Annotated in this window: 34 protein-coding genes; 10 read left to right on the top strand and 24 right to left on the bottom strand. The window is 48.2% G+C overall.

Annotated features, from left to right (window positions below):
* Positions 1-56: 56 nt before the first annotated feature.
* Together AC23NW_RS33275 and AC23NW_RS33270 are read right to left on the bottom strand one after the other, a co-directional pair.
* The gene (locus AC23NW_RS33275; protein WP_487454968.1) at positions 57-506 is read right to left on the bottom strand and encodes a hypothetical protein; all 450 of its coding nucleotides are present in this window, start codon (positions 504-506) and stop codon (positions 57-59) included.
* Positions 507-697: 191 nt separating this feature from the next.
* Positions 698-3,082 (bottom strand): outer membrane beta-barrel family protein, encoded by a 2,385-nt coding sequence (locus AC23NW_RS33270; RefSeq protein ID WP_487454967.1) that lies wholly within the window; start codon positions 3,080-3,082, stop codon positions 698-700.
* A gap of 198 nt (positions 3,083-3,280) precedes the next feature.
* Here AC23NW_RS33270 and AC23NW_RS33265 point away from each other — a divergent pair, with 198 nt between their 5' ends.
* The 3 genes from AC23NW_RS33265 to AC23NW_RS33255 all read left to right on the top strand — a co-directional run bounded on the left by AC23NW_RS33265 (position 3,281) and on the right by AC23NW_RS33255 (position 8,843).
* Positions 3,281-4,360, top strand: a complete 1,080-nt coding sequence (locus AC23NW_RS33265; protein WP_487454966.1) for a sensor histidine kinase — start codon at positions 3,281-3,283, stop codon at positions 4,358-4,360.
* A 7-nt stretch (positions 4,361-4,367) separates the two neighbouring features.
* The gene (locus AC23NW_RS33260) at positions 4,368-5,105 is read left to right on the top strand and encodes a LytR/AlgR family response regulator transcription factor (RefSeq protein WP_487454965.1); all 738 of its coding nucleotides are present in this window, start codon (positions 4,368-4,370) and stop codon (positions 5,103-5,105) included.
* A 636-nt stretch (positions 5,106-5,741) separates the two neighbouring features.
* Positions 5,742-8,843 carry a lantibiotic dehydratase gene (locus AC23NW_RS33255; protein WP_487454964.1) on the top strand — a complete coding sequence of 1,034 codons (3,102 nt, stop codon included), beginning with the start codon at positions 5,742-5,744 and terminating at the stop codon, positions 8,841-8,843.
* Between the two features lie 118 nt (positions 8,844-8,961).
* Here the strand turns inward: AC23NW_RS33255 and AC23NW_RS33250 are convergent, their stop codons facing one another.
* The 6 genes from AC23NW_RS33250 to AC23NW_RS33225 form a co-directional block, all read right to left on the bottom strand.
* Positions 8,962-9,381: a hypothetical protein gene (locus AC23NW_RS33250; RefSeq protein WP_487454963.1), complete on the bottom strand. Its 420-nt coding sequence runs from the start codon at positions 9,379-9,381 to the stop codon at positions 8,962-8,964.
* A 14-nt stretch (positions 9,382-9,395) separates the two neighbouring features.
* Positions 9,396-9,830, bottom strand: a complete 435-nt coding sequence (locus tag AC23NW_RS33245; RefSeq protein WP_487454962.1) for a hypothetical protein — start codon at positions 9,828-9,830, stop codon at positions 9,396-9,398.
* A gap of 15 nt (positions 9,831-9,845) precedes the next feature.
* Positions 9,846-10,235, bottom strand: a complete 390-nt coding sequence (locus AC23NW_RS33240) for a hypothetical protein (protein WP_487454961.1) — start codon at positions 10,233-10,235, stop codon at positions 9,846-9,848.
* A 13-nt stretch (positions 10,236-10,248) separates the two neighbouring features.
* Positions 10,249-11,352: a hypothetical protein gene (locus AC23NW_RS33235; protein ID WP_487454960.1), complete on the bottom strand. Its 1,104-nt coding sequence runs from the start codon at positions 11,350-11,352 to the stop codon at positions 10,249-10,251.
* Between the two features lie 212 nt (positions 11,353-11,564).
* Positions 11,565-12,149, bottom strand: a complete 585-nt coding sequence (locus tag AC23NW_RS33230) for a J domain-containing protein (protein WP_487454959.1) — start codon at positions 12,147-12,149, stop codon at positions 11,565-11,567.
* Between the two features lie 16 nt (positions 12,150-12,165).
* Positions 12,166-12,771: a hypothetical protein gene (locus AC23NW_RS33225; RefSeq protein ID WP_487454958.1), complete on the bottom strand. Its 606-nt coding sequence runs from the start codon at positions 12,769-12,771 to the stop codon at positions 12,166-12,168.
* Between the two features lie 1,453 nt (positions 12,772-14,224).
* Between AC23NW_RS33225 and AC23NW_RS33220 the strand changes: the two genes are divergently transcribed.
* Both AC23NW_RS33220 and AC23NW_RS33215 read left to right on the top strand, forming a co-directional pair.
* Entirely contained in the window at positions 14,225-14,959 is a 735-nt protein-coding gene (locus tag AC23NW_RS33220; RefSeq protein WP_487454957.1) for an AAA family ATPase, read from the top strand.
* 80 nt (positions 14,960-15,039) lie between these two features.
* On the top strand, positions 15,040-15,591 hold the full coding sequence (locus tag AC23NW_RS33215; RefSeq protein ID WP_487454956.1) for a hypothetical protein: 552 nt from the start codon (positions 15,040-15,042) through the stop codon (positions 15,589-15,591).
* A 117-nt stretch (positions 15,592-15,708) separates the two neighbouring features.
* On the opposite strand, the gene AC23NW_RS33210 is transcribed toward AC23NW_RS33215, so the two are convergent.
* The gene (locus AC23NW_RS33210; protein WP_487454955.1) at positions 15,709-17,226 is read right to left on the bottom strand and encodes a UvrD-helicase domain-containing protein; all 1,518 of its coding nucleotides are present in this window, start codon (positions 17,224-17,226) and stop codon (positions 15,709-15,711) included.
* A 170-nt stretch (positions 17,227-17,396) separates the two neighbouring features.
* Between AC23NW_RS33210 and AC23NW_RS33205 the strand changes: the two genes are divergently transcribed.
* Positions 17,397-17,921 carry a restriction endonuclease gene (locus tag AC23NW_RS33205; protein ID WP_487454954.1) on the top strand — a complete coding sequence of 175 codons (525 nt, stop codon included), beginning with the start codon at positions 17,397-17,399 and terminating at the stop codon, positions 17,919-17,921.
* A gap of 72 nt (positions 17,922-17,993) precedes the next feature.
* On the opposite strand, the gene AC23NW_RS33200 is transcribed toward AC23NW_RS33205, so the two are convergent.
* From AC23NW_RS33200 to AC23NW_RS33145, 12 genes are all read right to left on the bottom strand, one after another.
* Positions 17,994-18,191 carry a hypothetical protein gene (locus AC23NW_RS33200; RefSeq protein ID WP_487454953.1) on the bottom strand — a complete coding sequence of 66 codons (198 nt, stop codon included), beginning with the start codon at positions 18,189-18,191 and terminating at the stop codon, positions 17,994-17,996.
* A gap of 38 nt (positions 18,192-18,229) precedes the next feature.
* Positions 18,230-18,835: a hypothetical protein gene (locus tag AC23NW_RS33195; RefSeq protein WP_487454952.1), complete on the bottom strand. Its 606-nt coding sequence runs from the start codon at positions 18,833-18,835 to the stop codon at positions 18,230-18,232.
* A gap of 614 nt (positions 18,836-19,449) precedes the next feature.
* Positions 19,450-21,003: a hypothetical protein gene (locus tag AC23NW_RS33190; RefSeq protein ID WP_487454951.1), complete on the bottom strand. Its 1,554-nt coding sequence runs from the start codon at positions 21,001-21,003 to the stop codon at positions 19,450-19,452.
* 13 nt (positions 21,004-21,016) lie between these two features.
* Positions 21,017-21,202 carry a hypothetical protein gene (locus AC23NW_RS33185; RefSeq protein ID WP_487454950.1) on the bottom strand — a complete coding sequence of 62 codons (186 nt, stop codon included), beginning with the start codon at positions 21,200-21,202 and terminating at the stop codon, positions 21,017-21,019.
* Positions 21,199-21,408: a hypothetical protein gene (locus tag AC23NW_RS33180; RefSeq protein WP_487454949.1), complete on the bottom strand. Its 210-nt coding sequence runs from the start codon at positions 21,406-21,408 to the stop codon at positions 21,199-21,201. The genes AC23NW_RS33185 and AC23NW_RS33180 overlap by 4 nt, the downstream gene beginning before the upstream one ends.
* A 302-nt stretch (positions 21,409-21,710) precedes the next feature.
* Positions 21,711-22,802, bottom strand: a complete 1,092-nt coding sequence (locus AC23NW_RS33175; RefSeq protein ID WP_487454948.1) for a hypothetical protein — start codon at positions 22,800-22,802, stop codon at positions 21,711-21,713.
* A 1,325-nt stretch (positions 22,803-24,127) separates the two neighbouring features.
* Complete coding sequence (locus AC23NW_RS33170) at positions 24,128-26,371, bottom strand: hypothetical protein (RefSeq protein ID WP_487454947.1); 2,244 nt, start codon at positions 26,369-26,371, stop codon at positions 24,128-24,130.
* The gene (locus AC23NW_RS33165) at positions 26,364-28,193 is read right to left on the bottom strand and encodes a hypothetical protein (RefSeq protein ID WP_487454946.1); all 1,830 of its coding nucleotides are present in this window, start codon (positions 28,191-28,193) and stop codon (positions 26,364-26,366) included. Before AC23NW_RS33165 ends, AC23NW_RS33170 begins: the two co-directional genes overlap by 8 nt.
* A gap of 18 nt (positions 28,194-28,211) precedes the next feature.
* Positions 28,212-28,469, bottom strand: coding sequence for a hypothetical protein (locus tag AC23NW_RS33160; protein WP_487454945.1), 258 nt, complete (start codon positions 28,467-28,469; stop codon positions 28,212-28,214).
* 162 nt (positions 28,470-28,631) lie between these two features.
* Positions 28,632-31,640, bottom strand: coding sequence for a toprim domain-containing protein (locus tag AC23NW_RS33155; RefSeq protein ID WP_487454944.1), 3,009 nt, complete (start codon positions 31,638-31,640; stop codon positions 28,632-28,634).
* Positions 31,641-31,714: 74 nt separating this feature from the next.
* Complete coding sequence (locus tag AC23NW_RS33150) at positions 31,715-32,185, bottom strand: hypothetical protein (RefSeq protein ID WP_487454943.1); 471 nt, start codon at positions 32,183-32,185, stop codon at positions 31,715-31,717.
* Between the two features lie 30 nt (positions 32,186-32,215).
* Positions 32,216-33,613 (bottom strand): hypothetical protein, encoded by a 1,398-nt coding sequence (locus AC23NW_RS33145; protein ID WP_487454942.1) that lies wholly within the window; start codon positions 33,611-33,613, stop codon positions 32,216-32,218.
* A gap of 355 nt (positions 33,614-33,968) precedes the next feature.
* Between AC23NW_RS33145 and AC23NW_RS33140 the strand changes: the two genes are divergently transcribed.
* A complete protein-coding gene (locus AC23NW_RS33140) occupies positions 33,969-34,481 on the top strand; it encodes a M23 family metallopeptidase (RefSeq protein ID WP_487454941.1) in 513 nt (170 codons plus the stop codon).
* A 92-nt stretch (positions 34,482-34,573) separates the two neighbouring features.
* On the opposite strand, the gene AC23NW_RS33135 is transcribed toward AC23NW_RS33140, so the two are convergent.
* The 3 genes from AC23NW_RS33135 to AC23NW_RS33125 all read right to left on the bottom strand — a co-directional run bounded on the left by AC23NW_RS33135 (position 34,574) and on the right by AC23NW_RS33125 (position 38,517).
* Entirely contained in the window at positions 34,574-35,299 is a 726-nt protein-coding gene (locus AC23NW_RS33135; protein ID WP_487454940.1) for a hypothetical protein, read from the bottom strand.
* Positions 35,300-35,369: 70 nt separating this feature from the next.
* The gene (locus AC23NW_RS33130) at positions 35,370-37,646 is read right to left on the bottom strand and encodes a YWFCY domain-containing protein (protein WP_487454939.1); all 2,277 of its coding nucleotides are present in this window, start codon (positions 37,644-37,646) and stop codon (positions 35,370-35,372) included.
* 409 nt (positions 37,647-38,055) lie between these two features.
* Positions 38,056-38,517 (bottom strand): hypothetical protein, encoded by a 462-nt coding sequence (locus AC23NW_RS33125; protein ID WP_487454938.1) that lies wholly within the window; start codon positions 38,515-38,517, stop codon positions 38,056-38,058.
* Positions 38,518-38,922: 405 nt separating this feature from the next.
* Between AC23NW_RS33125 and AC23NW_RS33120 the strand changes: the two genes are divergently transcribed.
* The 3 genes from AC23NW_RS33120 to AC23NW_RS33110 form a co-directional block, all read left to right on the top strand.
* Positions 38,923-39,135, top strand: a complete 213-nt coding sequence (locus AC23NW_RS33120; RefSeq protein WP_487454937.1) for a hypothetical protein — start codon at positions 38,923-38,925, stop codon at positions 39,133-39,135.
* 342 nt (positions 39,136-39,477) lie between these two features.
* The gene (locus AC23NW_RS33115) at positions 39,478-42,510 is read left to right on the top strand and encodes a T9SS type A sorting domain-containing protein (protein ID WP_487454936.1); all 3,033 of its coding nucleotides are present in this window, start codon (positions 39,478-39,480) and stop codon (positions 42,508-42,510) included.
* 1,186 nt (positions 42,511-43,696) lie between these two features.
* The coding region (locus AC23NW_RS33110) for a beta strand repeat-containing protein (RefSeq protein ID WP_487454935.1) at positions 43,697-49,086 on the top strand (5,390 nt) is incomplete at its 3' end.

Raw genomic sequence — 49,086 nt, 5'->3', positions numbered from 1 at the left:
AGTTTATGACACCGGTCGAATACCGACAGGCGGCTTAAACTCCAGTCAAAACTGGCTCATATAACGGGGTAAGGACAAATTGCCAGCTTACGCATGTGCTGATACGCTTCATCTACTGATTTATACGTAGTGTTTTTTTTTGTTGTTTTACCGTTTACGATGCTTTCTGTTATCAGTTTTGCACGACCTGAATAATGTGTGGATAATTGCCAGCTCAACTGAAGTAATTGTGACAATGACAGATCTTCAAGTTTATACTTGTATTGATAGTTTGTAAATAAAATAATTTCTGAATCACCCAATGGGTCATGGTTTTTTTCGATACGTAGCGAAGAAAAATGGTCTACTTCTTCTTCATAATCAACAAAAGGAAATATATAGCTTCTTGCTTTACCAGCTTGCAGTAAATTGCGTAATCGCCGGTAAATGGCCGTTTGAAAGGGTTGTATGAGCGCGATAAACTCGTTGTGAATTGTTGCGAACGGTTGGGTAAGGCGGTTAGTCATCTAATACAAATCGTTTAAGTGTACAATTGAATTCTTGAACAAAGTAGGTGAGAACCGGAAAGAATACCTGAACATTATTGGATTGTTCGCCGAAAATTCGCCCAATCGCCGAAATAGTTTACTTAAAAGAAAGGGCTTTCTGTACAAATAACAGAAAGCCCTTTCTTGTGAGTTGAATGTCAAGATGTTACCTAGTTTTCCTTGTAGCGTTCCAGTTCTGATGCTGAGACTGCTGATTTGCGATTCACTGCTTTCAACTTCTGATTACCGAATTTATAGGAAAGGGTTACATATAAAACCCGTGTTTCATTTATATGATGATAGTCGATATTTGTTCCAATATATGAGCCATAATTGGAAACCCTTATACTATGGAATACGTCGTTAAACGCAAATTTAATAGAGCCGTTGCCATTCCAGAGTGAGCGGCCGGCACCAATGTTGACATATCCCAGTGGCCTGTAGTACATATATCCCAGGGCAGTTTTAGTCCTGCCGACTAGAGACATGTCAATATTCCAGTTATTGACTGTCAGCGAATGCATCCATTGCATAATGAAAGTAGGCTGACTAATTACTGTTGTCGTCCGGAAAGAAGATTCGAATTCAGCATAGCTACCCGTTGTTGTCAATGTTGACCTCCACTGCTTATTGAAAACCACAGGTAAGCTCAGCGTTGCCTGGAACCTGCGTTCATGATCAAAGTTGAGGTAACTGTTAATCAGTTGTCCTATTGAATCGGCTCTGTAAATAACCTCAAAGAACCTGTTATTTGCCTTTTGATAAATTACGGTCAGTGAAATTCGTTTGGGGGTTGTAAACCCAGCCTGAACTGACTGGAAGAACTGGGGCTTTAAGGCAGGATTTCCGGCAATGATGGTAAATGGGTCAACATAGACGTATGCCGGGTTTAAGTAGTTGAAGTTGGGCCGGCTGATTTTGCGACTGGCCGAGAGAGAGTAAGTGAATTTTTTTGGGGAATTATATTGAACTGTCAGAGAAGGAAAGCCATTCCAGTATTTATATCCGGAAATTGTTTTGCCGGCTGATAAGCCGGTTACATTTGAATGCTCGGCGCGAAACCCTCCCTGTAGCAGCCATGAGCCTTTCCGGTACACACCGTTCAGGTAAAGACTACTGATACGTTCGTCGTAATTAAACGAGGCCGCAAGTTGTGGCAGTAAAGTGAGAAAACGGCTTGTATAAGAATTTACAAGTGGCTCTGTATTTATTTGTACACTACTAAGTTTACCTCCCATTTCGATGGATAAAACATCCTTTAGCTTTTTGCTGTAATCAAGTTTAAGGCTACCGATTTGTACATCATAAGGAAAGTATGTAGATAACGTATTGTTGAATTTCTCACTTCGAATGGAAAAGTCGGCCATCGTTTCATTTTTTTCTACATAACGGCTTAAATCAGCATCAATAGATAAGGATGCTTTTTGTGAAGGCAACTCCTTACGCAGTCCAACTCCTCCACTGATATTCTTCAGAGTACTGTTCATCCGGTTTGTTGCGGTAACCTGATCCGTACTATTTCCAATTTTGTAATCTGTCACTGAATTAGGCAGGTATTGCTCACGTTGAAGGCTGCCGTTCAGTGTGCCTCCCAGGGTAAGTGTTGGCGTTATCTGATAATCAATGCCATTCTTAATGCTTACGGTTCCATTACTGCGTGTTCTGTAATTATCAATGTTAGTATATTGATTTTCGCCTAAGTCCTGTTTCAGTATATAGGAATAATAGGTTTTGTTATAAGACGGGGCAATCATGGTGTAGCCACTATACTTTTTGTCTCTGTATGCAAGATTCAAAGATGTATTCAGTTTCGCATACTTACCGTATCCAGGGGATATTGATAAATCACCATTCAAACCCTCCTGCGGACTTTTTTTCAGATATACCATAATCACAACTCCTCCCTGAGCATCGTATTTAGCTGAGGGATTGGTATTTATCTCCAATCTTGATATGCTGCCTGCGGGCAGGGATTCAAGGTAACGAATTACCTGGTCCGAGGTCAATAAAACCTGACGATTATTTACATAGATTATAAAGCTTGTTTTGCCATCTATGGAAACGGATCTTGAAGCCGGATCAAATAGTACTCGGGGAGTTTTACTAAGTATATCAATCACAGATCCGGATGACAATAGCGGACTATTTTCAACATTAACGTTGATTAAGGAGGGAGATAGCTCGATGACTTCTCTACGTGCCCTAACATTCACCGCAGACAAGGTGTGTGCTTCCTTTAGCTGTATTTGAAAGGGAGACTTAAATGTTGCTGATGATACTTCAGCATCCTGAAAACCAGCGGATTCTATTTTTATTGTGAATGTTTTTAACGGCTTTACCAAAGTAATTTTAAATGCTCCTTCCTGATTTGTAAGATCCATTTTAACCAGTGAATCCCTGGTTGAAAATAACAGTATTCTTGCTTTGTTTATCCCGTTTCCATTACTACTTGTAACTATGCCTGCTACTTCATTTACTTGAGAGTAGCCAAGATAAGAGTAAAATAGAAATAGGATTATTGATAGAATTCTAGCAACTGATACGGTCAATCTCATGTGTGTTTTGCTTAAATGGTTGATTATTTATGTGTTGTAAATGCAAATAAACATTTTCTTTAACAGTTAATTTATGATATTTGCTCAAAAACTAAAAAAAATATGGGGTTTTCCACAAAGTTTAATCAATTGATCAATTGGTTCACTAACTGGCCCAGATGGGTATGGCATGTACTCTTCTGGGTCTCTCTGTTTATAATGATCCGCAATCAGTTTGATAGGGTTTGGCTACTGACACCTAATGGCAATAATACTGGTAAGTGGTTGATGATCAGTTGCCATATGCTTGCAACTATGTCTTCTTTCTATTGGCTTGGATACTATGTGAAACCTAAATACTTTGATAAAAAAAAGTACGGCAAGGTGGCTATGTTACTGATAGTATATTGGTTTGTGTTATCTGCCCAAACACATATCCTTTTTTATATTTTAGACACATATTATCCTCCTTCTAACCCATATATAAGCAAACGTTTAATCAATTTTAACAAGTATGGTGTAATCGGTTACTATTTTGTACCTGAAGTTTCCTGGTTTATCTGGGCACACCTGTTCAATTATGTTATGACACCGATTCTGATCAAATGGAGTCGGGATGTGCATCGTAAAAGTGAGGTTATCCTCTCCATGACTAAAGAGAAAGCGATTATGGAGCTGACATTTTTACGCTCTCAGATCAATCCACATTTTTTGTTCAATACATTTAACAGCGTATATGCATCAATGGACAGGGATATACCCTTGGCTAAATCAATTTTTGAGGATTTAACGGAGATGCTTCGGTATGCTCTTTATGAAACTAATGCTGAGTATGTATCTCTCAAAAAAGAAGCGCTGTTTATTGAGGATTATTTGAGTCTGGAAAATATCCGTTATCAGGGTGAACCTCTGATGGAATTGTCCATTGATGATATAAGGCCTGATATTGGGGTCCCTCCTATGATCTTGATTACATTCATTGAAAATGCTATTAAACACGGACTTAACCCCCTGTTAGGATCAGGGTTTATTAAACTTCAGCTAATGGTGGTAGATAACAGAGTCATTTTTGAACTGAGAAATTCAAAAATGAAGGATTATAAACCTGCCAAGGTTGGTGGCATAGGATTAACCAATATTCGGAAGCGGCTTATGTTACTTTTTGACAAAGACTACGTACTGAATCTTGAGGATCAGGGGAGCCAGTATTTCGTTCGTCTTGAAATGCCTGTCGTTATGATTACGGCAGCAGATTCCAGTATTAAGAAAGCGGATGATCATTCCTTAATTAACGCGTAACCATACTATGCAAGTTACTAAATGCTTAATTGTAGAAGATGAACCGCTGGCACAGCAGGTTCTGAAAGAATATATATCTTCTTTTCCGGAGTTATCGCTGATAGGTTGTGCGTTTACTGCCTTTGAGGCAATGACAATGATAAATGCATTTAAGCCGGATCTCCTTTTTCTGGATATTAACCTGCCCCAAATATCTGGTTTTGACCTGCTTGAATCCATTAAAAAGCACAAAATAAGGGTAGTTATAACCAGTGCAGATGAAAGTTATGCGCTTAGGGCTTTTGATTATGCCGTCGTTGATTTCCTGAAAAAACCAATTCAGATGAGTCGGTTTATGATAACGATCTCCCGTCTTCAGGAGCTTTTTGTTCCCAGCGTTGATAATTTTAGCGTGCCGGGACTGAACCTTTCACCTGATTTAAAAGAGTTGCATATTCTTGAACGTAATGTCGAGAAGACAATTAATGTGTTTGACATTTTTTACATTAAGGCAGAGGGGGATTATGTCGTCCTGGTCACCGGAGAATCCAAGCACCTGATCAGTTCGTCTATGAATGAATGTGAAAAGTCAATGCCAGCACCTCCTTTTTTCAGACTTCACCGTTCTTATATGGTTAATTGTCTGCATATTGTTGAGTTTTCCGATGTTTGGGTTAAAATGAAAGGTGGTCAATCAATTACGATTACGCCCAAATATGCTCATAACCGGGCATCTCTTAACGAGTTTACAAACGTCGGGTATTGACAATTAATTTTTCACTAGATAAAACTTTTAATTTATTGTCTTGCTTTTCTGTCTTTCAAAGTTTTATATTTGGTCGTTCAACATTTTTAATGATCAATGAATTAGCAATTTGTTTATCATTAATCAGTATTGAATACTTATAGTACATAAATCAAGTTTAACAGACCTTTACAGAGGGTCAACTCCATCATTACATTGGTTTATTATGAAAGCAAAAAACAAGGTTGTCGAAAAGAATCCATTTGCATTCAGCTCACAAATGGTTATGCCTCGTCAGAAAAACAACTCCGTTAAAACTAAGTTTTGGGGGGGAGAGACGAACGGAACCGGAACCGGTACGGAACTCACAATAAATACAATTCCAACGGTAGGGTCATATTAATCGTACTTTTTGTTTTTATTGTGCTATGAAGTACTTTAGAAAATGTAAACCAAAATCCTGAAGTATGAAAAAATCACCGCTCACCAAAGTTCGGACTCGTGTTGTTTTCAGCCGTATGAATAGTAAATCCCGACGAGGACCTGGACAAACTGGCTCATTAACTACAATTGAGACTACAGTTACCATTTAGGTTTAATTCAAAGCGTATTAAATTATCCTTAAGCCCTTGAAAAACAAGGGCTTCTTTTATTTATATGAATTCAGCAACAGAAACGCCGTTTATTTATTTCAGATTACCTGCCTATCCCTTATCGTCTCTAACAGACTGGTTACAAAAAGATATTTCGCTTTATGATGCCCTAAACTGCATTGAGCATGATGTATCAGCTGATTTTATTACAAAAGCATTATATCTGTCCTCCCCTTCTGTTAATTCTCATTATGAGCAATGGCTTCAATCTGGTAAACAGGCTATATTTAATGAGGCTATTGAAAACACCTTATGGAAATATCTTAGCCGTATGTGCAGCCGGTCCACACCTTTTGGGTTAATGGCAGGGTCTGTATTAGGTAATGTAGCCCATTCAGCTAAGTTATCAATAGATATTACGAATCGCTCTCTTGCACTACGGATTGATCTTCTTGCTTATGTATATCTGTATAAAATACTGTTAACAGAACAGCCATTCCGAACCGCAATTCGATACAGGTTCAATAACTCATATTATCTGCTGGGGTTTGAAGGGAGGTATTCTGAATTTGTGGAATTCAGATCTCAGCGGGTAAATTACGTTAACATGTTTGAACTGACTGAAGCCATTGATTTTGTTATTCAACATTCCCGTGATTACATTTCTTATAAAGAGCTTGTCAGTTTATTGGATCAAGCCTTTCAAACCGGTGAAAGTGATAGTTCTGCCAGTGGTTTTGTTGATGATTTGATAGAGAAGAAACTGTTAATAAGTGAACTTGAACCTGGTGTTTGTGGTACTTACTATGGTGAAAAACTAATTTCCTCTTTAGCAGACATATCGTATTATGAAAAACTGACCTCAGCCCTCAGTCAGTTGACACAGGATCTGCTAAGCCAGCAAACCATTTCAGCCATTAAATCAGCTGATTCTCAATTGGCTGCGTTTTTCAAGGGTGCTCATAATGAGGAGGTGTTTTTTTTAAATGAGCATTCATCCAGTCTGGTACAATGCAATACGTATTTTAATGATAAATCATTGACCTTATCAACGGGATTGGTAGGTAAAGTGATTGAACAGCTTGGTGAGCTTTCTTTTTTGGCGATTAACCCTTCATCTGGTCTTGATCATTTCAGGAAAAGATTTTCTGAGCGGTATCAAGGACAGGAAGTTAGTTTACTTGAAGTACTAGATAATGAAATCGGAATCGGTTTGGGTGCCGACGGTGATCATCCTTTATATGGCTGGATGGCTGATCTCTTTGCTGCTGAATCACTGCCTGATCCCTATGTGCCTGATGGTTTGGATGAGCTTAGACTTTCTGTTTATGAGCGCTGTTTAGCTGATAGTTTATATGAATGTGATTTAGATTCCTTTAGTGTGGCTCTGCGGCTTAAGGAAACTGTACCCGCTACTGTTATAGACCGTTTTTGTAAAGGGAATTATGCAGTAATGGGTACATTTATTAAGCAGGAAAAACATCTACAGAAAAGTTCAGGGGCAGAATTTGACCTACATTTACGGAGTTGTAACGGACCTTCCTTTGCGAATTTACTTGGTCGTTTTTGTCTTGACTCTTCAGTTCTGGAGACCGAGGTAATAACGCTTATTGAGAAAGATGCTGCACGATACCCGGATGTTATATTCGCTGAAATTGAATTTCTGGCCGGTGCCCGTATCGGGAATGTTTTGACCAGGCCTGCTTTACGTGAATATGGTATATCGTATGTCACCCCTTCAGGAGCCAAAGAAATCCCCATCAATGAGTTGTTTATAAAAATTGTTAACGGGAGAATTCAAATGCGTGTTAAAGGTGATAACCGGTTAATCGTCCCTCGTTTAACTACTGCTCACAATTATAAGGGAGGTGATTCTGTTTACCAGTTTTTAGCGATGCTACAATTTGAGTATGAGGGATTTGGACTTAGATGGCACTGGGGATTGTTACAGAATCGCTCTTATTTACCACGGATAAGGTACAAAAATATTATTCTATCCCCTGCAAGCTGGAGTCTGAATAGTGAAACACCCATAGCAGATCAGTTGCACGCACTTGAAAGCCGTTGGAAACTCCCGAGATACATCTGCATTGCTGAGCATGATAATGAATTAATGATTGACAGGTTTTCGGCAGTCGGAATTAATCTCCTAAAAAATGAAATTAAACGGAATGGTACATGCAGGGTTTCCGAATGGTTGCAAACCCCTGATACGACGGTACTTTCTTCGGAATCTAATCAAAAGCTGGCTCATGAAGTTATTATTCCTGTACTTGGCCCCCCTGTGAATTACCCGGTTCTGATGGTGCCTGAAGAATACCATGAACCCGTTTATTTCGGTCCTGAAAGTGAATGGTTATATATTAAGCTCTACACCGGACCATATACCTGTGATATTCTCATTAATAATTTTCTGCCTGAGTTAATCGAGCAGGTGACTATTGCCGGTGTTGATCATTGGTTTTTTATCAGATATAGTGATCCCGATTACCATTTACGTTTGCGCCTGCATTTTGATCCACGGTTAAGATCTGCTGTCCTTGATATACTTTTCAAAACAGTTAGTGCCTGGCAACAAGTCGGGATAGTACTGCGATACTGTCTGGATACTTATCAACGCGAGATAGATCGTTATGGCAGAAGGTCTATGCACCTATGTGAACAACTTTTTCACATTGACAGTCAGTACTGTATGGAGTTACTCCCTTTCGCAGACTCTGATCAGGACAGACTAATTCTGGCTGTTCGTAGTTGTATTGACTATTTTAATTGTTTTGGATTTTCCTTAGATGATCAAATCACATTTAGCCGGCAACACCAGGAATCTTTTCTTACCGAACAACATGAATCAACTAAAATTTATACGTTGCGCAAACGACTTAATGATCAATACCGGAAGTTACTTCCATTATTAAAAGATAAATGGCATTCTCCTGATTGGGATAACTTAATGCTACAACGATTTAATCAGATCCGGCCTGTTGCTGCTCAAATTGTTTCCGTTTATGCCTCTGGTCCTGACCGGTTCTTGCTAAATCAGATACTTAGCTCTATTATTCACATGTCAGTAAACCGAATCTTTAGGCAAAGCAATAGAAAGTACGAGACTGTTGTTTACCATTTCGTCTGCCGTTTTCTGGAAACGCAAAGAGCCAGGTTAAAATAGAGACCTTTGTTATTAGTCTACAAATAAAGTAAACATACTAGGAGTAGTATGATAAATCATTTTGTCAAGTTAAATAAAACGGCCGTGGAATGGCTCATGAATCTATCCCATGTCCGTTTTATTGTTCATGCAGCCTTAGTTTGGTTGCGGTAAGGTAGTTTTCCATAAAGTGAGTTAGCTTGATTATCGAAATGCGTTCCGGTTCAAACACGAACGTTTTAACTATTTCAATTCGGGTATCTTGCTTCTCCATTATCAGGCATATCCGTAAATCCTGTCCATAAAAAAACTGTTCACCGTATTGCAAATTCATGTCCCCGGGAAAATCTACCAGGTATGGAATTTTAGACAGAGGCATATACTTGAATCCATTCATCACTTCATGACAAATAACGTTCAACCGTTCTATCGGTAAAATCTGGAGCAGGTCCTTGAGGGAGACTGGCAGCAACCCCTTCGGCAGGTCGATAGCCAGATTGTGGGAGGTACGTTTGTCCGGTTTGGGTGCCTGTGACCCATTGGTTGTATGAGTGTCCATTGGTTTTCGATCCGTTACTGAATGAATGAAAGCTGGCTGCCAGCTGCTACCCGTGCCGGTGATTTTCGGGCGGGGGGCGGTGGTGCGGGTAAGTTTGGGGTTTCGTACTTCGACCAGTCCAGCGTGGCCGCTCTTTCCCTGAGGGTTGCTCCGGCCTGGGCGATCCCGTCGGTCTCGGCCATTTCAAAATTGGCATAGGTGGTATCCCGCACAAAGCGGCCTGTGAGAAAATCACTAACCCGCCACTGGCAACCCAGGCGGACCCCCGTGGGTGTGAGGTGAACAATGCGATGGATGACTAGTAGGCGCCCTGACTGTAGGTGAATCGACTGGAATTCAATCGGGAATGCCCCCTTCGAGGTCTGGACCTTAAAGGTGTCAATGCGGCTGATGCCCCAGCTTTTTTGCATGAATGCCTGGATAGCCCCTGAAATTTGTACTAAGAACATAGACTGAAACGTAGGTTAGGTGTGGAAGTCAAACAACACTCTGGAATCGGTCAGGCTGGCCTTATAGATCGTATAAGCACTCTGGGCCTGCTTGTCGTTTCGGAATTGGTTGTTGTAGAAGGCAATTTGCTGGACGTTCATCCTGTCATGCCCCAGTATCCCCGCCATGAACAGTACCAGGTTAGGCCGGTCGTGTACAGTAAATGGAGACGGGAACTGGTTCAGGGCGATGTCTTTAATCTGGAAGGACACAAATACCTCCGCACCCGGGTTCTTACAAGCCTTGGGCAGGGCATCTGATTCCAGAATGGCCTTATAGGCATTGTGAAAAAATACCAGGGCCTGTTCCTGGCTGAAATACGTATAGATACGTTCTGCGGGAAAGAAAGAAATGCTCTCGTTCATTGGATTCTGTGCGTTAATACCGGCTTTTCACGCAATGACCGTGCGTAAACCGGTAGGCTTCTAATTCGGCCACTGTCCAGGTTCCGTACTTGACCAGCGCCTTTTGTAAATAGTCTTCGAGTGTCAATTTGGGACCTTTCACCCCAAAATTGACCGCCCGATGGGCGTTCTTCAACAGTTTGGCTGCTTCCCTTTCCACCCATGTAGCGAATACTGCTGGCCGGGTCCGGTAGAGGTAAACGACTTCTGCTTCGTTTTGGAAGGGGCAGAACATACAATTGGATGGCACCGGCACGGGTCGCTCGTAACCGGCGATCATGGCCTGACATTTCGCACGGTCCCAACCTAGATCTATCAGCGGATAGCGGTGGGTCACCGTCTGGCGTCTCCATTTGGGAACCGCTGAGGCTTTTCGCGCAACTATCGGGGCCGCAATCAGCGACAACTGATCCCCGGCCTGAAGCCCTGTCATCCCAATGCCCCCGGCTTCCTGCTCCTCCTGCCCTACCCCGCTCTCGTCCCCGCATCCCAATACCAGCTCATCCTCCGGAGCCGCTACCCGGCTTTCCTCGCCCTGAGCAAAGCCGATCCACGTTTCGAGTTTGCCGAACTGATAGAAATACTGGTAGAAAACCCGATACCCGTTGGCCGTATACCCGTAGGCGATTCGCAGAAATTGTTCCAGAAATCGGTAAGCGGGTTTTATCTTGAGGTTGTCGGTACAGGACTTGTGGCCGGCCACGTACATCAGGTTATCATTGCGCTCCATCTGGTGTAGCAGGTTTTGCCACGGAAGGGAGTGATAGCCCAAATCGGAGGTGATCAGCAGAAACGGAATGCCCACGCTGTCACACCAGTTGGCAAATCCGGCCACCGCTTCGTAGGTTTCATCAAATTCATTCCCGGTATCACTCATGATAAAGAGCAGATTCCTCTCGCCAATGTATTGCCTGCGGAACGCCTGATCGTAAAACGAATGATACGCTAATGCGATGGAGTCCTGCCCTCCCCCGATAAACTGAACCAGGAGTGGCTTTTGCGGATCGAACGCAATATTAATCAATCTTTTTATATGTTGTTCCTGGATGGCTTCCAGTGATGCGTCAACAAGCCTCATAAGGTTAGCGGGTGGTCTGATTACGCCTGACCTGGCTCTTTAAATGTTGATGGACAACTTATTCTGATTTGATGTCCCTCCTTACAATACCTTAAATTACCCCCTTTCAGCCAATAAACCAATCATTCATAATCCTGCGCCCGTCTTTTATCTCCCTCTTGATTTGTTTCGCGATACGTTCAGTGGGATTGCAGCCCGTTGGATCGTTCTGTTTATTCCAATAAAGCCCGATAAACCAGGTACGCCATCACCCAGCCTATGGCAAACCTTACCAGATAGAGGGCAACGGGTTTGAGCTGGTTCAGTATATAGGAACCCACCGGGGTAATCACCAGCTCGACTTCGGCCAAGGCCGGAAGCCGTTCGCCTGCATTTTCGGCTATGATCGACAGCTTGAGTGCCGGTTGGGTATGATAGGGTATCTGAAACCGGGTTTTCCCGGCCAGGGGTAGCGTTTGCCCGGTGTTAAGAAAGGTGATTTTGGTGGCTCCTTCAAATGACCAGCTTACCGTAATGACCTGCCCCGTGTAACACTCCCGGGCTTCCGCACTGATCCAGCCGTCAATTTCTGGTAATGGGGCTTGGGAAGCCGATGATTGGGTCAATAGCTTGTCGAGTTGGTTATACGCGCTGGTAATCAGGGCAAAGTGGTCCTTGTCGGGGGTAGCTCCTTCCCTATTAGAGTCCGGGTGATACCGGGCTGCTAAGTCCCTATACCGTTTTTTGAGTGTTTGGGGCGTGGCGTTTTCATCCAATCCAAACAAGTCGAGCAGTTCGTTACGGTTGAGATCATTCATCTTTGTTGCAGGTTTGTTATGTTGAAAAGGAGGCAAACAGCTCAATACAGGCTTTGACTACTTCGGCGCTGAACCGGTTGCCCCGGTCCACGGTGATCGTGGTTTCCAGATCAATCCAGTACTCCCCGCATTTGACCGTCGTTTCGATTCTGCCCAACTGGGCCAGCATACTGCGGGGTGTTAAGCCTCCCATGAAGCCACCCCGGTTTTTACCGATGGGAATGCGGTATGGAAGTGTCGTATGTAGCTCTCCGATGGGATAGATAACGGCGACATTAGCAACTCTGGATACCAGAAATGGAATGAGTGTCGATTGGGGGTATAGGTCAGCAAGTATGAATTCCTTTTTAGCTTTGCGCCGAAAGGCTTTCAGGCACCTTTCGTTGTAACTATCCGGTATTTCGTCCGTATTTACCTGAATACGGTTAAACAGGTTCCAGAACTCACCCAGGTAATCTTCCGGCTGGCTGAATCCAGTTAAGAACTCATGTGCCAATTGCCCCCCAAGATCGGCCGGGAGGGCTACGGGCTTTGGTTGTTTAACCATCCCGGATTTGAGAACGTGCAGACAGTGTACAGACGGATAACGGGGAGTATCCGCCTTCGTTTTGGAGAAGATCATGTCCTTTAAATAAACTGATGCTGCTGGCTCAGGGCTACGAGTTCGCGGGGGTCTATGGACCCTTTGGCCCGACAGAAGTTCAGGGTTGGCAGCATACGAATCGGTTGCTTTTGCGTAATGTTTCCGGGAGCTGAGTATTCACTTGATTCCCCCCCCTCCCTGGATCTGGATCGGCAATGACTGTACGTTATATCTCCTGGTGCTTTGGCCGTCGAAGGACGTATCCTATCGGATAGTAGTTTATTCGTCATGTAATTAAAAAACAAATATTTAATAGCTGATAAAGTACCTGCTGAGGCCCTAAATTGGGGTATTCCGTGCTCATTAGGTCTGTTTATTTAATAACAAGTTCCGATAAACTTTCACTAAATAACAGCCTAATTTATTTTCTCCTGCCGGACCCTTTGTTCCGGTAGCTGCTTCCCTTTCTCACTTCTCCCCCATGCTTCCCTGCTGATTTTTTCCGTTTCGGGCTTCATTGTGCGTTTTTTGTGTGCCTCTATGTCTATAGTATGAGTAGGACAAAGCGTTTTTAATCACCCTCGTTTTTCGGTGTTTTTTAATTAAGAAAACTCAGTAAAGTACAATTTCTTTGAACATAGATCTGCGTGACTGTGTTGGGGCCTATTGGTCAGTCTATCGTTTGTTAATCCATTCTTTCTCGCCCTACTCTGTTGCTTGAATGCCATAATTACACCAATGCGTTATTGCTATAATTACACGGATGCTTTACTTATGTAGTTACCGGTTTGCATTACTTATGTAGTTACGCGGGTGCTTTAATGATGCTTTTAAATCCTTGCTGTAATGCCATAAATACGCGGACGCTTTAACTATATAGTTGCATGTTCCCTTTAAATACATACATACGGCATTTATGCGCTCAGCGTATATATATATTCCTTTTATTTAAAGGTATGCATTATTTAAAGCCTTTAACGCTCTTACGTGTCGCATGTAAATACGCTTCTTATATAACACCCATATTTAATGTTAATACAGTAATGCTTTAAATGTTGTTCTTATATAAAGTAGTAAAACCATTAAATACATAAGGGCGGTAAATCTGCGTTTGCAATAAATACCGTTCATACATCTATACATTAAACCAATAATTGCATCAAATATATATGAAGCATAAAATACATAAAGCCATTATATATGCTAATGCTGTAATGCAATACGAGGCGTATTTATATGACACCGGTATTTGTTGTAAACCACGTAAACGCCGTAAATACAGGCGAAATGTATAGTTTGTAAATACAGGGCATATATATGAGCGGTATTTGCGTTATTTGTATGAAATAAAGGGCAGCTATATTGCTATCAACTGAAAAAAGGCTTATATTTGTGATAGTCAATTGGTTCTGTCTCAGATGGGTCCAATCAGCCAGTCGCAACAGCGATGAAACTTGATAAGACATATCGTAAAAATTCAAACCCAAACACAATGATTATTAGTGTTACAAGCCTGAAGGGTGGTGTTGGCAAGTCAACTATTGCCATGAACCTTGCCGTCTGTTTCCAGCAAGCCGGATTCAGAGTATGTCTGGTCGATTCGGACAACAACCTGAGTATGATGGCCTGGCATCAGATACGGAAAACCAATCATCTGAGCGATCCGTCCCTGCCCAAGGCGATTCCGGCTATCCAGTTGCCCGATAAGCGCCAGATTGATTCCCTGTTAACTTCCCTGACGGAAGCGTTTGATGTGGTTATTATTGACGGTACACCCCATATCGACGTTGTGCAGCAATTGGTCATTGTTTCTTCTCAACTCGTTGTCATTCCCCATACACCGGGAACAACGGACATCTGGGCGATGGAACGGTTTCTGGAAGTTTACGAGGATCTGGAAATCCAGGCTAAACGGACGATTCCCAATCTGTTCGTGCTCAACAAGTACAATGATCGCACCCTGCATGATCGGGATAACAAGCAGTATCTGATCGATAAAGGCGTTGCTCTGGCACAAACGGCTATTCACGACCGACCCGCAGCCTACAAAGATATTGTTGCCTGGGGGAAAGGCGTTCTGGAAGGCGACAATCAGAAGGCCAAGGAGGAGTTTTCACAATTCTTTCTTGAAGTTTGTCACAAATTGGCCGATCTGGGTCTGATCCGCAAACAAGAACAGAGTAGATCAACTAATCCGGAACCTGCTGCTAACGAAGTGGTTGGCTGATTGGCCAGATGTCAAAACCAATATCTCAGAATCGTCCGGACCTGACTTAAACAGGACCTCTCCCCAAAACATTGAAAACTATGACACCGACTACACAGGAAGAGCCAATAGCTTCAGCAACAACGAATCGCAAAAGTCGAAAATCAGAACGTCCTTCGCTGGCAAGTGCTGCCCCATTTGCCCCCCCAATCCGAAAAAATATTCCAGACGACGACGACGACGATCTGAGTAAATACTTACCCGATACGGGCAATAAACCAGTGGAAGAGAGCGGTGAACCCGTTTCAGCCAAGGCCCAGAGTGAGGAGTATGCGGTTCTTCCAGGTCAGATGGAGGTGACCCGGGAGGCAAAGGCGGGAGCCGTAAAAAACCTTTCGGGAGCGGCCAAAGCGGTAAGGCAATCCAATTCGGCCAATAAAGATGCCAAGCGAACGTCGTTAGACTGGCCGGAAGGATTAGGGGAAAAAATTAAGATAATCTGCGCTTTTCGAGGCCAGCCCAGCATGAAAGACTATTTGATCTCGCTGGTCCTGGCCGACATTGAGACGCTTCCCCCGGCCATGAAATCCGTGCTCGATCTCATGGATGAACAGGTAAAGAAAGACCGGAAAGAAAAGAAAATCCGGAGATAGTAAAGTTATTGGAAAAGTACAAAAAAGCCCGTCGCAAAACGGGCTTTTATTTTTGGCTGTAGAAAACGGACTGATGAAGGATACAGAAAAAGAAAAGACCCATCCGTTGGCTCCACTTCAGTCGTAATCCCCGGCGGTAACCGGATTTGGCTCGGCCCGGATACCACTGGGCACCATCTCGGTCGGCATGTATAAATTCGACTGGGTTCGGGTCGCGCCCACGTAGAGGACATTGATTTCTTCCAGCAGAGCCAGCCGACGGGCCTGGGTGAGTTCAGAGGGCGGGGTCTTGTGAACCTTCCGCAAGAGGTCCTCCCTAACAAAGTCTTCACAAAGCTCCACCTCGCCGTACTCCATACCCTTGCTGCGGTGAACGGTAGAGAAAATGATTTCGGCTTCTTCTTTGGTATGGACCTGCGCTTCTTTGATGGCTTTGAGCAATCCCGGCAGATCCTGCCCGTAGGTGACGACCGTATCGGCCATGATCTTCAGCTCCCGGTCTCCGGTTGTCTCAATATAGCGGAGCAATTCGGTAAAGTCATACATGGAACTGATCAGGGGATCACGGATCGGGTAGTCATTTTCCAGATACAGGTTCAATACATCAAGCATGGAAGTGCCCGAATCGCTGAAGAGGTAGGATTCCATCCGGCCTTCAAAATAGAGTTTGCGAATTTGTTGGGTGCGAATCAGGTAATAAATGGCTGCATCGAGAAGGGAAAGATTGGACCGGGCGAGAATGGCAAAGGTTGGAGAGGGCGTTTTACCCCCGATTCCTTCGATTTCCGGTCCGTTCTCGTCTAATCCGAGGTAAGACTTGTATAAGAGAATGCGCTTGGCTACGGCGGCAATATCCGGCCCAAACCGAAAGCTTTGCGATAGATGGAGGGTGGGGAAATCGACGGCCTCCATTGAATTGATGGCCTGCCTCCAGCCGTAAATCTGCTGGTGGGTATCGCCCACCATAATCTTATGGCCGCTCTGGCTTAGAAAAATGTCGAGCATAACGGTCGAGGCATCCTGAGCCTCATCGAATAGCAAATGCGTGTACCGGCTCAGGTCGGGACCGGATAGCTGATAGGCTTTCAGGTAGGCATCGTGGGTGACGGGCAATTGGCCGCTGATCATCTGGCCCCAGTAGGCCCAGGCTTTCTGATAGAGTAAGGGAATGCGCTGACTCAGGAATATGCGGGCTTTGGCATCAACCCCGGCGAGATAGTCAATATCGTCCAGGTCGGTCGCTGCCGAATTGCAGTAGATCGTTACCAGCCGGTCGATGTGCCGGGCCAGAATGAGCGTGTCGGTGGAGCGGGGACTGGCCAGACCTAATTCCTGGGCGATTTGGCCGGGTTTACGGGCATATTGCTGCACCGACCATTGGTTGACCCGTACCAGCTCCTGAAAGGCCAGCGAATGCGCCGTTTCGACCCGTACATTGCTGACACCCATTTGCCGGAATTGCGCCCGGGCCGCTTCCTTGACGGTTTTATTAAAGGCCAGATACAGAAACCGGGCCTTCGGTCTGGCCAGTACGTACTGGCGTAAGGTGGTGCTTTTTCCCGAACCGGCGACGGCGTTGATCCGCAAGTTGCCTTCGGTAGCGATGATCTGGTGCTGCTGATCGGTCAGTTGCATCGGTTTTTGGGTGGGTTGTCAGGCTACATAAAAAAAACGCTTTATTTGACTAAATTAGCGCAAAGTATCCGGTAATTCAAATGCGCTCAGAAAAGCCGGAGGATGGTCTTTTTTGTCCCTGTTGATTCTATGATTCTAAACGGAATGTTGTTATTTTTTTTCTGGCGGGTTTGGTCTACCTGGTATGGCTCTTTCGCAGCCCTACGGTAAAACGCTCACACGTTTATCGGATTGGCCGTTCCCATGCTGTTCTGGAGAAACTGAATGAAATCGGAGCCGATAATCCGGTTCGGATTATCGGGTATCTGCGAACCGTTGACGCGCTGGTGTTTGAGGAGTTGCTGCTGACGGCTCTGGAGAAGCGGGGATTCACGATTGGCCGCAACCAGCGCTATACCGGCGATGGGGGGATGGATGGGCGGTTCTGGGATCGCTACGGCCATGAATATATTATTCAGGCCAAACGGTACAAAGGGTTTATCTCGCGCAGGCATGTGGGGTCTTTTGCGACTTTGATCGAATCGCGTCCGGAGGTTAAGGGAGGTTTATTCATCCATACCGGACGCCCCCCCCCGGAACTGATCCGGACGATGCGTTCCAGTGGCGTAACCATCATTTCAGGGGAGAAACTGATTGATCTGTTGCTAAGGGATACTGAGGTTATGGTTTATCCGCTATTGGGCCGAATAAGCTGATGAAACCCCACGCAAACTAATGGAGTACCAACAAAAAAGGAACCGGGTCAGTGGTTCCTTTTTTGTTGCGGTTTAGGCACTCTTTTTGTTCAGATGACCCGCCGGGGGCGTCTCAATGAACATGGTTTTGCCTAATTGTTTGAGGGATTGTAAACCGTTGCGGAAGCGGGTTCGGGCCGCTTTATTCCCTTTTTCCATTGCCTGGTAGTTAATTTTGAGATCATTTACTAATGAATCCAGTTCCGAGAGACGTTCTTTTGCGGTTAACATGCCATGTATGAATTTTGGTTAGAAAACAGATCAATGGGTCATCTCCGCTGTTTGCTGGCAATCTGGGCCTTCAGGGTTTGCACCGACTGATGGTAGGCAATGATCCAGGTGCCGGACCCATGCTGGGCGGGGTGGATTAATAGGGTGATGTCGAGGTTCTTCATGTGGACAATCTCCAGATGAATCCCTTCGGGATCGCCGGGTCTGGCCGAAATAAACCGACCCTTCTTAGCCAGTGTCTTCGCGTCCAGATTCAATACATACTGCACACCGCCCATCAGGATGCGCCAACGCGTCTCGGCTGGATCATAATAGACCTGATCGGTTAATTGTCCGGCATCATAGTCTTTCACCAGAAAACTTTCCGTTAAATCAGCGATCCAGACGGGTTCTTCCCATGCCGTAATGCGGACCAACTGAATCCGCTGGTTTGGACTGAGCGCATTCTCGGGTAGTTTTTTTCGGGCCAAAAGAATGGTTGGCCAGAAGGTTGATTCGCCTTTCAGTTCTTTTTTGGTGATCCACTGCCCGTTGGCTGACTTTTGTTGCAGTCGCACGTAGAGGCAGGGTGGGGGAGGGGGAGCCGTTGGCGTTTCGGTTGGCGTTTCGGTCGCCGGTTGCTCGGCAGTATCGGCCTGGTTCATGTCCATCTTCGATCCGTAGCTTTATGGGGTAGCAAATGTATAACTATTGGCAATATAAAACAATCGTTTTATATGCTGACTTTTTCTACCCTTGCCGCCCTTTGGTTTCCGGGGCAGAATGAAAAAAAAGCTCCAGGGTAATGCCATAGTGGAGTAGAGCTGCTTCGACTTCTTTGTAACCCCGGGGAGAAATTGTGAGGAGACTTGTCCAGTACGTGGGGGGGGGAGGTTGAATAGTAAATCCCTGACTGTTAGGTACTGATGATGGTTTCCGTCGATACCTGTCCATTCACGGTAATCGCTCAGGAGGGTGGTGCGGGTAACTACGCGCAGGCCAATATCTTTGACCAGTAGCGTACTACTACAGATTTCACACAGTTTTTTTCGCCGGTTAAGTTCTGCTTCTATACCCTGCTGCATGTTTATTAACTGGCTTGTCGGAGTTTTCGTGAATGATTTTACGTGATGAGTTGGCTCCATTCCGGCACACTATAAATAAGTTGTTTATTATGAAGCACTAAGGAATAAAAAAAGCCGGGAAAGTCCGGCTTTTTCGCGCAAATGATCGTTTTTGATAAATAGGTCCATTGGGTATGATATACTCTCGCCCATCGTTATTTCTTTCCGTTCTCTTGCTGATCGTTCGGATTCTGCTCATCAGGCTTTTCCTGAGCATTCTGCGCTTCCCGGGCCAGTTTGGCGGTTTCAAATTCTTTCTCAAACTCGGAAGAATGGTAAACCTTTTCCACTTCGTCATAGGCAGGTTTGAACACGGCACTTCCCCCTTGAATCACCGCTTTGTCCCGCAGGTAATTGTATTTGAGGAAATTGATCCGGTAGATCTTGTTCGTTTCGCGCGTGTCTATATAAAGCCAGGCGAAAAGGACGGTAAGCAAAAAGAACAGACCGGCAATGGCCACGCTGATACCCCAGGTTTTTTTGCTGATAAAGGCGGGTAAGTTTGCGTACTCGTTCGTTTGTTTGGCAATCAGCTTTGTATGAGTTTCAACAAGTCCTTCCAGGTGGCCCAGGTTATCCTGAATCGCTTTCAGGTGTTGAGGAGGAATCGGCGGCTGACCGAAGGAACCAGCCCCTTTTTCGAGTAGCTGGCTAATTCCCTGTAGTTGATGGCCCAGATTATCCAGGGCCTTTGCCTGGCCCCCGCTATCGCCCTCTCCGGTTTTAGCGCGGATGTCGGACAGATTTTGCTGAAGTCTGCCCAGACCTTCCTGTACGAGCTTGAACCGATCCCCCAAACCATCCTGAATTTGCCTGAATCCGTCGCTCATCGACTGATTCAGCCGGGCCAACTGTTCCTCATAATTCACTGGCGGAACGGTGACCGGTAGTGCAGATGGTTGGGAATGCTGGGGCGTTGGAACAGGTTGAGGAACGGGTTCATCCATTGGTAGCTCAAACGGTTCGGGGTTAGCTTTAGGGATATGCCTCGTCAGTGGTTTTGTGAAAAAGTCACTTTGACCAGGACTTGGGGCTGGATTGTGGTCTATCTTTGGGGAAGCCTCGGGAGCAGTTGTGGCGGGTGCCTGAGCTGCTGTGGGGGCTGGTTTAATGACAGGGGGGGTATAGGTTTCCTGTTGCCATTTAATGTGTTTAATGGCATCGGTCAAGCCTTTCAGTACGACGCTGACCAGCCGTTCATTGTCTTCATGGGGTAACTGCGGGTCCAGTTCAGACAGTTCCTCGATCAGATCGTCAGGGGAGAGGGATTCTACAGCGCCGGTTGCGGTTAAGAAGGCGAGAGTAAATTGTCCGGTTGCCTCCAGGAAACCCAGGCTGATGTAATCCTGGGCTTTGTAGGCAATTGGGTCCTGAAACGGATAAAAGGAATTGACTACCAGGGTCAGATCGGCGTATTCTTCCCGAATATGATCGGCGAGGTAATTCAGATAGATCTCGTCGGGTTCAGGTTTGTAGGCTTTAGCCTTGCGCTCCATTTTTTCGACAACAGGCACATTACCGAATTTGCTGGCTGCACTGGCCTGGCTCATGCGGTCTACGCCCGTAACGACCGGCTGGGGTATATCATCCTCGGCTTCCAGAAAAGCGGTATCGGTTTCACCCTCTTCCTGGTGTCCGGCAAATTCATCAATGCCATATTCTTCTGACATGACCGAGGGGGGCGGGGTATTTGACTTGTTCGATTCCATAAGGGGCTAATTGTCAATGATAGGAGAAAAGATTACGGCCCTGCTGAATAAGCCTCATCAGGGCCGGTTCGCTCATGATGAGCAGAAAAATTACGAACGCCAGCAGGACGTAACTGATTACCAAGGCAATAATGACCCATTTGGTATCGGTGAGTTTCCAGGTCGATGCTGACGATAGTGAAGAGGAGAGCTTCTTCATGATTCGACAGGTTGGTTTATGGGCTGTATCTGGCCCAGATTAATCCCGTGTTGAATCAGTCTGTCCATCAGCCAGTTCAGGCGTTTCAGGACCAGGGGCCGGCGGTCGGGGTCACGCCGGAAGCGGTCAGCTTCAAACAATAGGTGGTTCCATAATCCGCCTATTGATAAATGGAAATAATGGGGAGGTAACGATAGCTGTCTCATACGAATTTGAATTATGGATATAAAGATAAAAAATCGTTTGTTTTATATTCAAGCTTTTTTGTATTCACCCGCATAAAAGATTGCACTGTGCTTGTTGTCAACAGGCTTTTCAAGGCCCTTTAATGGGCTGTAGTGCATGTAGAAGGCGATTAAAGGGACTGGAGCGTTTTTTGGAAGAAATGCGCTTATTGGGCGTTTTTGGGGTCGTTTAAGCCTACTTTCGATAATCAATGCGTCATAAAAAAAGGATCGCTTAATGGCGATCCTTTCAAGAGGGGAGGAGAAAACGACACGCTGGCTGATCAGGTTACGATGACCTTTCGGGCGTATAGCCGGTCACGACGACTTAGCCGGGCATTGGAACGGACAGGAAACTGTTGCAGGTAAAACTCGATCTGCTTGTTTTGCATACAATGTTCCCGCTGAATTTCATCCTCATTGATAAAAATGATATTCAGGCGCGTTTCGACCGTAGCCCCAATCTTATCCCGCAGATTATGAAGCAGGTGAACGCATTTGTTTTCATACCCTTCATCCTTCCGGTATTTAATGCTGACACTGAGGTAGGCGTAACCGGTCTCGTAATTCGAAATGGCCAGTGCCCATTCTTCAGGGTTGTCCTGAATCATCTGCCACTGTTTCTGCTCCTGCCGAAGCGCGTTGATTTCTTCCTCCAGCTTTCCTTTCAGTCGGGGCGATGCTGTCCGGGCTTTCTCGCTGAGCTGTTGTAGTTCCTGCTCTACGGCAACCAGGTAGAATCCAATGGTGGCGACTTTTTCAGCCGTATCCGGCTCTTTTTGCAGGCGGTAAACGTGTTTGGTGAAAAACGACAGTTTACAGGCTGGCATCCCCCAGTTGATGAGTTTGATGCGTCCGGATTTCATCGACACAAAGGGTTCAAAGAGGGGCATCGTCCGGTGCGACAAAAAGATGACTTCACCGGGTTGCGAGCCGATAATGCTGGGCTGGACGGGTCCTGCCTGGTACTGGGGCGTGAATACCTGCCGGTTTGGATCGCGCAGATCACGCCGGCTTTGTTTATCGTTCAGATCAACAGATTTGGGCTGCACGGGGATTGTGGTTGTATCCCAGGTGCCTTCAATGTCCCAGCTTTGGCGGTCGGCGGTCAGCGGGGTCATCGTTCCCAGTAATCGGAGTAATGCGGCTTCATGTGGTCCTGGCTGATTTTGTTTGGGCAGTGGGCCGGTTACCGACTGATCGGTGAATAAATGGGTTCCGACGCCTGGCATTGGCGCTTGGGCTGGTTCAGTGCCCGATGGATCGAAGAGCGTTCCCTGGATGAACCGGAATGTGCCTTTCTCCCCATTGGACCGGGATGAGCCGCCCTGTGTTTTACCGGCGGTAGCGCTGCTGGCTTTGTCTTTCTTAGTCATGGTTTTGTGTCTGAATTTAGTTTTTTACTCTGGGGGTAAATGGCTCCGCCCCCTGTTTAGTACGTATCCACTTCTCGTTTTAGCATTTTATTCTGAGGGTAAACGCCCGCTTTGCTAACAGACTGGCCTCGAATACGTTATCCTTGATAAGTGTTGAATAAATATAGGAATAGAACGCCAGATAGCCAGCAACAAATGCAGGTTTGCACCAAAAAAATGAGGCAAAGGTATAAATTATATGTGTACTACGGATATGAAGAAAGGGTAGAGGTTTTTTATGACCGGTTGGCTTAAAAAACTGATCAGGTAAACGACAATAAATAGAATAAAAAAACAATAAAATATATCAATGAATAAATAGATTAATCTACTAAAAGGGATAAAAAACCAAAATGGATTAGCAAACTAAGATAGAGTATTTTAGTATTTATTGCTTGCAAAAAAAGCGTAAAACCTTACAATTGACCTGAAATGTTGAGGTAGATAGTTTACTGCGAAAACCACTGATTGCTGTGATGACAGGAAGCTACTGATGGTTACTGTGTGGACTGGCTGTTCGGAACTTTTTACCCCTTCATTACGGGAGTTACCCGTCTGGAAAGTGCCGCTGGGAACATAAACCAGTTCTGCAAAAGGCAAATCAAGGTATTTCCGGTTTTCGGTTGGGTTGGATTGAGCAGTAACTAAATTGGCGCAAATAATAAAAAATATAGTCCAAATCCTGGAAAGGAATCTATTCATATTAATCAATTAGAAATTGATTAAACATATCATACATGTGACTAAATAGATGCTTTCTGAAATCAACGGTAAGTTGCATTTTTCTTGATGTTTGTAATCACTTTATCCTAACAATCGAGAAAAATAGTACTTATTTTCCAATTTTTTTGAAACAAATAATAAAATATGGTTAGCTATTATGATTTTATAGTGGTTATTGGCTCTAACTATTTTCGTTTACTGGGTATAAAAGCGTATTAATCTATTCCGGACTATTGTCTGTTGAAAACAGTACGAATAGGTCTAATCCTCTGTAGGACGTGCTAAATTCAGGACAAATACGCTAAAAAAGGTGGCGCGAATGTACTAAACAGGGGGTCCGCCGTTTACTCTCAGAATAAAAACTGAAAGGTCGCTCTGTCGATGGCCGAGGTCTGGTCGGGGTTGGGAAGAAAAGATTGGTGATTGGGGGTGAACCAATCACCAATATCGAGGGTGAATGCAGTAGTAGCTTATGGCCAGCCATTTATGAGGGACGATGCCGGTAGCGGGATTGTTCGCGGGGCCGCTCCGACGATTCACTATCCACTGGGGTAGTTGCCGGTTTAGCGACCCGTTTTTCGGACACTTCGCCCAGCGGTTCCGGTGTTTTCCACTGGGTCGGGTGCCGGGTAGAGGCTAAGCTGGACACCCACGCTGCTGGCCTGGGCTGGGGTGCCTGAACGGGTTGTACGTGGGGCGGGGGCAGATTCAGTACTGACGCTGCGTACCGATGATCCCGACTGGCTGGCCCGATTTTTTTTTTCAAACGTCTGTCGGAACGTTTCATCGCCAAAAGCCGGTCGCTTATATTGAAAGATACTGAGTTCTGCCTGCCAGTTTCGTTCGCGGGTAGCCTCGTAAAAAACATGGGAAATGACAGGCTGTTCTGCGGGAATCAAAACGTCGTACCTGGTGATGCCCTGGCGGGGTTCGTCACCCCTCTGCCCGATGGCTTCCTGATCGCGCTGATAGGAGGGAATTAGTCCTGCTTTGAGCTTGATTCCGTCGAAAATGCGGTCGGCCCGGGACGCATAATCCAGGGGTTGGCTGTCCGCCAGTTGTTGCAGGGCTTTTGCTGGCAAGGGTTCTCTGGTTTCGATCACCAGTTGTCTCACACCGGCATCGCCTTCCTGCGGCTCCTCCAGATAGAGCCGCGTGTGAATATGACCCGTATGGCCCGGGTGGGCGAAAGTCAGTACGTTAAGCGCCATCCGTTCGCTATCGGGGCGATTTTCGACGGCAAGCACGATCTCTGCGCCCTTATTTTTCTCCCACAACGCTTCCAGACGGACTTTTTGCTGGGGCGTTGGGTCTTCGGGAATGGCGATATACATGCGCCGTTCAGCCGTGCCGTCTTTGTCCGGGATGGCTGCTATTTCGTGAAAGTACAGGGCCTGCTGCGGGTGATTGAAAATGACAAACCGCTGCACCCGCTGGTTTTTATAGTTCTCATCCCCAACCGAAACCTGTCGGAGGTGACCGGGTTTTTCGTTGTCTGCTGTCACAAAAATTTTGCGACCCTGAAAGGTAAACAGATAACCCTCTGTTTCGGCTGGAACCGAGCGCTGATGCTGGTCAGGAAGCGTTCTGGTCAGGGTTACAGGCGGATTGGAAGACCAGAGGGCATCCGGCGTGTCCAGCGGGGTCGTAAAGGCTTCCTGGCCACTTATCTGAGCGACAATGGTATCCTCGGTGTTCGTCTGGGGAAAGTACACAGTTTGGCCCGGTACGTTTTTGGCGACCTGAACGCGGCCCCAGAAAATGGGGTAGTTTTCTGCACTGACCGCATGTTTGGCGGCTTTAAAGCTGTAATGCTTGTTCCAGATCATGGTCCTCAGCACGGCACTGTTCCGGTTATAGTAATCGGGTAGTGGATTGACGGGCATCCGCTCGTCGGGCCGCGTGGGTTCACTCAGAAGTTGGGCCGCCCAAATATCCTGCATCCGCCGGTCGCTTTCCAACTGACGAAGCAAATCATACGTATCGCCCTGATCCTGTACGTAACGCAGGTTAATGTATCCGTTGGCCGTGAGGCCGTTTGTGGCGGCTTCCCCCCCCGGTTTGGTCTCCCGGCGGTAAACGATATAGGCCGAATCCTCGCCCGTCAGGGCCATGCCCGGATCTTCCTTGTGCAACCGGGAATAGACCCGGAAGGCAGTGGTTTCGTTGTCGAACTCGGGAAGGGACGTGTAGCCTTTGCTCACCAGCAGCATCGCTGGCGATACATAGTGATTGATGCGCTCCCGCGCCGACAGTAAATGATGCGGCTGAGGGGGAGTGAACTGAAGAAACCGCGTTCCGTCGTAGGTTTTGCCTTCCTGGTGGGTTTGCAGATAGTCCCGGAATTCCAGCTTTAAACAGTCCGTGAGCGGACTTCTCGGAAATTGCAGGATATGTTCCACCAAATCAGAAAAGCCCAGAGCAGGCACTTTACGGCCTTCCTGGTACGTTCCGGTGACGGCCCAAAGCGATTGCTGCCGGGAAAAGGCTGCGGGAAAATCATCAGTGGTAAAGCCGGGTACGTGCCGGTGCAGGCGCGTCAGGGTGTTATGGATGCGAATATCAATCTTGTCGATGTCTTCGCTCTGGTAAACGGCATCCATGTAGGAGGTGCTGCCCTCCTTGATAAACCGCTGAAACTGGCCCGTATGAGTATCGACCCAAAGCTGAAGCGTCGGTACGCTGTTCTGGATCAGATACGGGTAGAGGGCAAATTCACCGACAAGCAGGTAGCTGATTCCCCGCCTTGTCAAATCCTCCAGCACGTCGAGTTGCTGGGGCTGAATGACGATCATACTGTTATTCATAGGATTGGGGTTGAGCCGTTTGCTCGGCTTTCGCGTTCTGATCGGCTTGAAGCCATTCGTTAAAATCTTTATAATGGCCCTTGTAGGGCTGGGCCGCTACCAGTGCTTTGCCCTGTCGCCGGTTGATCTCCGATAGCAGCGAAAAAAAGAGTTCGCGCAGGTATTCCCGCCGATCCGGCAGGGTCAGCCTGGCCAGTGTCAGGACGGATGATCCGGCTATTTGTTCTTCCAGATAGGGTTCCTCCATGAAATACACGTCTTTCTGCTCGTCAAAATAGGCCGAGTGAGCGGACAGACGATCCAGCAGGCCCAGCAGAAAGTCACGGTCGAGCGTTTTCAGGGTTCCTTTTAGCGGTTGGCGGAATTCCAGTTCGAGCTGGGTTGATCCCCGGGGCGGATCGGGCTGGGCTTCATCCGGGGCCGCGTCGAGTAGTTCTTCCGGCAGGATATATCTGGCCCGGACCTTGACGGTGAACTGGTCATCGTGCTGGTCGTGACCGGGAATGAAATTGAGGTAATTGATACCGAAGCGTAGCCCATCTTCATCGTTGTCGTTTGCCAGTGAAAGAATCGCCCCGGGATGGGCTTTCAGAATCGACCGGATGTGTTCAGTTGCCAGACGACTCACCCGACCACAGGTGCCCAGATAGAGGGTGTGGTGGGTGCGTGGAAACAATATGGAATGGGACAATAAATCAATGGGGGCCTCCCCCAGCACAATTTCTTTGGCCACAATGGGTTCGAAGAGGGCTTTGTCAGCCATTAGTTTGTCCCAGAGCGCCCGTTTGAGGGTGACCCGAAATTTAGGGGTGGCCAGATAGACAAACTGCTCCGTGATGGAATAGTAAAATTCCGTCCGGGCAGGCAGGGTAATGTTGGGGAACACCAGATCCCGCAATAACCGGCCCCGGTCATTGCTGCGCCAGACGGAATTGCCCCGTATACCTTTTGGAAAAAGGTTAGCGTACCGGTTGCGAAAATTAAGCGACAAAATGGACCCTTCGTGACCCGTCATCGGAAAAGCGGTATAGTAACTGATGCGCTCTTTCTGCGTCGTCGGATCGACGGTTTTTCGCCGGGCAAAGAGGATTTTCCCCCAGAAAGAGGCTCGTTCCTGGGTGGATCGCGGTATGCCCCGCCCCTCCAGATATTTACTGTCCATGATCGTATCCAGCTCGTACACGGTCCGTAATTCCTCCTCTCGGACGCGTTGACCGTAGGTTGAATAGCCCTGCGCGTTCTCGGTTTGCTGTTGGGATGGGGTGAGCGTGTCCACTTCACGGATCAGGGCCAGAAACGCCGGGGAGCTTGCCAGTTCATCCACTTTGGGGAATACTTTTTTGGTGTCCTTTTCCATCAGATGGATAAAGGACAGGACGTTTCCTTTGGTGGGAAAACCGGAGTCGGCGGATTCGTCGTCGAAGGCGATCTTATTGAGAAACCCAAAGAGCTTATAGGGAGATGATACGGGTTGAACTACGCCTATCCGCTGTTTGATCTGGCGGTTGGCCCAGCGGTAGACCCGCCAGGAACCGCCCGGACTGGTTTTATTGTAGTCGATTTCAAGGCCGTAATGCACCAGCACGGCCTCCAGGTCGATCATCGACAGAATGCGCTGACGGTCCCGCCAGCGTTTCCCGTTGATGAGATAGGCAAAATACCCGGTGGTCGCTACGATATTGCTGACCACTTCCCGCGCCGGGTCTTCCTGAAGGTAGGTCAGGGCTATTCGTTCCGATTCTGCCTGGTCAAGGGGGATAAGGGGAAGCACATATCCGGCCTCGGCGGTCAGGCCGGTAGTGGAAAGTGGTTGAGGTTCCATATCGGTTAAAAGATTGGTTTATGCCAGTTCTGCCACGCGCAGGGCATAGATGGCCAGAAAAAGAATGCGTTCAGGAGCCGTCAATTCGCTCGTCCACCAGGCCTTATACCGGGAATCGTAGGCGGCATTGATGAGATACTGCGTCTCATTGGTATCGGGACTGACTCCTAAATGGATTGGATTGGTGACCTCTTCCATAAAGTCTGCGCCCTTCAGACCCAGCCATTTCTGGTAGACCGGATCGCCGGTTAGTGCTTCAGGCAATGAATTGAGCATGGTCGCTTCGGATTTCGTTGTGTCAAAAATATCGGATAGGTAAAATTCAAGCAATCCATAGAAAAAAACAAACGATTTATCGGAATTCTTCGGACAAACAAAAAACCCTGACAGACAGGCCAGGGTTTTTGTACGCAAAAAAGAGTTGGTAAGCAGGGGCGTTTATCGTTTGGGACCTCCGCGTTTACGCGATGGTGCGTCGCTATCCTCGGGTTTATCTGGTTTCTGCTCCTTTTTGGGCTTTTGCTCTTCCTGCGGCCCTTTTTTGACGGATTCTGCCTTATCCTGACTTTCCTTACGGGCGGTGCCTGCTTCTACCTTTTCACCCGGCTTGTGGGCTTCGGCTCCGGAATAGACGTAGTTACTTCTGAAGGCAGCGGCTTTCTCGCGTTCCTGACGGGCTGCTTCTTCGGTACGCAGCATCCGGGTTTTCAGACTTTCCAGACGCGGTGGCGGGCCGATCTGGATCGGGTTGCTGCGGTTGAGTTCCTGCCCCTGCCGGGCTTTGAGGATGTCGTTGAAGTCCTTCAGTTTTTCGCCGTTGGGGCCGTGACCCATCGGACGCTGAACGGCAAAAATCTCCTGCCCCTGCCGAACAGAGACTTCCCCAACCAGGCTGTTAAGGGCCTTGGTCAATAACCGGTTGTCGTTGGGAATATAGATTTCCGATTCCGTCCGGATACTTTCGGGTTTTACCCGATAATACCGGTATACCTCTTTGCCTGCTTCGTTTTTCTGGGCAACGGGCCGTGTTTCCCCATTGAAGGAATACTGGGTGGGTTTTCCGTGCAGACGGTTCTGCTGATCCCGGGCATAGGCTTTTGCCCATTCTTCCTTCGTACATTCAATTTTTTTGACCTCCTCGGGCAGGTGCATCGTGTGCCGGCGAATTTCCTGCACGGCTTTTTCAGGGTCCTTATCCGATTGGCGCTGGTGGGCTGTTCCCCGGCCCAGATTATCGAGCAGTTTGTCGAGAAAGGCACCATTGACACTCTGAGCTGCGTTTACCCCGTGCGCCAGGGGCGACTCCATAACCAGTATCAGACGATTGTAGCCCTGAAACTCTTTGTTGGACTCCTGTTCAAGTGAGTTATGCTCTTTGAGCGTTTTTATTTCTTTGTTCAGGCCGGTTTTGGCGGGAGCCTGATACGCGAGAAAGGGCGAAATTTTAAGGTCGGGCCGTTCAAAGGGATGCTCCAGCCGCAGGTAGTTGATGGCAAAGCGAATGCCGGCATTGTCGCCGTCCTGCGCCAGCACTACCTGTGCGTTCGGGTTCTGGTAGATCTCGTCCTGAATGGCTTTTAATTGCGGGCCACTTGGCTGGCCCGCAGTCGCAATGTATTTGCGGTTCTCAGCTTCACCATCAGCCATCATGCGTTCGGGAATGAGCTGTTTATGTGAAATGGCATCAATGGGAGATTCCATCAGCACCAGTCGATTCACTGGTACGGGCTGCAAAACGCCTTTTTCGCGTAGCTCCTGCGCCTGCTGAAGCGACATGGCCACCTCGTATGGTTTGACCAGACCGACTTCTTCATTGACACCCGATGAGAAAATAACCTGATTGCCCTGACGATATTCCCCAAAGGGTGTACCGGCGGGAATCTGCCTGAGATCGCCATAGGTCGTATCGCCCTCGGGTACGTTCACCTTCAGGTCGCGGGTAAAGGTGACGAGCTGATTGCTGCGCCAGAGACCCTCTGCCCGCACTCCTTCCGGGAATTTCTTGAATGACGTATTACGCATATCCATCGAAATGACCGTTCCGTGGCTGTTGCGAAGCGGAAAGGCCGTGTTGTCGTAGGCATAGTCCTTCCCCTCAGCGGTGGTTCCCCGGTTGGTACTCATCATGATCTGACCCCGGAATTCGGGACTCATCTGGGTTTCAGGGGACATAAAGCGGTTGGTCACATAATCTGTCGTGTCAACCGGACGCAGGGAATATTCCCGGGTAAGCGTATCCTCACGAAGGCTGGCATTGATAACGCGCTGTTCGTCGGGTAGTTTTTTGCGGTCAGGGATCGCTTTTGCCAGTTCCAGCGTGTCGGCAGCAAAAGCAATCCTGTCAATGACATCATAAACTCGTGCCGCTAGAGGCAAATCTTTACGGTCCGAATTCCGGGCTTCCCGGGTCTGAATGAATTTAAAGAAATCCCCTTTATCGCCGGTCATAATACTCAGCGGGTTATTGTCCTTAATGTCGCCGGTATCCCCGAGATTGACGAAAATCTTTTTGTCATGTCCTTCCATTGCTGCAATAGCAATGCGCTCCTGAACCCCTTCCTGGGGCCATTTATATACCCGCCAGGCTGAATCCGGAGAATTCTTTTTGTGGTCGGGCACCATGCCGTATTTCATGACCACAATTTCCAGGTCCATTTTCGGGTCACGGCCTATTGCCTCCAGGTCGCGCACGGCCTTGTTGTTGACAACGTACTGGTGAAATCCTTTGCCGGCCTGAACGGACTGGATGGTTCCGGCATGGGGGTTTTCGGTGCGGTAAAGCGCTACGGCCCGTTCCCGTTCCTGCTCGGTCAAGACCCGGTTCGGGTCCACGTTACGGCCTGACGGTGGGGTTTTAGCCCGTTCATGCGCCTGATTCTGGCTGTAAATGGGCTTGTTGAACTGAGCAGCATGTTCAGCCAGTGCCTGGGCAGTAGCAACGTTGGTGGCGTACCCCGAGGACATCATATTGTGATGCAGGTCACTGATTCCCAGAATGGCGAAATTGACCCGCTTGCCGTTTGTTTCCGAGGCCCCTGAAAGACCAATGGTTGCTTCAGCCCGGTTGCGGACTTCTTCAAACTGGTTAGGGGCAAAGCCGCTGATCGCACCATGCAGGTGAACCTTTGTGTTGAGCTGCGTATTACCCGCCCGTTTACTGTATTCGTAGAGACCTTTGGCGGTTAATCCATTCAGTTTGCCGGGATTGATGGCCTGTTTGGTGGCCGGATCGACGGTTTGAATAGCCCGGTTTACCTTTTCGATATTATCGGGCGTCGGATTGATCCAGACGCGTACTTCGGGATGCCCTACGTTGCGCGGAATGTATGTATTAGCCGCTGCCTGATGAAAGACCAGGTACTCTACCCCCTGATTATTGAACTCGGTAAAGAGGTCCGCCTGGGGTTTGTAGATATTGGTAAATTGTTGCTTAAAATGTTGTCTCATTGGATTGAATGTCTGACGTGAAACTGACTGAATGATCTGGCAGTCGGCAGATGGGTCGTACCGGGGTACGCGTTTCAGGCTTCAAAAGCATTGAGGATGTCGGGGTCGGAATACCGGATGGTATAAAAGCCCTGGACTAAGGCCATACGCTCGTCATTCTCGGCATCCTCCCACAGCCCGGGGTCATGCAGGAGACCGTAAGGCTGATACTCCTCGGTTTCATCTTCATCGTTATACCCGGCGTATTCCGGCTGGATGGCCCGGAGGATTCGTTCTTCGCCATATTTTGCCAGGAGTCGCTGAAAGGCCACGTTGTCATAGAGGTTGAGCGCGGGACGATAGATCGTCACCTCCGGATACGGCAATGCAAACGATTCCTCAACGGGTACAATATGCTCGGCTTCAAACGGAGTCTGATCATTGCCTGGCTCGTAAGAACCCGGAACATGGAGGGGCAGGACCAAGGGACCCTGCCGGGTATCATCACTAATCGGTAGCTGTGAACTGTTCATCATCATAAAAAAAAACTGCGGGGTTTCCCCCATGAATGTAGCGTTGTTAATGAACCCCACTCCTTATGATCCCATCGAGACCCGGGGTGAACGGTTCCGGCGTTTATCCTCGCGGTCGGCATCGGTCGTCCCGTTTCGGGTCTGTTGCTGCCGCTGATGCTGTTCGGCGGCAATGGCATCGGCTCCCCGGCCATTGACCATCTGTTCGTGCCGGGTGGCTTCCTGTTTGCGGTCGGTTTTGAGTTCTTCTTTTTGGTCCTCCCGGCTCTCGGTTTGGCCCTTCAGCAGGTTCCAGTTGAGTACGGCCCGGTAAGGTGTAGCGCGTCGTTCATCTTTGAGACCTTTGAGTTCGACCGCATTACCGATGAGCAGGTTTTTTACGTCAGGTTCCTGTAGTTCCACGCCCTTGTAGCGCACGGGTATCTGCGCTGGGTCGATGGGCTGATACGCGCCGGAAGCCAGATGCGGGAAGTAGGTGTACCGGGCCGGTCCGAGGGCTTTGTAGGCGGCTGTCGTCCATTGTTCGCTCTGGCGGGGCGTTAAACCCAATGATTCGGTCGCCAGCCGGTTGAGCCGTTCTTCTACCTGTCCCTTCTGGTCCGGTGTATGTTCGTCGCGAATGTCGGACAGGCTTCCTTTGAGCGCTTTCAGTTTACGCACAACCGACGTGGGCTTTTCTCCGTTGGCAACCAGCATGTTTACCGTCATATCGACGAACGGTTTCTGGTAAAGCGGATTGGCTACCCACGCCAGTGTCTTTATGTGGGTAGTCTGCGGCCCCTTCGTTTTCCCGTGGCCTGAATCATCCCCGGAATCGGATTGATGCTGACGCCGAGCCAGTCTTTCCCGCTCCAGCCGTTCGGTGACGGTCTGAAGCACGTTAGTGTGGGGAAAGACAATCTCAATGACGGGCTTTTTGTGGCCCGGCTGACGGGTTGGGTTCAGAATGACCTGATCGAAACCCTGACTTCCGGGTAGACCGTTGCGGTTTTTGGTCTGCATGTGCCACAGGACTGGTTGGCCGGTCTGCAAGTTCTGTCGGTTCTTACCGTTCTGTTCCTGATACAGATCATCAAGGCTTTCGCGGAAGATGGCCAGGAGATTACGGGTAAATACCGCCATATTTTGGGCCTCCGCTGTTTCCTGAAGATCGCCATTGGAGCCGTTGTTAAGGAGGGTGACATACTGAAAATCATCATCTTCAGCCAATGCTTTACCCATTTTCAATTGCCCCTGTAACTGCGTTTGTTCCTCCCTGATCTCTTCTAATTCCTCCTGATTGTCGAAGGTGAGACCGAAGTAGCGCTTCTGTTCGTCGGGGGAAAGCGGTTGGGTGTACCATTGGGCGTCACCTTCAGCCTGGGCACGTACCGGGGTTTGTCTGATGTCGCCTTCCGGGGAAGGGAGGGGTTCGGAGGAGAAGAGGCTTCCTTCCGACTCCTGGAGTTGATCTACCTGCATAGCGTTTTCTTTACCTTAAGTTGTTTACACCTCTGGTTTTGATTATTTCAAGAAAGTTCTATCGGTAGCTCTATTGCGTCAAATTTCATGTAAATTTGTGAATAAAGCAAACGATTTATTATTTTCTATTTTGAGACTTTCAAATTGGGATAAGTGCCCCTGGATGGGAACGAAGGGAGTTTTGCTGGGGTTTTGCCTATGGGTAGTCTATCCGTTACAGGCTCAGCATCATATATCTGATTTACAGCGAAATATAAACAATAATCTTCCACTCGTCGTACCTGAACAGGAACGTCTTGCGGTCCTTCGGGAGCAGTTGATGGGGGATATTAAGCGGATGTCACATGCAGAGGTAATGGATCGAATGTATACCCTGCTGGAGGTTGATTATGCGACCGCATTGACAGTTCCTTTAATTCCGCCCCTGGCGCGTTGGTCCAGGAACCGGATTTCTTCCCGCTATGGCTGGCGATGGCATCCGGTGAAAGGTGGTTACCGGTTTCATGCAGGGATTGATCTGGCGGGGCCTCCCCAGATTGTCCGGGCAGCGGGAGTGGGTTGGGTGCGTAAAACAGGGTACGACCCGGGTCTGGGGAATTTTGTTGAGGTCGATCACATGAATTCCTACACGACCGTGTATGGGCATCTGTCGCTGATACTGTGTCAGCCGGGACAGTTTCTGCCGTTGGATACCAACATTGGCGTACTCGGACGTACCGGTACGGTGACGGGGTATCACCTGCATTTTACGGTTAAGAAAAACGGGGTAAATATTGATCCGGCCCCGTATCTGATTCTGGGCCTGAAGTTGGTCGATGCCTATAAACGCAACCATCCGGATTTGCTGACGAATGATTCAGGCCGGTAGTAGAGGAAAGGGGTGAGGACAAAAAAACCGGGCCATAGACCCGGTTTTCTTTGATTTGATTGTTGCGAGAAATGCTGATTGAAAGACGATGCTTAATAGTAAATTTTGTCTACGAGGTCTTTGTCTACTCCTTCATCTGAAATGAGAGTATAGAAACCGTAGGCCTTTTCAATTACGCCGGCATCGAGGTAAATTTCCTGGAATATAATTCCTTTCTGGTACAGAAAGGTTGTATAAGCTTCAAAGTTCATCATACTGCCTTTACCCATGAACATTTTCTTAAAGTTATGGTAAGGAATTCCTGACATTTCAGCGACCGTCCTCAGCGTTATTTCTTTAACCTGACCCGTTTCTTTTTTCAGTATGGCATCTGCTTTGATCTTTTCTTTGAGTAATTGAAATGAATAGGTATAAGCAAGCTTCCAGTAATATTCTGAAGCCTGGGTGTCGTTCATGATGATGTTACGCCGTTCATATAACTGCTCTAACGAGAGTATGCTGCTGGCCTTGATGCGCATCACACTGGCGATTTGGGTGTCCCGCAAGAGCAGAAACCGGTAGCGTCCTTTTTCACCCTCTGAAAGGGCAGGACGGCCTTTGGTCCGGCGGGCCGGTTCTGTTTTGACCTGCGTTATTCTACGCTTTCCTGAAGAACCGGATTCTTTCGGTGTTTTTTTCTTAACGCCACTGGTGTCGGCTTTTTCCCCAAGTCTACCCGAAATTTCTGATTCTGTCTCAGTCATGATTTCTGCATGGTTTAGGCCCGGTTCTATGCCGGATGAGTGTTGTTTGTTATTACGTTCAGATTCCTGATTCATGATTGTTTTTTACTTGGGTTATTTACTTATTTTAGGTACTCTTGCTTCGGTTCTCTTTAGATGGCTTCCCTTAATCGTGATCCGTCCACTTGGTTCGGCTTTTTTCATCAATGGTGAAGCCAAAATCAGCTAATTCAGTATTTACCATAAGGATCATGTCCTGCTGGATACGCTTGACGTGCAGTCGTAGTAACTGCTCTTTAAAGTACTCCCGGAGTTTAGCGGGCAACTTCTCCGGGGGTACAGGTCCTTTGTCATCGACAGTCCAGGCAGGATCTTGCGAAAATTGCTTTTCAAGCAATGGATTCAGATCGTTGAACTTGGGAATTTTGGTTTTAACCCCGATTACGCCCGGCTCATTGCTGATGTTGGCTTTAAACTTGCGGAATTCGGCGGTTTGTCCCAGATTGTCGGCAGACTGCCCGGCAAATTCACCCGTTCGCAGACCCATAAGTTTGGACGATGGCAGGAGTTCTCCTTTCTCCTGCGCAACTGTAAAGGAGTTGTCCTGTTTGTTGAGGGTCATGCTTTCTTTCTCCTGATTGTTTTTCCCGAACAGCTTGCTGAGCTTTTCAGCGGTCCCGAAGGCGACCTGCCCGGTAAAGTAATTGCCCACTGTGTTGATGATTACCTCTGCTTCCTTATCACCATAGTCCCGTTTTAGCTGTTCAAAATCCTGAATACCGAGCCAGGTTGCGACTTTGTTTGATCGGGCTGTCGCAATTAGTTCGTCAATACCTTTCATAAAGATGGTTGGTAACTCGTCCATAAACAGGGCCGACTTCAAGCGCCCTTTCTTGTTCATGAGCTTCATCATCCGGGATGAATACAGCGACAGAGCGGCCCCGATAATATCTTTCCGTTCGGGATTGTTACCGGCACAGATGATCTTGGGGTCTTCCGGGTTGTTGAGGTCCAGACTAAAGTCATTGCCCGTCATAATCCAGTAGATGGTTGGGGAAAACAACCGGGCAATGGGAATCCGGATACTACCAATCTGACCTTCCAGCTGATCGAAGGCCTGATTATCGAGGGCCGACCGGAAGGGACCCATCAGTGCGGAAATATCGGCATAATGTCCCATCAGGCCGAACATTTCCATGTAATTGAGTTTGAAAAACTCCACCACATGGGGCAGCGTACAGACGTTACTGAGCCGCTGGGCTACGATCAGGTCTTGCTCAATTGCTTCCCGGTTTTCAGCCGTCAGATTGCTTCCGTTTTCAAGCTGGCCTGTCAGCGCTGTGGCACGAAGGCTGTATTTACGGGCAACCAACCGCAGATACCAGATAACCGCCGTGAGGAGGTTTATCGCTGATTCGTTGAAAAAATCACCCTGTTTCTTGGCGGCTTCCCTGTTTAGATTATAATAAATGGATTTAGCCGATTCGACGGCATCCATAATATCAATCATCAGCTCAGGTAAGAGCGGATTACAGCGGTGAGAATACTCGACATCATTGAAATTAATGATGCAGAACCGGGGAATAAGCGGTTCGTTGCGGTCAATGCGCCGTTTAAACTCTTCCTCAGGTAATTCCTTGCTCCAGGCAAAGGGATTTTCCTCGATGGTCTTCAGATACGCATTGTAGGCGGACTCGGCCAGATCAGGAAATTTAAAGTCATAGATATAGGCGGTGTAGCCTTTATAGATGCTTTGCCAGATGGCCGGTCCCAGGATAAAGTAGGTTTTTCCGCTACCGGGCACGCCCATTACCATGATGGCCCGAAAGGGATTGACCACATTGATGATTCCCTCGCGCCATTCTCCTCCGTAGCGGTATTGAAACCGAAAATGAACAGAGTACTCGTTTCCCTGATAAAGCTCATTCTGTGGAAACTCTTCGCGGCTGTCGTTAAAAATATCAATCTTGTTTTTGTACCAGACAATGCGGCTCATATACTGGCCGGCTTTGGTCAGGTAGAAGGTTCCCATGACCAGTAAAATCAGGTACAGACTGTCAATCAGAAAGGGTGACACCGGTACGGCTTCCTTCAGATAGAGCAGAAACGTCGAAGCCAGAAATAAGAACAGACCGATGCCACCTGCCCGGAAAATCTGGTGGCGGTCAATAGTCTGATCCAGCTTTCCTTTTGAACCCATTGAATGCAAAACAATTAACAAAAGCGCTAATGCTTTGGTCCAGAACGGATTGACAAAAAGAGCCATGCTGGCATTTACATCGAACAGAAACGGATAGATCCAGTTCTGCATCACCCAGATGTGGGTGAAAAACTCATGACAATACCAGATAATATGGATCGCCAGTAAAAATATAGCCGCGATATAGAGCAGTTCTATACCGACGGTGTAGCCTTCTTTCTCCTTGTTTGAAACCTCTCCCATAGCTTACCTATGTTTAGACATAAATAATTTCATCCGGTAACTGGAATATCAACTATGGCGTAAATCACTCAAATGTACGCCAGAATGTGATTTTTCGATTGAAAAATCCGCAAAATTTCTCCACATTAAAAAAATATATTATTTAATGGAATTTGTATTTACTACTGACATACAGTTACTTAACTCGTATCATTAAAGATTTCCATCTAAAACAGGGGTGTTTTTACACAAAAAAAATAGGTTGCGTTAACAGAATGAAGGAAGTTGGATACTGGGCCTTTAAGCCCGGGATTGGGGGCCGGATCGGGAAAATATTGCAGTAGATAATACAAAAAACCCGGAAATGTGCGATTTCCGGGTTTGGGTTATTTCCGACCGGCATCCGTCTGTGCTGTCAGGGCCATACCGGCTAAACGCCCATATAGCGTAACATGATTTCGTGTAGCTGCTCGGCGGTCAAGTTATGGGCATCGACCGGCTGGTTAAACATGGCCGACAGGTTTTCGTCGTTTAGATTGAGCATATCCAGTACCCGCTGCCAGCGAACCTGGTAACTGTTCACCCAGTGCTCCAGTTTAAAATACAGGGTAGGCTCTTTGCGGCCAGACCACCGGAATTCTTCAAAGGCTTCCAGGGCGAAGGGTTGGGCGAGTTCCTCGGCTTCCTCCTGACTCATTAATGCCACCGGGCGTTCATCCGTATTCTCGACGGCCAAAAGCCGGGGAATCGTCTGTTCATCTACGATCCGCAGAATCAGAAACCAGCGGGCTTCGTCCTGACGACCGAAAATATTGGCTTCGTTGGGAAGCAGGAACTTTATTTTGTTGAGTTCGCTCTCGGCGCTTTCAACCTCTACAGCATTGTCTTCCATTGTTTCTATCGGTAGTAATTAAAAAATTGATTATTCTATATACTATTTACCGGTTTGGCTCGCCTTATGCAATGGACCAAAAACGGGCTAAATAGGGCCATCTCTTCTACTTTTGTCAAAAATAAATCTTTCTTTTTAAATATTGACAAAAAAGGCATTAACTTGAATGCTCAAAATTGCTCATAGAAAGAACCAGGGTGGCTTTAGTAGCCTTCAACTTGATTCAAACCACTGATTTACAGGCATTTGTTTATTAATAATGATAAAAAATGTTACAAAAAAACTCATACTGAATGAACAAAATAGAAAAAGCAGTTGTTTTATTAATGAAGGCGATAAACAAACTATGTAGTTTGAAGCCTATAAGGGGAATTCGGCCCGTATACCGGATAACGACCTTTATCCATGATCGCAAACAGACATGGAACCGATACGGAATCCAGCATTCCGGCCAAAACTGAACGAATTAAGGGATTTTCCGGCAGGAGTACTTGTTCACTGCCCCAACAGCCGGATCGCCAAGTGAAGCTCGAACCGTCCCGGCTTTCCGGGAAAATTACCGGCGCACCAGATGTGAAAAAGCAAATGATTTTGTGTGATAGATTGCTATATAAATAAAATAATTGCTTTATATTTGTTGGCATGATCTACTAATAGACTATCCATGACAATGGAGTTGTCAACAGATCAGCCAAAGACGTAGACAAACGAAGTCCCGAACCGGCTCATTCTGTAGCCATTTTACGGAAAACACCCAGTTAGTAACGAGAAAACGAGCTTATAGCCTAATTTTTACGCTACCTCATGATGTCTTGGATTCCTACATCCCCCTCCAAACGGGCGGATTCGCCAGGCTTTTTACTCTCATTTGTACTTAAATCATTTGATTATAGTTCTGGCCTAATTGGGCTTTCTGTGCGCTTTTCTATTGTTTTTCCATTCACTATTGACTGTCTAAAAATGAAATCTACATTTATCGCCACCCTGTTGATTCTGTGGTGTACGCTGAGCGGAATGACCGCTTATGCCCAGTTTCAGATTACCAATCCGGTAAGCCGGATGGTCTATCAGCGCAACAACGCCAATGTTGCCAACGTCCCAATCGCCGGTTTGTGTCCGGTAAACTCCTCCAGTGTCCAGGCTCGGCTGGTCTCACGTCAGGGCGGTTCAACGACCGGCTGGCAGCCCATTTCAGAAGGCGTTTCACAGGGCTATTTCCAGGGCTATATATATAACGTACAAGGCGGCTGGTACGACCTCGAAGTACAGATTAACGGCGGCACCATTCTGCGTACTGAACGCATCGGGGTAGGGGAGGTATTTGTTACGGCTGGTCAGTCCAATTCGTGGGGTTCCAACTGGAATAAAGCCGCTTCGTATGACGACCGCGTAAACGTTGCCAGCTACCGCACGGAGAACCCAAGCTCTTTCTCGGAATACGATCTGCCGATGAATTTTCAGCAGGCTGGCCCCGGCTCTAACATGGCTCCTACTTCTCCTGTTTTCATGTGGGGTAAACTGGGTGATTTGCTTGCTCAGAAACTGGGCGTTCCGGTGATGTTCTTCGGTGCCGCTCAACCCGGCTCTTCATCGCAACAGTGGGCCGATGCCGCAAATGGTGCGGTGAATATCGGCGGTGCCCTGAATCTTGTCAACAATGGTCCTTACCACGCCCTCGGTGCCGCTATCCTGCACTACCTCCGCCGGACGGGTTGCCGGGCTGTTCTGTGGCATCAGGGTGAAAGCGACAACAACGCCAATTCGACTCAGGGCTACTTTAACAACATTATGGCGGCAATCAATAAGTCGCGCTCACAAATGCCAGGCGGGAACCTCTCGTGGGTAATTGCCAAAGTATCTTATTTCCCGGCCACACCGATGTTTGGCCGCGTAGGTCAACCGGAACGCGATCAGAATATCATTAACGCCCAGAATATGCTGGCCGGACAAAGCAATAACTGGTCAGGGCCGAATACGGACAATATGACTGGTTCTTATTACCGTCCGCACGATGGTCTTCACTTCGCCGATCAGTCACACGACAACGATCAGAACCCGGGTGCCCGTGAACTGGCTAATGCCTGGAACAACGAATTGAATGGTGGTTTCTTCGGAGGTATACAACCCTCAATCCCGTCGTCAAAAGGTCTGATCACCACTGGATACGTTCATGTAAATGGTCAGATTTCATTTGGCTTTGGTGCCTCAACTAATGTCAGTGTTCCCTTCAAAACAACGGCTCCTTCCCGCGACAATATATATAAGGTAGAAATCCTTACTGAAGGTGGTCAGATACTGGCTGATCTGGGTACTGGTTCGGGCAACAATATTAATGTTAATATTCCCAATTGGGCCAATGGTCGTTATCGTCTGCGGGTATGTTCGGTGAATCCTTACATTGCCGGTGAAAGCTCTGACCCATTCCAGGTTTATGGTTCCGGTTCAGGTACACCTGATGGTGGCCCTGTTGGGCCTACTTCTACACAGCCGACAACCCCGACCGCACCAGAAGGGCCGACAACACCAACCGGTTCATTTGCCCTGACTCAACCTGACTACAATTGTTCAACAGGTGCGTTCACCTTCAAATCAACCGGCCCTGCCGGTCAGGTACTATACTGGGCGGCAGGGATTACTGGACAAACCACGAACCCCGGTCCGTACACAGTTCGCCCCCTGTCAGACTGGGGACCAATGACACTGAATGGATCATACAATGGTCAAACAGTAACCTATAGCTTCGACTGGAAAGGATACTGCAACGGGGGAGGCTCCACAACGCCGACAACGCCGACAACGCCGACAACGCCAACCATTCCAACAACACCAACCGGTTCATTTGCCCTGACTCAACCTGACTATAATTGTTCAACAGGTGCGTTCACCTTCAAATCAACCGGCCCTGCCGGTCAGGTACTATACTGGGCGGCAGGCATTACTGGACAAACCACGAACCCCGGTCCGTACACGGTTCGCCCCCTGTCAGACTGGGGACCAATGACACTGAATGGATCATACAATGGTCAAACAGTAACCTATAGCTTCGACTGGAAAGGATACTGCAACGGGGGAGGCTCCACAACGCCGACAACGCCGACAACGCCAACCATTCCAACAACGCCAACGGGTTCATTTGCGCTGAGTCAGCCGGACTATAATTGTTCAACAGGTGCGTTCACCTTCAAATCAACCGGCCCTGCCGGTCAGGTACTATACTGGGCGGCAGGGATTACCAACCCGACTACTACTGCCGGTCCGTACACGGTTCGCCCCCTGTCAGACTGGGGACCAATGACACTGAATGGGTCATACAATGGTCAAACAGTAACCTATAGCTTCGACTGGAAAGGATACTGCAACGGGGGAGGCTCCACAACGCCGACAACGCCGACCATTCCAACAACGCCAACAGCCAATGGCAACTATGAGGGATTCCTCGATTACAGCAACTGTAATGGTGTCGGTGGTTGGATTTGGGACCAAAACAATCCGAATAGTGCTGTAACGATTGAGTTCTACAAAAATGGTGTCAGTACCGGTGTTACAACCCTGGCTTCTAACTATCGCTCTGATTTGCAGAACGCAGGGAAAGGCAATGGCGCTCATGGCTTTTCCCTGGCACTACCCCAGGCATTCCGTACCGGCAGCAATGTAACCCTGACGGCCCGGGTACAGGGTTCAACCTTTCAGCTCAGTAATACATTTACTGTCAACTGTCCACAGTTCGTCGCCCGAATTGCCATTTCCCCGGAAGCTGATGGATACGACTATGTGGTCTATCCGAACCCAACGGCAGATCAGATCACCGTCAAGTCTACAAACCAAACGGCTGAAGTACTGAACGTAGTGAACCTGAAAGGAGAAACGATCCAGGCTCATGAAAAGGTAATCTTCCCTTACACGATTGACCTGACCACCGCTCCGGCTGGTATGTACATCATTGATATTCAGAATGCGGGTACGCGCTCAACGCGTAAGGTAATCCGCAGATAAGACCTTGAAGCCCCCCGCTCACGGGTGGGGGGCTTCTTGACCGAAGCGAGTAGTAATTAATCTTCACCAACTAACCTCCGATCCAATGACGTAGAATCAGACAGCTAAAAATTAACATTAAACGTTCATTTTATCACCCTTTTGATTTGCTCTTCTTTTGGCCGTAAATGCTTGCTTATACGCGTGTTGTTGTTTCTATTATTAAACAATTGGTATGAAACATTTTTTAATATTTTTCTTACTTCTGGTTGGCGTAGTAAGCTATGCACAACCAGCACCACCGAACTTATCGGCAAGTCCTTCTCCCGGAGCAGGATCTATTTGTCCGAATAACTTCGTGTGGTTGACCGCAACGGGGTGTGATGGAGGTACTGTAGACTGGCAGGGCATTATTGGCCCAAGTCAGGGTAATAGTACATTTACACTTTCGGGCGGTCAGGATGTATTTCCGAATACATTTCAGGAAACTGTATATGCAACATGTACAGATGGTTCAGGAACTTCTGCTCCGGCAGCAGTAACATACGATGTCAGGCCTAAACCACGGGTAATGACGGTAACAGGGCCAACAACAGCCTGTAACGGTGTCCCCTTGACGGTGACCGGTTCTAATTGCCAGACCGGCTCAGGTGTAGCCAATATCATTTGGGCTGATGGTCAATCGTGTCCGGGTGTTTCATCCTGTACGATTTCGTTTACATTGTTTTCGACATTCGATGTGGGTCCTTCATGTTCAGACGGACTTTGGGGTTGTGCTTCTGATCCTGCTCCGTTCCAGATTACAGTTTCACCTGCAACACCAGACTGGCAATGGACAAACAATTACCAGTGTAACGGCAATACGGTAGAACGTCAGCGAATAGATGCAAATCCTTGTTCTGCTGCCGCCCCTGAATGGGTTACCGTAGACGCTACAGGTTGTACTCCTCCGGTAGTTACGGCTACTCCTTCCCCGATCTGTATCGGTCAGTCGGTTAATGTGTCAATTGCAAACTGTGCAGGAGGTTCAGTATCCTGGACCCCAACAGGTAGCGGACAAGCGTTTACAGATTCGCCAACTAGTGACATTACTTATACTGGAACTTGTACAAACAGCTATGGCTTAAATACCGGTTCTTCCTCTGCTTCAGTACAAGTAATAAACCTTTCGGCTCCAGCCGTATCGGCAAGTGCATCCAATATAATTTTGGGTCAGTCAGTTAATATCAGTGCTACAGGTTGCCCTGGAACGCTTAACTGGTCACCGGTTGGTAGTGGTGCCAGTTTTACGGATTCACCTACGGGAAATATTACGTATACAGCTACCTGTTCATACAATGGCTGTACGTCACCTGCGGGTAGCGTTGCCGTAACGGTCACTAACGTACCAGTCCCAACGGTTTCTGCTTCACCAGCGGCAATCTGTCAGGGCCAGTCGTCTATTCTGACGGCTTCGGGTTGCTCAGGAACGTATACATGGTCAACGGGCGAAAATGGGGCTTCGATTACGGTCAGCCCTGCTTCTTCTCAGAACTATCAGGTTACCTGTACAATCAGCGGAGTAACATCGGGTCCTGCTTCGACAGGAGTAACAGTCAATCCGATTCCCGGTTCGCCAGGTGTATCATCAAGTTTGGGAAATGCAATATGTGCAGGCCAGTCAACTGTACTGACAGCTTCCGGCTGTAATGGAACGTATACGTGGTCAACCGGCGAAACCGGTCCTTCAATTACGGTTAGCCCAGCTGCATCACAACTTTATTCCGTAAACTGTACAGAAAATGGCTGTTCAGGTCCGAATGGGACAGCCGGCATTACGGTGAATCCGTTGCCAACGGCTCCAACGATCTCAGCCAACACCGCTGGTATTTGTGCGGGTGGTAGCGTCAATCTGACGGCTGCTGGTTGCACGGGAACGGTAAACTGGTCAGATGGCGGTGTCGGTGCTACGCGGACCATTACCCCTGCGGCCAGTCTGGCAATTACAGCAACGTGTACGGATGCCTGTGGTACATCAGGTCAGTCAAATGTGATTGGTATCACGGTGAATCCGTTGCCAACGGCTCCTACGATCTCAGCTGATCAGACCAATGTCTGTGCTGGAACGACAGTGAACCTGACGGCGGCTGGTTGCACCGGTACGGTAAACTGGTCGGACGGTGGCAATGGTGCTACCCGGACGTATGTGGTGAATGCGGCTGGTACACTGACGGCAACCTGCTCGGATGCCTGCGGTACTTCAGGACCATCGAATAGTCTCGCCTTTACACTGCTTCCTGCGCCAACGGCTCCTACGATTTCAGCCGATCAAACCAATGTCTGCGCTGGAACGACAGTGAACCTGACAGCGGCAGGCTGCGCGGGTACAGTAAGCTGGTCAGATGGTGGTTCGGGTGCTACCCGGACATATGTAGTAAACTCGGCGGCAACGATTACGGCTACCTGCTCGACAGGTTGTGGCACGTCTTCTCCGTCAAACGGATTAACGTTCAGTACGCTTCCTGCGGCTACGGCTCCAACGATTTCGGCGGATCAGACTAATATCTGCGCGGGTGGGTCAATCAACCTGACCGCTGCCGGTTGTACGGGTACTATTACATGGTCAGATGGCGGTGCGGGTACTACCCGGACAATTTCGCCGGCTTCAAGCCTTGTGCTGACAGCAACCTGTACTGAAACATGTGGTACGTCTGGCCCATCGAATGGTTTGTCGATTACGGTAAACCCAATTCCAGCGGCTCCAACGGCTTCAGCTACCCAGCATCCAACGTGTGCCGTATCTACTGGTACAATCGTGGTATCGGCTCCGGCTGGTGCTGAATATTCAGTGGACGGTGTAAACTATCAGGCTTCAGGAACGTTCGCCGCTCTGGGTGCTGGTACGTATAATGTAACTGCCCGGAATGCGGCTGGTTGCGTGTCCGCTCCAACATCGGTGGTAATTAATGCACAGCCTTCTGCGCCTGCAACGCCGACAATTACGGTAAATGCTCAGCCAACCTGCGCGGTGGCGACGGGTTCTGCATCGGCTAACAGCTACGGTGCTGGCTTCGAATACAGCCTTGACGGTGGTGCTTTCCAGGCTTCGCCTGCGTTCACTGGTATTGCGGCTGGTAACCACTCTATCGCGGTTCGTGAAATCGCTACGGGTTGTACCTCAGCAAATGGCTCCTTTGTAATCAACGCTCAGCCAGCTACACCAGCGGCTCCAACGGCTTCAGCTACCCAGCATCCAACGTGTGCCGTATCTACTGGTACAATCGTGGTATCGGCTCCGGCTGGTGCTGAATATTCAGTGGACGGTGTAAACTATCAGGCTTCAGGAACGTTCGCCGCTCTGGGTGCTGGTACGTATAATGTAACTGCCCGGAATGCGGCTGGTTGCGTGTCCGCTCCAACATCGGTGGTAATTAATGCACAGCCTTCTGCGCCTGCAACGCCGACAATTACGGTAAATGCTCAGCCAACCTGCGCGGTGGCGACGGGTTCTGCATCGGCTAACAGCTACGGTGCTGGCTTCGAATACAGCCTTGACGGTGGTGCTTTCCAGGCTTCGCCTGCGTTCACTGGTATTGCGGCTGGTAACCACTCTATCGCGGTTCGTGAAATCGCTACGGGTTGTACCTCAGCAAATGGCTCCTTTGTAATCAACGCTCAGCCAGCTACGCCGGCAGCTCCTTCCGTTTCTGCTAACCCAACGACTGTGTTTGCCGGAGATCCATCGGTTCTGACGGCTACAGGTTGTGCAGGGACCTATACATGGTCTACTGGTCAGAATGGTGCTTCGATTACAGTCAATCCATTAGTACAAACGACCTATACGGTTAACTGTACAGAGAATGGCTGTCAGTCGGCGGATGCCTCTGTGACGGTATTTATTAAGGTTGCCGGTTCTCCGTTAGCGACCAATGATGCCGCAACGATGCTTCAGGGAACGGGTACAGTGATCAGTGTACTGGCCAATGACCTTTCTGACGCTGGTGTACAGGCGACAACAGCTAACGTTACGCTTCCTGTTGTGACGGTTAATCCGCTGCATGGTGCGGTAGTGGTCAATGCAGATGGTACGATTAATTATGATCCGGCAGTCGGGTATGTCGGCACCGATCAGTTTACGTATCAAATCTGTAACCCTGCTCAACCCGCTAACTGTGCTACGGCTATTGTGAGCCTGAACATTTCCGCTTCGGCAGTGATGGCAGTGAACGATAACGCGACGACCCCACAGGGTACTGCGGTAACGACTCCGGTACTGGCCAACGACAGCCCGGGCAATACCAACCCAACCATCATCGGTAATCCGGCTCATGGTTCAGTGGTGGTGAACGCTAACGGTACAGTGACTTACACGCCTAATGCTAGTTATGCTGGTCCGGATAGCTATACCTACTCGATTGCTAACCCATTGGATGCTACTAAGTCAGCAACGGCAGTAGTGACCATCACGGTTACGCCAAACGCAGTAGCGGCTAACGATGACAATGTATCGACCCCACAGGGTACGCCGGTTACGGTGCCTGTTCTGACCAACGACAGCCCGGGTACAACGATCCCGACCATTACCGGTCAGCCAACTTCAGGTACGGCAACGGTTAATCCAGATGGTACAATCACCTATACACCTGCGCCAAACACAGTAGGGCCAGTTAGCTTCACCTATTCGGTGTGCAACCCTGCCGCTCCGACTGTTTGTGACGATGCCGTTGTAACGGTACAGGTGAATGCAACGGCAGTAACGGCAGTAAACGACAACGCGACGACCCCACAGGGTACTGCGGTAACGACTCCGGTACTGGCCAACGACAGCCCGGGCACTACCAACCCAACCATCATCGGTAATCCGGCTCATGGTTCAGTGGTGGTGAACGCTAACGGTACAGTGACTTACACGCCTAATGCTAGTTATGCTGGTCCGGATAGCTATACCTACTCGATTGCTAACCCATTGGATGCTACTAAGTCAGCAACGGCAGTAGTGACCATCACGGTTACGCCAAACGCAGTAGCGGCTAACGATGACAATGTATCGACCCCACAGGGTACGCCAACGACAATCCCTGTTCTGACAAACGATACGCCGGGTACAACGATCCCGACCATTACCGGTCAGCCAACTTCAGGTACGGCAACGGTTAATCCAGATGGTACAATCACCTATACACCTGCGCCAAACACAGTAGGGCCAGTTAGCTTCACCTATTCGGTGTGCAACCCTGCCGCTCCGACTGTTTGTGACGATGCCGTTGTAACGGTACAGGTGAATGCAACGGCAGTAACGGCAGTAAACGACAACGCGACGACCCCACAGGGTACTGCGGTAACGACTCCGGTACTGGCTAACGACAGCCCGGGCACAACCAACCCAACCATCATCGGCAACCCGGCTCATGGTTCAGTGGTGGTGAACGCTAACGGCACAGTGACGTACACGCCGAATGCTGGCTACGTAGGCCCTGACAGCTATACCTACTCGATTGCCAACCCGCTTGATCCAACCAAGTCGGCTACAGCAGTGGTATCAGTGAACGTAACGCCGAACGCAGTAGCGGCTAACGATGACAACGCAAGTACGCCACAGGGTACGCCGGTTACGGTGCCTGTTCTGACCAACGATACCCCGGGTACAACTACCCCGGTTATTACAGGTCAGCCAGCTACAGGTACAGCTTCGGTGAATCCAGACGGTACAATCACCTATACACCTGCGCCAAACACAGTAGGGCCAGTTAGCTTCACCTATTCGGTGTGCAACCCTGCCGCTCCGACTGTTTGTGACGATGCCGTTGTAACGGTACAGGTGAATGCAACGGCAGTAACGGCAGTGAACGACAACGCGACGACCCCACAGGGTACTGCGGTAACGACTCCGGTACTGGCTAACGACAGCCCGGGCACAACCAACCCAACCATCATCGGCAACCCGGCTCATGGTTCAGTGGTGGTGAACGCTAACGGCACAGTGACCTATACGCCGAATGCTGGTTATGCTGGTCCGGATAGCTATACCTACTCGATTGCTAACCCATTGGATGCTACCAAGTCGGCAACGACTGTAGTGACCATCACGGTTACGCCAAACGCAGTAGCGGCTAACGACGACAACGCAAGTACGCCACAGGGTACGCCGGTTACGGTGCCTGTTCTGACCAACGACAGCCCGGGTACAACTACCCCGGTTATTACAGGTCAGCCAGCTACAGGTACAGCTTCGGTGAATCCAGACGGTACAATCACCTATACACCTGCGCCAAACACAGTAGGGCCAGTTAGCTTCACCTATTCGGTGTGCAACCCTGCCGCTCCGACTGTTTGTGACGATGCCGTTGTGACAGTGAATGTGAACTGTGTGATCTCGGCTCCTGCGGCTACGGTATCGGCTCAGCCGACCTGCGCCAACGCAACGGGTACGATCAGCATTCAGGGTGTTGCAGGTGAAACCTACAGCATCGACGGTCTGAACTACTCGGCCTCGACCAGCTTCCCGGCTCTGTCGGCAGGTGTATACAACGTAACGGCTAAGAATGCGGCTGGCTGTATCAGCGGGGCTACGATCCTGACGATCAACGCTCAGCCTGCTACGCCTTCGGCTCCTGCGGC

This window comes from Arsenicibacter sp. R0_47, from assembly GCF_057652235.1.
This window is presented reverse-complemented; position numbering and strand designations above follow the sequence as displayed.

Excerpts from the sequence above, each read along its gene's own strand:
- AC23NW_RS33275 (WP_487454968.1), bottom strand. The coding sequence starts at position 506 with ATGACTAACCGCCTTACCCAACCGTTCGCAACAATTCACAACGAGTTT.
- AC23NW_RS33270 (WP_487454967.1), bottom strand. The coding sequence starts at position 3,082 with ATGAGATTGACCGTATCAGTTGCTAGAATTCTATCAATAATCCTATTT.
- AC23NW_RS33265 (WP_487454966.1), top strand. The coding sequence starts at position 3,281 with ATGATCCGCAATCAGTTTGATAGGGTTTGGCTACTGACACCTAATGGC.
- AC23NW_RS33260 (WP_487454965.1), top strand. The coding sequence starts at position 4,368 with ATGCAAGTTACTAAATGCTTAATTGTAGAAGATGAACCGCTGGCACAG.
- AC23NW_RS33255 (WP_487454964.1), top strand. The coding sequence starts at position 5,742 with ATGAATTCAGCAACAGAAACGCCGTTTATTTATTTCAGATTACCTGCC.
- AC23NW_RS33250 (WP_487454963.1), bottom strand. The coding sequence starts at position 9,381 with ATGGACACTCATACAACCAATGGGTCACAGGCACCCAAACCGGACAAA.
- AC23NW_RS33245 (WP_487454962.1), bottom strand. The coding sequence starts at position 9,830 with ATGTTCTTAGTACAAATTTCAGGGGCTATCCAGGCATTCATGCAAAAA.
- AC23NW_RS33240 (WP_487454961.1), bottom strand. The coding sequence starts at position 10,235 with ATGAACGAGAGCATTTCTTTCTTTCCCGCAGAACGTATCTATACGTAT.
- AC23NW_RS33235 (WP_487454960.1), bottom strand. The coding sequence starts at position 11,352 with ATGAGGCTTGTTGACGCATCACTGGAAGCCATCCAGGAACAACATATA.
- AC23NW_RS33230 (WP_487454959.1), bottom strand. The coding sequence starts at position 12,149 with ATGAATGATCTCAACCGTAACGAACTGCTCGACTTGTTTGGATTGGAT.
- AC23NW_RS33225 (WP_487454958.1), bottom strand. The coding sequence starts at position 12,771 with ATGATCTTCTCCAAAACGAAGGCGGATACTCCCCGTTATCCGTCTGTA.
- AC23NW_RS33220 (WP_487454957.1), top strand. The coding sequence starts at position 14,225 with ATGATTATTAGTGTTACAAGCCTGAAGGGTGGTGTTGGCAAGTCAACT.
- AC23NW_RS33215 (WP_487454956.1), top strand. The coding sequence starts at position 15,040 with ATGACACCGACTACACAGGAAGAGCCAATAGCTTCAGCAACAACGAAT.
- AC23NW_RS33210 (WP_487454955.1), bottom strand. The coding sequence starts at position 17,226 with ATGCAACTGACCGATCAGCAGCACCAGATCATCGCTACCGAAGGCAAC.
- AC23NW_RS33200 (WP_487454953.1), bottom strand. The coding sequence starts at position 18,191 with ATGTTAACCGCAAAAGAACGTCTCTCGGAACTGGATTCATTAGTAAAT.
- AC23NW_RS33195 (WP_487454952.1), bottom strand. The coding sequence starts at position 18,835 with ATGAACCAGGCCGATACTGCCGAGCAACCGGCGACCGAAACGCCAACC.
- AC23NW_RS33190 (WP_487454951.1), bottom strand. The coding sequence starts at position 21,003 with ATGGAATCGAACAAGTCAAATACCCCGCCCCCCTCGGTCATGTCAGAA.
- AC23NW_RS33185 (WP_487454950.1), bottom strand. The coding sequence starts at position 21,202 with ATGAAGAAGCTCTCCTCTTCACTATCGTCAGCATCGACCTGGAAACTC.
- AC23NW_RS33180 (WP_487454949.1), bottom strand. The coding sequence starts at position 21,408 with ATGAGACAGCTATCGTTACCTCCCCATTATTTCCATTTATCAATAGGC.
- AC23NW_RS33175 (WP_487454948.1), bottom strand. The coding sequence starts at position 22,802 with ATGACTAAGAAAGACAAAGCCAGCAGCGCTACCGCCGGTAAAACACAG.
- AC23NW_RS33170 (WP_487454947.1), bottom strand. The coding sequence starts at position 26,371 with ATGAATAACAGTATGATCGTCATTCAGCCCCAGCAACTCGACGTGCTG.
- AC23NW_RS33165 (WP_487454946.1), bottom strand. The coding sequence starts at position 28,193 with ATGGAACCTCAACCACTTTCCACTACCGGCCTGACCGCCGAGGCCGGA.
- AC23NW_RS33160 (WP_487454945.1), bottom strand. The coding sequence starts at position 28,469 with ATGCTCAATTCATTGCCTGAAGCACTAACCGGCGATCCGGTCTACCAG.
- AC23NW_RS33155 (WP_487454944.1), bottom strand. The coding sequence starts at position 31,640 with ATGAGACAACATTTTAAGCAACAATTTACCAATATCTACAAACCCCAG.
- AC23NW_RS33150 (WP_487454943.1), bottom strand. The coding sequence starts at position 32,185 with ATGGGGGAAACCCCGCAGTTTTTTTTTATGATGATGAACAGTTCACAG.
- AC23NW_RS33145 (WP_487454942.1), bottom strand. The coding sequence starts at position 33,613 with ATGCAGGTAGATCAACTCCAGGAGTCGGAAGGAAGCCTCTTCTCCTCC.
- AC23NW_RS33140 (WP_487454941.1), top strand. The coding sequence starts at position 33,969 with ATGGATCGAATGTATACCCTGCTGGAGGTTGATTATGCGACCGCATTG.
- AC23NW_RS33135 (WP_487454940.1), bottom strand. The coding sequence starts at position 35,299 with ATGAATCAGGAATCTGAACGTAATAACAAACAACACTCATCCGGCATA.
- AC23NW_RS33130 (WP_487454939.1), bottom strand. The coding sequence starts at position 37,646 with ATGGGAGAGGTTTCAAACAAGGAGAAAGAAGGCTACACCGTCGGTATA.
- AC23NW_RS33125 (WP_487454938.1), bottom strand. The coding sequence starts at position 38,517 with ATGGAAGACAATGCTGTAGAGGTTGAAAGCGCCGAGAGCGAACTCAAC.
- AC23NW_RS33120 (WP_487454937.1), top strand. The coding sequence starts at position 38,923 with ATGATCGCAAACAGACATGGAACCGATACGGAATCCAGCATTCCGGCC.
- AC23NW_RS33115 (WP_487454936.1), top strand. The coding sequence starts at position 39,478 with ATGAAATCTACATTTATCGCCACCCTGTTGATTCTGTGGTGTACGCTG.